The organism is Pseudomonas sp. ZL2 (assembly GCF_054788455.1).
This window is the reverse complement of sequence record NZ_JBGOGX010000010.1, coordinates 50,937-97,529: the sequence shown is the minus strand read 5'-3', so window position 1 is coordinate 97,529 and position 46,593 is coordinate 50,937. Positions and strand designations below refer to the sequence as shown.

Annotated in this window: 37 protein-coding genes, 2 pseudogenes and 2 riboswitches (1 of these 41 cut by a window edge); of the genes and pseudogenes, 13 read left to right on the top strand and 26 right to left on the bottom strand. The window is 62.2% G+C overall.

The genetic code is table 11. From position 1 onward, the window contains the following. Positions 1–23: 23 nt before the first annotated feature. From ABM562_RS10895 to ABM562_RS10875, 5 genes are read right to left on the bottom strand one after another with little or no spacing between them, the layout of a single operon-like run. Positions 24–269 (bottom strand): DUF1272 domain-containing protein, encoded by a 246-nt coding sequence (locus ABM562_RS10895; RefSeq protein ID WP_134065029.1) that lies wholly within the window; start codon positions 267–269, stop codon positions 24–26. Positions 270–312: 43 nt separating this feature from the next. Then, complete coding sequence (gene cobM / locus ABM562_RS10890) at positions 313–1,059, bottom strand: precorrin-4 C(11)-methyltransferase (RefSeq protein WP_115086778.1); 747 nt, start codon at positions 1,057–1,059, stop codon at positions 313–315. A 30-nt stretch (positions 1,060–1,089) separates the two neighbouring features. Further along, complete coding sequence (locus ABM562_RS10885; RefSeq protein WP_115086777.1) at positions 1,090–1,488, bottom strand: cobalamin biosynthesis protein; 399 nt, start codon at positions 1,486–1,488, stop codon at positions 1,090–1,092. Between the two features lie 4 nt (positions 1,489–1,492). Beyond that, a complete protein-coding gene (locus ABM562_RS10880) occupies positions 1,493–2,185 on the bottom strand; it encodes a CbtA family protein (RefSeq protein WP_115086776.1) in 693 nt (230 codons plus the stop codon). 11 nt (positions 2,186–2,196) lie between these two features. Next, positions 2,197–2,382 (bottom strand): CbtB domain-containing protein, encoded by a 186-nt coding sequence (locus ABM562_RS10875; RefSeq protein WP_115086775.1) that lies wholly within the window; start codon positions 2,380–2,382, stop codon positions 2,197–2,199. Positions 2,383–2,480: 98 nt separating this feature from the next. Then, positions 2,481–2,708, bottom strand: a riboswitch (cobalamin riboswitch). Between the two features lie 59 nt (positions 2,709–2,767). Continuing rightward, positions 2,768–2,966, top strand: a riboswitch (cobalamin riboswitch). Positions 2,967–3,062: 96 nt separating this feature from the next. Between ABM562_RS10875 and cobW the strand changes: the two genes are divergently transcribed. From cobW to ABM562_RS10855, 4 genes are read left to right on the top strand one after another with little or no spacing between them, the layout of a single operon-like run. Further along, on the top strand, positions 3,063–4,130 hold the full coding sequence (gene cobW, locus ABM562_RS10870) for a cobalamin biosynthesis protein CobW (protein WP_115087114.1): 1,068 nt from the start codon (positions 3,063–3,065) through the stop codon (positions 4,128–4,130). A 3-nt stretch (positions 4,131–4,133) separates the two neighbouring features. Next, entirely contained in the window at positions 4,134–7,892 is a 3,759-nt protein-coding gene (gene cobN / locus ABM562_RS10865; protein WP_346617784.1) for a cobaltochelatase subunit CobN, read from the top strand. Position 7,893: 1 nt separating this feature from the next. After that, positions 7,894–8,895, top strand: a complete 1,002-nt coding sequence (locus ABM562_RS10860) for an ATP-binding protein (RefSeq protein ID WP_115086773.1) — start codon at positions 7,894–7,896, stop codon at positions 8,893–8,895. Then, on the top strand, positions 8,820–9,560 hold the full coding sequence (locus ABM562_RS10855; RefSeq protein ID WP_346617786.1) for a vWA domain-containing protein: 741 nt from the start codon (positions 8,820–8,822) through the stop codon (positions 9,558–9,560). Before ABM562_RS10860 ends, ABM562_RS10855 begins: the two co-directional genes overlap by 76 nt. A gap of 110 nt (positions 9,561–9,670) precedes the next feature. On the opposite strand, the gene ABM562_RS10850 is transcribed toward ABM562_RS10855, so the two are convergent. Continuing rightward, positions 9,671–9,937, bottom strand: a complete 267-nt coding sequence (locus ABM562_RS10850) for a hypothetical protein (RefSeq protein ID WP_134065019.1) — start codon at positions 9,935–9,937, stop codon at positions 9,671–9,673. A gap of 239 nt (positions 9,938–10,176) precedes the next feature. Between ABM562_RS10850 and ABM562_RS10845 the strand changes: the two genes are divergently transcribed. Together ABM562_RS10845 and ABM562_RS10840 are read left to right on the top strand one after the other, a co-directional pair. Further along, positions 10,177–11,592 carry a hypothetical protein gene (locus ABM562_RS10845; RefSeq protein ID WP_460421953.1) on the top strand — a complete coding sequence of 472 codons (1,416 nt, stop codon included), beginning with the start codon at positions 10,177–10,179 and terminating at the stop codon, positions 11,590–11,592. Positions 11,593–11,872: 280 nt separating this feature from the next. Beyond that, positions 11,873–13,198, top strand: a complete 1,326-nt coding sequence (locus tag ABM562_RS10840; protein WP_115086769.1) for a sigma-54 dependent transcriptional regulator — start codon at positions 11,873–11,875, stop codon at positions 13,196–13,198. A gap of 41 nt (positions 13,199–13,239) precedes the next feature. Here the strand turns inward: ABM562_RS10840 and ABM562_RS10835 are convergent, their stop codons facing one another. The 8 genes from ABM562_RS10835 to pnuC all read right to left on the bottom strand — a co-directional run bounded on the left by ABM562_RS10835 (position 13,240) and on the right by pnuC (position 20,120). Further along, positions 13,240–14,520: a coiled-coil domain-containing protein gene (locus tag ABM562_RS10835; protein WP_038995107.1), complete on the bottom strand. Its 1,281-nt coding sequence runs from the start codon at positions 14,518–14,520 to the stop codon at positions 13,240–13,242. 46 nt (positions 14,521–14,566) lie between these two features. Next, entirely contained in the window at positions 14,567–15,313 is a 747-nt protein-coding gene (locus tag ABM562_RS10830) for a hypothetical protein (protein WP_346617789.1), read from the bottom strand. A 33-nt stretch (positions 15,314–15,346) separates the two neighbouring features. Next, a complete protein-coding gene (locus ABM562_RS10825) occupies positions 15,347–16,027 on the bottom strand; it encodes a C39 family peptidase (RefSeq protein ID WP_115086766.1) in 681 nt (226 codons plus the stop codon). A 64-nt stretch (positions 16,028–16,091) separates the two neighbouring features. Further along, a complete protein-coding gene (locus ABM562_RS10820) occupies positions 16,092–17,645 on the bottom strand; it encodes a heme utilization protein (RefSeq protein WP_115086765.1) in 1,554 nt (517 codons plus the stop codon). 52 nt (positions 17,646–17,697) lie between these two features. After that, positions 17,698–18,270 (bottom strand): adhesin, encoded by a 573-nt coding sequence (locus ABM562_RS10815; protein WP_460421950.1) that lies wholly within the window; start codon positions 18,268–18,270, stop codon positions 17,698–17,700. Position 18,271: 1 nt separating this feature from the next. Next, positions 18,272–18,688 (bottom strand): hypothetical protein, encoded by a 417-nt coding sequence (locus tag ABM562_RS10810; protein ID WP_233674156.1) that lies wholly within the window; start codon positions 18,686–18,688, stop codon positions 18,272–18,274. Positions 18,689–19,032: 344 nt separating this feature from the next. Next, the gene (locus tag ABM562_RS10805; protein WP_346617791.1) at positions 19,033–19,557 is read right to left on the bottom strand and encodes an AAA family ATPase; all 525 of its coding nucleotides are present in this window, start codon (positions 19,555–19,557) and stop codon (positions 19,033–19,035) included. Continuing rightward, a complete protein-coding gene (gene pnuC / locus ABM562_RS10800) occupies positions 19,554–20,120 on the bottom strand; it encodes a nicotinamide riboside transporter PnuC (RefSeq protein WP_115086761.1) in 567 nt (188 codons plus the stop codon). Before pnuC ends, ABM562_RS10805 begins: the two co-directional genes overlap by 4 nt. A gap of 236 nt (positions 20,121–20,356) precedes the next feature. On the opposite strand from pnuC, the gene ABM562_RS10795 reads away from it, so the two are divergent. Both ABM562_RS10795 and ABM562_RS10790 read left to right on the top strand, forming a co-directional pair. Further along, complete coding sequence (locus tag ABM562_RS10795; RefSeq protein ID WP_460421948.1) at positions 20,357–26,617, top strand: hypothetical protein; 6,261 nt, start codon at positions 20,357–20,359, stop codon at positions 26,615–26,617. Between the two features lie 409 nt (positions 26,618–27,026). Beyond that, positions 27,027–28,265, top strand: a complete 1,239-nt coding sequence (locus tag ABM562_RS10790; protein WP_460421960.1) for a DUF2599 domain-containing protein — start codon at positions 27,027–27,029, stop codon at positions 28,263–28,265. A 102-nt stretch (positions 28,266–28,367) separates the two neighbouring features. On the opposite strand, the gene ABM562_RS10785 is transcribed toward ABM562_RS10790, so the two are convergent. The 3 genes and pseudogenes from ABM562_RS10785 to ABM562_RS10775 form a co-directional block, all read right to left on the bottom strand. Further along, the gene (locus tag ABM562_RS10785) at positions 28,368–30,011 is read right to left on the bottom strand and encodes a DUF2599 domain-containing protein (RefSeq protein ID WP_460421946.1); all 1,644 of its coding nucleotides are present in this window, start codon (positions 30,009–30,011) and stop codon (positions 28,368–28,370) included. An 87-nt stretch (positions 30,012–30,098) separates the two neighbouring features. Continuing rightward, the gene (locus ABM562_RS10780; protein ID WP_460421958.1) at positions 30,099–30,833 is read right to left on the bottom strand and encodes a methyl-accepting chemotaxis protein; all 735 of its coding nucleotides are present in this window, start codon (positions 30,831–30,833) and stop codon (positions 30,099–30,101) included. A 123-nt stretch (positions 30,834–30,956) separates the two neighbouring features. After that, a pseudogene (locus tag ABM562_RS10775) lies at positions 30,957–31,643 on the bottom strand (cache domain-containing protein); the annotation flags it as partial. A 390-nt stretch (positions 31,644–32,033) separates the two neighbouring features. Here ABM562_RS10775 and ABM562_RS10770 point away from each other — a divergent pair. Together ABM562_RS10770 and ABM562_RS10765 are read left to right on the top strand one after the other, a co-directional pair. Next, positions 32,034–32,864, top strand: a complete 831-nt coding sequence (locus ABM562_RS10770; protein ID WP_010222052.1) for an undecaprenyl-diphosphate phosphatase — start codon at positions 32,034–32,036, stop codon at positions 32,862–32,864. Between the two features lies 1 nt (position 32,865). Continuing rightward, entirely contained in the window at positions 32,866–33,312 is a 447-nt protein-coding gene (locus ABM562_RS10765; protein WP_460421944.1) for a DUF1294 domain-containing protein, read from the top strand. On the opposite strand, the gene ABM562_RS10760 is transcribed toward ABM562_RS10765, so the two are convergent. Together ABM562_RS10760 and ABM562_RS10755 are read right to left on the bottom strand one after the other, a co-directional pair. Continuing rightward, a complete protein-coding gene (locus ABM562_RS10760; protein ID WP_115086755.1) occupies positions 33,305–33,664 on the bottom strand; it encodes an MmcQ/YjbR family DNA-binding protein in 360 nt (119 codons plus the stop codon). The genes ABM562_RS10765 and ABM562_RS10760 overlap by 8 nt on opposite strands. Continuing rightward, positions 33,657–34,565, bottom strand: coding sequence for a LysR substrate-binding domain-containing protein (locus tag ABM562_RS10755; RefSeq protein ID WP_460421942.1), 909 nt, complete (start codon positions 34,563–34,565; stop codon positions 33,657–33,659). The genes ABM562_RS10760 and ABM562_RS10755 overlap by 8 nt, the downstream gene beginning before the upstream one ends. A gap of 127 nt (positions 34,566–34,692) precedes the next feature. Here ABM562_RS10755 and ABM562_RS10750 point away from each other — a divergent pair, with 127 nt between their 5' ends. Both ABM562_RS10750 and ABM562_RS10745 read left to right on the top strand, forming a co-directional pair. Further along, the gene (locus ABM562_RS10750; RefSeq protein WP_010222058.1) at positions 34,693–35,304 is read left to right on the top strand and encodes an FMN-dependent NADH-azoreductase; all 612 of its coding nucleotides are present in this window, start codon (positions 34,693–34,695) and stop codon (positions 35,302–35,304) included. Positions 35,305–35,444: 140 nt separating this feature from the next. After that, on the top strand, positions 35,445–36,476 hold the full coding sequence (locus tag ABM562_RS10745) for an alpha/beta hydrolase family protein (RefSeq protein ID WP_460421940.1): 1,032 nt from the start codon (positions 35,445–35,447) through the stop codon (positions 36,474–36,476). Here the strand turns inward: ABM562_RS10745 and ABM562_RS10740 are convergent. From ABM562_RS10740 to ABM562_RS10730, 3 genes are all read right to left on the bottom strand, one after another. Continuing rightward, positions 36,470–37,660, bottom strand: a complete 1,191-nt coding sequence (locus ABM562_RS10740; RefSeq protein ID WP_460421938.1) for an MFS transporter — start codon at positions 37,658–37,660, stop codon at positions 36,470–36,472. The genes ABM562_RS10745 and ABM562_RS10740 overlap by 7 nt on opposite strands. Before the next feature lie 184 nt (positions 37,661–37,844). After that, positions 37,845–39,431, bottom strand: coding sequence for an ABC-F family ATPase (locus tag ABM562_RS10735; protein WP_115086750.1), 1,587 nt, complete (start codon positions 39,429–39,431; stop codon positions 37,845–37,847). Positions 39,432–39,451: 20 nt separating this feature from the next. Then, positions 39,452–40,645, bottom strand: coding sequence for a tyrosine-type recombinase/integrase (locus ABM562_RS10730; RefSeq protein WP_460421936.1), 1,194 nt, complete (start codon positions 40,643–40,645; stop codon positions 39,452–39,454). Positions 40,646–41,191: 546 nt separating this feature from the next. On the opposite strand from ABM562_RS10730, the gene ABM562_RS10725 reads away from it, so the two are divergent. Beyond that, positions 41,192–41,467, top strand: coding sequence for a hypothetical protein (locus tag ABM562_RS10725; RefSeq protein ID WP_460421934.1), 276 nt, complete (start codon positions 41,192–41,194; stop codon positions 41,465–41,467). Positions 41,468–41,631: 164 nt separating this feature from the next. On the opposite strand, the pseudogene ABM562_RS10720 reads toward ABM562_RS10725, so the two are convergent. From ABM562_RS10720 to ABM562_RS10705, 4 genes and pseudogenes are all read right to left on the bottom strand, one after another. Next, positions 41,632–42,210, bottom strand: a pseudogene (locus ABM562_RS10720) (hypothetical protein); the annotation flags it as partial. 84 nt (positions 42,211–42,294) lie between these two features. Then, positions 42,295–42,891 (bottom strand): hypothetical protein, encoded by a 597-nt coding sequence (locus ABM562_RS10715; RefSeq protein ID WP_460421932.1) that lies wholly within the window; start codon positions 42,889–42,891, stop codon positions 42,295–42,297. Positions 42,892–43,140: 249 nt separating this feature from the next. After that, positions 43,141–45,198, bottom strand: a complete 2,058-nt coding sequence (locus tag ABM562_RS10710) for a DNA cytosine methyltransferase (RefSeq protein ID WP_460421930.1) — start codon at positions 45,196–45,198, stop codon at positions 43,141–43,143. Positions 45,199–45,936: 738 nt separating this feature from the next. Beyond that, on the bottom strand, positions 45,937–46,593 hold the 3' portion of the coding sequence (locus tag ABM562_RS10705) for a hypothetical protein (protein ID WP_460421928.1). Its footprint extends 453 nt past the window's final position; 657 of the gene's 1,110 nt are visible here — the last part of the coding sequence; its start codon lies off the right edge, out of view; its stop codon occupies positions 45,937–45,939.

The following is a 46,593-nucleotide window of genomic DNA, read 5'->3' as shown; positions in this document are numbered from 1 at the left end:
AAGCCTTGCCAGTCAGGTTTACCTCAATGGGTGGGGCAGCCCTGTTCCTTGACGATCCGCTGGGTCGACGCCGGGTTGTTGACCAGCTTGGCCACCGAGCGCGCCGGGCGCTTGACCAGCTCACCGCCGCAATTGGGACACTGGCCCTTGAGCTGACGCTCATTACAGTCGCGGCAAAAGGTACATTCAAACGAGCAGATCAACGCGTCCGGGCTCTCGCCGGGTAGATCAGTGCCACAGCATTCACAGTTCGGGCGCAGTTCGAGCATGGTCAGGTCCTCGCAGGCGGATCGGAATCGTCAGTGTATACGCTCAGGGCCGGTACAGGTGGGCATGCCCGGCGCGGTACAGCGCCGACTCCGAGAAGGTGTCGTTACCCAGCACCCGGCCCACCAGAATCAGCGCGGTACGGCGAAAATCCTTGGCCGCGGCCAGCTCGACAATCGTCTCCAGGGTCCCCAGCACCCAGTCCTGATCCGGCCAGGTCGCCCGGTGCACCACGGCAATCGGGCAGTCAGCGCCATAGTGCGGACGCAGTTCTTCGACGATTTTTGCCAGGTGCTTGACCCCCAGGTGCACAGCCAGGGTGGTCTGGTGGCGGGCAAGGTCGGCCAACTGCTCGCCAGCGGGCATCGGTGATTTGTCGGCGTAGCGAGTGAGGATCACGCTCTGGGCGATGTCCGGCAAGGTCAGCTCGCAGCCGAGCAGGGCGGCGCTGGCTGCAACGGCGGTGACGCCGGGGACGATCTCGTAGGGAATGCCCAGCTCGCGCAGGTAGCGGATCTGCTCGCCGATGGCGCCATACAGGCTGGGGTCGCCGCTGTGCACCCGGGCCACATCATGGCCCTGATCATGGGCGCGCTTGATCGCCTCGATGATCTGCGCCAGGTGCAGTTCGGCGCTGTTGATCAGGGTCTCGGCGCGGTGACCTTCCAGCACTGCGGCCGGGACCAGGGAGCCGGCGTAGATGATCACCGGGCAGCGCTGGATCAGGCGCTGGCCCTTGACGGTGATCAGCTCCGGATCGCCGGGGCCGGCGCCGATGAAATAGACGGTCATGGGGAGTCCTTGCGGGGAAAGTGCAGATTATCAGCGAAAACCGCTGGTGCAGGCCAATGCCAGGCTGGCGTCGGCCTGCAGGGTGCGGGGTACCAGTAGGCGGGCCGGGCTGCCAAGCTGCTCGGCCAGGGCCAGGGCGGCGCTCTCGGCCACGCCATAACAGCCACTGTGCCGGTAAGCCACCGCAGAACGATGGCTCAGGCGTTGTTCGAAAACAGCCAGTTGCGCCGCACTGAAGAACAGCAGCGGCACGCCCAGGCACCGGGCCAGTTCATGCAGGCCGGGTTCGTCGTGCTTGAGGTCGATGCTGGCTAGGCCCATGACCGCGCCGGGCGGCAGGTCATGGGCGAGCAGGGTACGCGTGAGCAGGTCGCTCAGGGCGTCGGCCGGGCAGCCGCGACGGCAACCCAGGCCGAGGTACAGCTGCATCCGTTCAGGCCTGGCTCGAACGGCGATACAGCCAGGCACTGATCAGGCCCAGGGCCAGCCAGAACGCGGCGTTGGTCAGCAGCGAAGCGACCTTGAACTCGGCTTCCAGGGCTTCTGGGGCGAGCATCTGGTGGACTTCAGGCTGCGGCGCGCCAATCACGTGAGGCACCACCAGCAACACTGCACCGACTATCTTCAGCAGCCAGTTGTGGGCGAACACGATCAAGGCCAGACCGACGGCGGTGGCGGCAGCCGTGCCGACCCACCAGGCTTGGCGCTGGGCCAGGTCGGCGGCAGCAGTACCCGGCAGCTCCGGGGGCAGGCCCAGGGTCGGCGCCAGGCAGAACACGGCAAAGCCGCCCAGGCCCCAGAGCGCGCCGCTGATCACGGTCTTCGGTGCGCGCAGGGTGTAGAGCGCGGCGAGGATCAGGGCGAAACCGACCGCCACCACCAGGTTGCCGCCGGTGGTCGACAGCACCCGCTGCCAGCCGTCTTCCGGCGACCAGGCTTCGCTGTCGTGATGATGCTCGGCGGTACCGGCCGCATGTTCATGGGGCGCCTCGACCGCAGGCGCGGCGCTTTCATAGGTTTCCGCCTGGAGAATCAGCGGCGCGACCCAGAAGCTTTGCAGCAGGGTCAGCAGCAGGGCGGCCAGCAGGCCGGTAAAGCCTGCAGTACTGGCGATACGCTTGATCATCGGGGCAGCACTCAGTGGCAAGGGAAGGCGGCGCTGTGGCGGGTATCGTGGGCGGCGTTATGCACCGCTTCGATGTGCGAGAAACCGGCGAAGTAGACCAGGCACAGGCCCAGCAGCGAGGCGCCGACAGCAACCAGCAGGCGCTGGCTGAGGCTTGAAGGGGTAACGGCTTCATTACTGGCGGTACTGGTACGCATGGCGCTTTCCTCTTGGTGTTGTCGGCAACAGGCAAGCGCAGCCAACCCCTGCACGAGGATCGCCCAGGGGGTGTAACAGCGCCCGCCCACCGCGGGTTTGTTCGGTCAAGCGTCGGGCCGGTCTCCGGGCTGGTGAGGGTTGGCAGCTGGCCACACCACAGGCGTCACCTTCCCATGCCAGGCAGCGGGCACAGTGGTTCTGACGCTTTTCTCACTTACCGTTGCGGGGGCAGCACCGGACTTGTCGTACACCAAATAAAGAAGTGTATGACGCACCGGTTTCCCAGTTTCACCCTCAAGGGGCACCCAAACGAATGGCGTTAGCAAATCACGGGCGCGGGCAGGCGTCAATCGTGACAGCAGTTGACCGCTCACCGGGCACTGCGTAGCCTAGCCGCTTCGAGGTTCTTCGGCGCTGGCCGAAGCTAAGACGGGAACGCGGTTGAAGCCGCGGCTGCCCCCGCAACTGTAAGCATTGAAGCGTTCGACACAGCCACTGCACCGCGTGCGGGAAGGCGTCGTTCGACTGGCCCTGGCGCCGGTGCAATGCAAGCCAGGAGACCTGCCTCGGACAGTTTCCGACATTCAACCGGGCGGGGTGATCCGGTGGCGAACAGGCCAGGTGCGTGACACCTTTGGCGCTCGTCCCGCATGCCCGCCATCCTGCCAAGGGCATCGACATGAAAACACTGGCCAAACTCCCCGTCACCATCGTTACCGGCTTCCTCGGCTCGGGCAAGACCACGTTGCTGCGGCATATGCTCGACAACGCCCAGGGGCGGCGCATCGCGGTGATCGTCAACGAGTTTGGCGAGCTGGGCATCGACGGCGAAATCCTCAAGCAGTGCAGCATCGGTTGCAGCGAAGAAGAGGCCAACGGCCGCGTCTATGAGCTGGCCAACGGCTGCCTGTGCTGCACCGTGCAGGAAGAGTTCTTCCCGGTGATGCGCGAATTGGTGGCCCGTCGCGGCGACCTCGACCATATCCTCATCGAAACCAGCGGCCTGGCCCTGCCCAAGCCCCTGGTGCAAGCCTTCCAGTGGCCAGAGATTCGTAACGCCTGCACGGTCGATGCGGTGATCACCGTGGTCGACAGCCCGGCCGTCGCCGCCGGCACCTTTGCCGCCTACCCGGACCAGGTCGATGCCCAACGCAAGCTCGACCCCAACCTGGACCACGAATCGCCGCTGCACGAGCTGTTCGCCGACCAGTTGGCCAGCGCCGACCTGGTGGTCCTGAACAAGGCCGACCTGATCGCTGCCGACGACCTGGCCAAGGTGCGGGCCGAAGTCGTAGAAGAGCTGCCACCGGCGGTGAAGGTGATCGAAGCCAGCAGCGGCCGTCTGCCGCTGGACGTGCTGCTGGGCCTGGGCGCCGAATCCGAGGCGCATATCGATGGCCGCCGCACCCACCACGATTCGCACCACGACGGTGACGATCACGACGACCATGATCACGACGCCTTCGACTCGATCTCCATCGAGCTGCCGCAAGCCGACGAAAGCCTGCTGCTCGATGCCCTGACCCAGTTGGTCGTGCAGCACGGCATCCTGCGGGTCAAGGGCTTTGCCGCTATCCCGGGCAAGCCGATGCGCCTGCTGATCCAAGGCGTGGGCACCCGTTTCGACAAGCACTTCGACCGCGCCTGGCGCAGCGAAGAGCCGCGCACCACGCGCCTGGTGCTGATTGGCCAGGAACTGGATGCGGCACAACTGGAAGCGAGCCTGCGCGCCGCCCTGGGCGCTTGACCGATGCACCTGCTGCGGACCCAGCCCGGTGGTTTTGTACCGGACGACAGCATTGCCGACCTCGGCCAGACCCCGGCCGAGCTGGTAATCCTCTGCAGCGGTGACTCGCACCTGGCGCTGCTGGCCGAAACCGCCCAGCAGTTGCCCGAGGATTTCCCCAGCCTGCGTCTGGCCAACCCGATGCAGGTACAGAATCACGCCTCGGTCGACCTGTATGTCGACCAGGTGCTGCGCCATGCCAAGGTCATCCTGGTGTCGCTGCACGGTGGCGTCGGCTACTGGCGCTATGGTGTGGAACAGCTGCTGGAGCTGGCCGCCCGTGGTGTACAACTGATCCTGGTGCCGGGCGACGACCGTCCGGACCCGGAGCTGACCAGCCTCAGCACGGTGCCGGCCGAGCAGGCCGAACGGCTCTGGCACTTTCTGCGCCAGGGCGGCAAGGCCAATGCCCTGAACCTGTTCAACTGCCTCGCCAGCCAGCACTTGAATTGCGCCTACTCCTGGAGCGAGCCGCAACAACTGCCGCGTACTGCGGTGTATCACCCGCGCAAGGCGGCTGCGGCGCTGGAGGACTGGTTCGGCGAGTGGCAGGTCGAGCAGCCGGTGGTGCCGATCCTGTTCTATCGCTCGCACCTGCAGGCGGCCAACACCGCCTTCATCGATACATTCTGCGAGCGTTTGCAGCTGGCCGGGCTCAACCCCTTGCCGATTGCCGTGGCCAGCCTCAAGGAGGCCGGTTGCCTGCAGCAGGTCGAGGACTGGCTGGACCAGGTCGACGCTGCACTGATCATCAACACCACAGGCTTTGCCCAGTCGAGCCCCGAGCAGCCGCACCTGCGGCCGTTTCGCCGCGATATCCCGGTGTTGCAGGCGATCTGCGCCCAGGACAACGAGCCGGCCTGGCAGGCCAGCGAGCAGGGCCTGGGTGCCCGCGACCTGGCCATGCACATCGCCTTGCCGGAGCTGGACGGGCGCATCATCACCCGGCCGATCAGCTTCAAGGACCTGGCCTGGCGCAGCGAGCGCAGCCAGTCCGACGTGGTCTGCTACCGCGCCCAGCCCGAGCGCATGGACTTTGTCGCCGAGCTGGCGCGGCGCTGGTGTGACCTGGCGCAGCTACCCAACGCACAGAAGCGTGTGGCGCTGATCCTGGCCAACTACCCGACCCGCGATGGCCGCATCGGCAATGGCGTGGGGCTCGACACCCCGGCCGCGGCGCTGAATATCCTGCGCGCCTTGCAGGCGCAGGGCTATCCCCTGGCCCCCTTGCCCGCCAGCGGTACGGCGCTGATCCAGGCCTTGCTCGGTGGCGTCAGCAATGACCTGGACAGCCTCGACCTGCGTCCGTGCATGCAGAGCATGGCCCTGGACGATTACCTGGCGGCGTTTGCCGCCTTGCCCGAGGCCAACCAGATAGCCGTGCGCGAACGCTGGGGCGAGCCGAGCCAGGACCCGATGTTCCGCAGCGGGCGGATGATGATCGCCGGCCTGCGCTACGGCCTGACCTTCGTCGGCATCCAGCCGGCCCGTGGTTACCAACTGGACCAGAGCGCGGTCTACCATGACCCCGACCTGGTGCCGCCGCACGCTTACCTGGCGTTCTACTTCTGGCTGCGTCACGGCTTTGCCGCCGATGCGCTGATCCATGTCGGCAAGCACGGCAACCTGGAATGGCTGCCGGGCAAGGGCGTTGGCTTGTCCGACAGCTGCTGGCCGGACGCCTTGCTCGGCCCGCTGCCGAACATCTACCCGTTTATCGTCAACGACCCGGGTGAGGGCGCCCAGGCCAAGCGGCGCACCCAGGCGGTGATCATCGACCACCTGATGCCGCCGCTGACCCGCGCCGAAACCTATGGGCCCTTGCGTCACCTGGAACTGCTGGCCGACGAGTACTACGAGGCGCAGTTGCTCGACCCGCGCCGGGCCCGCGAGCTGCAGCGCGACATCCTGGCGCTGGTGCGCGACAACCATATCGACCGCGAGCTGCAGATCGAAGGTGCGCTGGACGATGCCGCGGTGTGGCTGCCGCGCCTGGACACCTACCTGTGCGACCTCAAGGAGTCGCAGATCCGCGATGGCCTGCATGTGTTCGGCGAGTCGCCTGCCGGGCGTTTGCGCACCGATACCTTGCTGGCCCTGTTGCGGGTGGAGCGCGGTGATGGGCGCGGGGCCAACGGCAGTTTGTTGCGGGCCCTGGCCAGGGCGCTGAACCTGGGCTTCGATCCGCTCGATTGCGACCTTGGCCAACCCTGGCAGGGCCCGAGGCCTTCACTGCTGGCTACATTGGACGAGGCATGGCGCACGGCGGGCGATACCCGCGAGCGCCTGGAGCTGTATGCCAGCCAGTTGATCGAGCAGACGCTCGACGGCACCGTGCAGCTTGCCGGCGGCCCGGAATGGGCGCAAGTGCAGGCCATTCTCGAGGCGCTGGAGCAGCAGGTCGCACCGCGACTGGACGGCTGCGGCCCGGCAGAAATGCACGGCCTGCTCGCTGCCCTCGACGGCCGTTTCGTGCCCGCTGGCCCGAGTGGCGCGCCAAGCCGCGGACGCCTGGACGTGCTGCCGACCGGGCGCAACTTCTATACCGTCGATGTGCGCAACCTGCCGACCACCACCGCCTGGCGCATCGGCTTTGCCTCGGCCAACCTGATCCTCGAGCGTCATCTGCAGGACCATGGCGATCACCTGCGCCAACTGGGCCTGTCGGTGTGGGGTACGGCGACCATGCGCACCGGTGGTGACGATATCGCCCAGGCCATGGCCTTGCTCGGTGTGCGACCGGTGTGGGCCAGCGGCAGCCAGCGGGTCGACGATTTCGAAATCCTGCCCTTGAGCCTGCTCGACCGGCCGCGGGTGGACGTCACCTTGCGCGTCTCGGGGTTCTTCCGCGATGCCTTCGGCAACCTGATCAAGCTGTTCGACGCTGCTGTGCAAGCGGTGGCGGCACTGGATGAACCGGATGACCTCAACCCCCTGGCGGCCAAGGTCCGTAGCGAACGTACTGAATTGCTGGCCCAGGGTGTGGATGCCGAACAGGCGGGCCGTCAGGCCGGCTGGCGGGTGTTCGGGGCCAAGCCGGGCGCCTATGGCGCGGGCGTGCAGAATGCCATCGACGGGCGCCTGTGGAATGACCGCCAGGACCTGGCCGAGGTTTACCTGAACCACGGTGGCTATGCCTACGGCGCTGCCGATGACGGCACGCCGGCGCGCGCCCACTTTGCCCGGCGCCTGAGCCAGGTGCAGGCGGTGGTGCAGAACCAGGACAACCACGAGCACGATCTGCTCGATTCCAATGACTACTACCAGTTCCAGGGCGGCATGCTTGCCGCCGTGGAAAGCCTGGGCGGCAGCAGCGTCGCCAGCTACCACGGCGATCATAGCCAGCCGGATCGGCCGCGCATCCGCACGCTGAAAGAAGAGCTGAACCGGGTGATCCGTGCCCGGGCGCTGAACCCCAAGTGGATCGACGGGGTCAAGCGCCACGGCTACAAAGGTGCCTTCGAGCTGGCTGCCACCGTCGACAATCTGTTCGCGTTCGATGCCACCACGCAGCTGATCGACGACCACCATTACCAGTCGCTGGCCGACGCCTATGTGCTCGATGGCCCGACCCGCGACTTTATCCGCCAGCACAACCCCGAGGCGCTGCGCGACATCACCGAGCGCCTGCTCGAAGCCCAGCAACGCGGGCTCTGGCAGGAGCCCGGCGAGTACCGCGAAGCCCTGGAAGAACAGCTGCTGGACGGCGAAGAAGAGAATTGAAATGAGCGAACCTGCACACTTCCCCCTGGCTGCCGTGGTCGGCGCCGATGAGCTGAAACTGGCGCTGTGCCTGACCGCCATCGACCCGAAGATCGGCGGCGTGCTGATCGAAGGCCCGCGCGGCATGGCCAAGAGCACCCTGGCCCGGGGCCTGGCGGATTTGCTCGGAGCGGGGCCGTTCGTGACCTTGCCGCTGGGTGCCAGCGAAGAGCGCCTGGTCGGCACCCTCGACCTGGATGCGGCGTTGGGCCAGGGCAAGGCGCAGTTTTCCCCCGGGGTGCTGGCCAAGGCCGACGGCGGCGTGCTGTATGTCGATGAAGTCAATCTTCTGGCGGATCATCTGGTCGACCTGTTGCTGGACGTCGCCGCCAGTGGCACCAACCGGGTCGAGCGCGACGGCATTTCCCACCGCCACAGTGCCCGTTTCGTGCTGATTGGCACCATGAACCCGGAAGAGGGCGAGTTGCGCCCGCAATTGCTCGACCGCTTCGGCCTCAATGTGCTGCTCGAGGGCCAGCCGTTGCCCGAAGCCCGTGGCCAGATCATTCGCAGGCGCCTGGATTTCGACAGTGATCCCGAGGCGTTCTGTGCCCAGTGGGCACCCGCTCAGGCGGCCCTGCGCGAGCGTTGCCATGGCGCCCGTGAACGCCTGCAACAGATTGCCCTGGACGACCTGGCCCTGGCGCAGATTACCGAGCGCTGCTTTGCCGCTGGCGTCGATGGCCTGCGTGCCGACCTGGTCTGGCTGCGTGCGGCCCGGGCACACGCAGCCTGGCGCGGAGCGCTGGCGATCGAAGCCGAGGATATCGATGCCGTGGCCGAATTCGCCTTGCGCCATCGCCGCCGTGAAGCCCCGGCGCCACAATCGCAAGCGCCAGACAACGGTGCGGCGATGCCGCCATCGGCCGGCCAGCAAGGCCAGGGTCAATGGGGCGAACTGCCGCCACAAGCCACCCCGAGCGGCGCCCGGCGCGAGGTACCGAACTGGGCAAAAAAGCCCTGAGCATCCGCCGGCACACCAGCGCGGATGCCAGACCCCGGCCCGGAGCACTTGCCGCAGGCCCGCGTGGGCGCGGCAAACAGGCGGCATCCGGCGCGGTGGCCTGGCCGGCGACCTTGCTCAAGGGCCGCCCGCGCACGCGCAACGACCTGTGCTGGCAGCAGCGCACGGCCAGCGCCCAAGAGCTGTGGCTGGTGATTGTCGATGCTTCGGCGTCAACCCGCCGTCACCAGGCCCTGAGCCGGGCCAAGGGCATGCTGGCGGGGTTTTTCGATCAGGCCTACCGCAACCGCGCGCGACTGACCCTGCTCACCGCCAGCGGCAATGCGCCGCGCTGGCAACGTCACGGGCTAAAAGCCTCGGCGAGCTTGCAGCCGTGGCTGGAGGCGTTGGGGGCGGGGGGCGGTACGCCATTGCTGGCGGCACTGGAGCAGGCACGGAGTTGGCTGCAGGAGCGTCAACGACGCTATCCGGCAGAACTGCAGCGATGCCTGATCGTGACCGATGGCCGGCTCAAGGCTTGGCAGGCGCTGCAGCCGCTGCCTTGCCAATCGCTGTTGGTGGATATCGAAAGTTCGCCGGTCAAGCTGGGAAGGGCACAGTTACTTGCGCAACAACTGCATGCCGATTACCAGCACCTGGAGACACTGGCGCTGCTCGGCGGATAACCTGGTATCAATAAAAACAACTGCGGCCAAGTGTCGCAGTTTGTCCAGCGAGTTATAGCAAAGTTGCCAAAGGCGTGCGCGAATACAGCGCCTTTGGCAATTAACCGCTATTACTTGGGCATCGACCAAGGCTGCAACGCATAACCTTTCTCGCTCAACTCGGCGCGAACTTCTTCAATCAAATGAGCCAGTTGCGCAGGGTCGGAGTAGGTGCTGCAAGGGACTTGCTTGCTGCCAATGCGGGTGCTGGTCCGGTCGATGACCGCCAGGCTCAACTCGCCGGTACCGTTGGGTACATCCCAGGCAACACACTGGAAAGGTTCAAAGGCGTGGTCGGCAATCAGCAGGGCATCGTTGATACGCAGCGGGGCGTTCATGGGTTCGGTCTCTCTGTGGGCCCAAACATGGAATAAACCCGCGCGCCTGTTTGCGCAGCGGTGAGTTACTTGTACTGATGCACCCGACCGGGGGGTAAGTCACACTTCTTTGGAAAATATTTTAATACCGTTTATCGGTTCATACCGGGGTACCTGGCATTTTTGTCAGTAGCGGCCAGGTTGGGAGGGGAGTTGAATAAGGTCTCGGCCGCAGGGCACTAATGATGACAGGGGGAGGCATGAGCCAAGGAACATCAGCGAGGCAGGGCTTGCAGTCTCCGGTTGTTCTCGAGGCCGTGGGAAACAACCTCGTCGATACACTTGAGCGTGCGACAGTGCAAATTCCTGCGTACTCGCAAATGGCCGCCCAGCAGCTGGTGCGAATGATCTGGGATGGCCGGCGGGCGAACAACCAGCACTATTTTCATAGCGAGGACCGTGTCATTGAAGCCGATGAGGTGGGAGGGGCCATCGATTTCATCGTGCTGGCGGAACATATCGCTTCGCTCAACAACGGTACAGTGTCGGTGCACTATCGAGTGTTCGATTATGACAGCGGCTGGCACGAGTCTGAATACCTTGACCTGGAGGTGGGTAGCCTTGAACTGGTACTTCCCCCTCCGTTGGTGGACGAATCCGAGAACGGCAGGCTGGATCCTGTCGGGCTGACGGCCGCCACCGTGCGGGTTGGAATCTACGATGGCATGTTACCTGGGCAGACGGTGTACCTGGAGTGTGTGAGAACAGGTGTCGGCGGACGCCATTCCCAGCATATCCAGGTTACCGACATACAAGATCTGACCTTTGCCGTACCTGTCGACTTCATCACCCCGGCCGTTAGCCACAACATTATTTTCTATTACTGGGTGGTTGAAGCGGGTGTACGAGCCAGATACTCGTTGTTTCTGTTGCTGCAGATCAGGCTAAAGACCCTGGAGCTACAGTTACCCTCGGTTGTCCAGGCCTGTGGTGGCCAACTTGATCCGCTGCTGGCGTTGTCTGGCGTCAGGATCAAGATTCGCTATGCGCATATGACCACGCAGGAAAGAATCACCTTGCACTGGACAGGCACGGCTTCGGGGTCGACCACGCTGGGGCCGCTTACGGGCGATCCCGCCGGTGAGCTTGAGTTCACCGCCTCCCCTGACGTTGTAGGTGCAAACATTGGCCCCAGCCAGCGCGAAGTGGCGGTCCGCTATGGCGTGGTTCGCCTGGGGGCTGAAGCGCAGGAGTCACCGCTACTGAGACTCGGTATACAGCCCCTGGCAGGCTTGCCACTACCCGAGGTCGCGGGTGCAGTCGGGTCGACTCTGGACCTTGATCGTTTTGTCGGCGACTCGGCTGTCTCGTTAATACTTTGGCGTTTCGCCCGGGCGGGTCAAAGGGTCTGGCTACGCTGTCATGGTACGAAGCTCAATGGTGAGCCGGATATCATTGAGTTGATCAGCGCAGGCGAGCTCAATGAAGATGAAGCTGCGAGTGGCCTCAGCAGGGTACTTGCCCGCAATCGTTTGTTGCTGCTACGGGACAACTCCGAGTTTCGGGTTGAATTCAAAGTCAGCTTCGATCAGACGCCGCAGGAAAGTAATGCGGTAACCTTCCCCTTGCTTTGCCTGACCCTGCGCACTGGGCTTAGGTGTACGGTCCCAGAATGAGATGGTGCGGATTAATTGTGAAACGGTCCGGTTCTTGAGTCCAGGCCTCACAGATCACCTTATGCGCTTGACTGCATAATCCCCCACGGTGGCCGCAGTGATACCGCCCCGGTATCCAGCTCGTTGCGGCGCCGCTTTTGACCCGAAATCCGCGACCAATGCGCCCTCTCAACAGACAGACGGTAGTGGGATATTGACGCATCGTTGCTACTGTTAAAACGGGCCTGCCAACACCCTGTTTCTACTTAAAATTCCAACTATTGGCGCCAAGGAAAAGGTCATGCTAGAGCCTGCATCCAACCGCCGCCTGCTGATCGTCGATCCGTGCGATGACTGTCATCGCCTGTTGCCAGGCTTGCGCAGTGTGGGCTGGGATGTGCATAGCTGTACCTTGTCTTCGGCCCTTGAGCATCCCTGCGACGTAGGCCTGTTGCGCTTGCAGGCTTCGCACCTGCAGCCCCCGGATGCGGTCAAGGACCTGATCAGCCGCAGCAACACCGAATGGATCGCGGTCTTGAGCGCCGAAGAGCTGCGAGCGCAGAATGTCGGCGATTTTGTCTGTGAATGGTTTTTTGACTTTCATACCTTGCCGTTCGATGTCTCGCGGGTGCAGGTCACCCTCGGCCGCGCCTTTGGCATGGCGCGCCTGCGAGGCAAGGGCAATGTGCATGTCGACGAGACCGAGCATGAGCTGTTGGGCGATAGCCGTCCGATCCGCGAACTGCGCAAGCTGCTGAGCAAGCTGGCGCCTACCGAGTCGCCGGTGCTGATTCGTGGCGAAAGCGGCACGGGCAAGGAGCTGGTCGCGCGGACCTTGCACCGCCAGTCCCAGCGCCGCGACAAGCCCTTCGTGCCGATCAACTGTGGTGCCATCCCCGAACACCTGATCCAGTCCGAGCTGTTCGGCCATGAGAAAGGCGCCTTTACCGGCGCCCATCAACGCAAGATCGGCCGTATCGAAGTGGCCAACGGCGGCACCTTGTTTCTCGACGAAATCGGCGACCTGCCGCTGGAGCTGCAAGCCAACCTGCTGCGGTTTTTGCAGGAAAAGCACATCGAGCGGGTCGGCGGCAGCCAACCGATTGCCGTGGATGTGCGGGTATTGGCGGCAACCCACGTGGACCTGGAAAAAGCCATTGATAGCGGCCGCTTTCGCGAAGACCTGTACTACCGCCTCAATGTGCTGCAGGTCGTGACCGCGCCGCTGCGCGACCGGCATGGCGACCTGTCGATGCTGGCCAGCCATTTTTCGCACTTCTACAGCCTGGAAACCGGCCGCCGGCCACGTTCGTTCAGCGAGGAAGCCCTGGCGGCCATGGGCAAGCATGACTGGCCGGGCAATGTGCGCGAACTGGCCAACCGGGTGAGGCGGGGCCTGGTACTGGCCGAAGGCCGGCAGATCGAGGCGCAGGACCTGGGGTTGCACAGCCAGCAGAATTTCGAAGCGAGCATGGGCACCCTGGAAGACTACAAACATCGGGCCGAGCGCCAGGCCTTGTGCGATGTGCTCAACCGGCACAGCGATAACCTGAGCATTGCCGCCAAGGTACTCGGGGTTTCCCGGCCGACCTTCTACCGGCTGCTGCACAAGCACCAGATCCGCTAAGCCTGGTAGATACCACAAGCCCGCCGAAGCGGGCTTTTTGCTTAGAAGTAGTAAGGGAATTTCAGGCTGAAGGAGAAGTCCGGCGAGTCGTCGGTCAGGCCAATGGAGAGGTTGGGGACGATGGTCAGGTTATCGGTGGCCGCCAGGGTCATGCCGATATTGAAGTTTGCCGAGTTGTAGTCGCTGCTGGGAACCGACTGCCAGTCGCCGCCATCAGGCTTGATCTTGCTTTTGCTGGCAAATTGGTCGGAGAACGAAAACGACATACTCATCTTCTCGTTCAAGGCAAAGGCAATACCGGCGCCGATCTGCCAGGAGTCGCCGAGTTTCACGTCACCCGGGACCTTGGTGTTGATGGTGGGGCTGATGTCGCTGAAGGAGTCCTGCATGTTGTAGGTATAGGACAGGCTGCCGAACAGCACGGCAGGGTCGAAGGTCTTGACCAGCGAGATACCCGGGGTGATGGCCCAGACCCCGTTGCCGGTAGGGAGGCTTTCAGGTACCGACAGGTTGTCGTTGGTGGGATCGTTGACCAGTTTGATGCCATAGGGCTCCTCACCGGTGGGGGCCTTGATCCGCAAGGTGGCGACTGCGTCGGGCCAGTTTTCCGATTCGTCCAGGAACTTGTAGGCTATGCCGACGTTGACATCGCCGATTGTGGGATCGCGTCTGACGGTTGCGTCGGATGACACCGGCCCGGCGCCACCCGCGCCGCCAGAGGAATACGTGGATTGGCGGTAGACCACCGGGACGTTGATGTCGAACTGCCAACGTTGATCCAGGTTGTAGCGGGCGGTCAGGTCCAGGGTCCAGTTATCCGCCTTGATGCGGTCGAGGTTGATGTTACCGAGGAAAATAGAGTCCAGGGCCAGGAACCCGTTGAGCACCAGCGCCCGGGTATCGTAATGGGTGTAGGTCAGGCCGGTTTCGACGCTGAACTTGCCGCCACCGAAGAATCCGCTGGCCTCGTCATACAGGTTGGAAACGCTTTGCGCGGGCTCCGAATCTTCCTTCAGTGACTGGCCGTATGAGCTGCCTGTGGTGCCCGGCGCGCCTGCGGCCACTGTCTGGCCACCCTTGACCGTCTCAGCCGGGGATTTGGTCAGACGTTTGGGAGCAGGTGTCGCAGGTGTTTCTTCGACTTGGCGAACGCGTTGTTCGAGGACCATCAGTGCTTGCTGCTGTACTTCGTAACGCTGCTTCAACTCCATGAGTTCTTGTTTTAATGCTTCTACCTGAGGGTCGGCGGCTGCGTAAAGCATTGTGGCCGGAGTCAGGCTACTCAAACAGACGATAGCTCTGAACGTTAACGATCGATGCATGGGTTGGCCGTCCCTTCTGACTACATTTGATGAGACTGAGCGTAGATCAGAATCCGAGAGTGCGAAGACCTTTGAGCTGATCCAGGTTGCCGTTGACCGACCCCGCGGTCGGTGCGTTGTCACGCAGCACGACATTGAGGGACGTGAGGTTGCTGACCCGGTTGCCACCGCCGAGCAAGGTGGTGTTCTGCATCAGCCCACCCTGGGCCAGGCGTTGCGCGGTGCTGCCCTGGTTGTTGTTGGCGACGATATTCATTTGCACGCCGGTACCGCTCGAGGAAACGCTCAGCGAGCCCGCGCCGTTGGCGCCGACCAGGGTCGAGCCAGCGGCCAGTACCTGGCCCTGCTGCTGCGTTGCTGGCGCCTGGTTAGCCTTGGTGACGTTGATATCAACGTTGTTGTAGGCCGTGTTGTTGTCTCCGGCAGCCCGTACGACCTGCGTGACGCCCTCGGTACTGTTGAGGCCGCTGCCGCCCGTGATGGTACCGGTACCGCTGCTTTGCGAGTGTGCCGAGGCATGACCTTTTTCGTCGATCATCGACACATAGAACTGCGGTTTGATCGTCGATTGTTGAATTTGCATCGACGACGTGGCGCCGATCACTTCACCGTTGGCATTTTGCCAGGTGCTGGTCATGACAATGCCGAAACTGATGATTCGCCCCGGCATGACATAGCGGCCTCGCAGGTTCGCCAGTTCCTGATCCTTCAGTTCAATCGGCTTGAGCGTCTGTGCCTGGGTCGGCAGGCTGGCGGCCAGGCAAATGGCCGCTAGCCAGATTGGGGTCTTCATTGGATGCTCCCGGAGCCTCGTGCTCCCTTGTCATTAGAAGAAGTCGCTTTGGATGAATCCGAAATCCATCAGCTCGGCGTCTTGCACCGGGGTGAAGTTGTTGATGCGGTTCTTGGCGGTCAGCGGCAGAGGCGGGTCGAGCAGGGCATTGGTCTTGTCGTAACCCTGGCCGATGACGGCGAAGATGATGCCGTTCCAGCCTTTGACGAAGTCGTCGACCTTGAAGCGCTTATGGCCAAGTACCGGGTCACCGATGTATACCCAGCCGTTGGCGACTTTTTGCATGACCACAAAATGCTTGTAGCCACGGATGTCCATCAGTACCACCACCGGAATGCGGATGGTGTGCAAGGTCTCGACGGCCACCCGGTAACCACGGGCACGCATGCCCAGGCTTTCCACGTAACGCTTCATGTCGAGCATGGAGAAGCCCTGGGTACGGACCAGGTCCTGATCGGCATGGGCCAGCATGCCTTCGATGATCTGTTGTTCATCCACGTCCAGCCAATAGGCCTGGCGCAATATGGTCGCCAGGGCCGCGGCGCCGCAACTGAAGTCGGTTTTCTGTTGCACCAGGTCGGCGAATTTGCGCTCGCGTATGCTCTGGATGGGCTTGAATATCACCGCACCACCCGGCAATACGGAAAGTGGCATTTGTGCAGCTTCACTCAGACTGGCCAGGCAAAGCAGAAACGCCAAAGCGATAATGCGCATGTTCGATGCCCCCCTGCTGGTAGTGAAAAAAGGCCCCCCGAAGGGGGCCTCCAGGCCACGGCAATTACATCGAGGTGTTGGAGATGGCCAGCGAGTTGCTTTGTTGGTTGCCCACACCGGCAGCTACGTTGACGCCCAGGTTGCCACTGCCACCATTAACCGAACCGTTCAGGGTTGCAGTGTTGGTCACAGGGTTTGCCCAGCCAATTGGAGTCAGCACTTGGAAGGAAACACTGTTGCTCAGCTCAAACGAGTCGGCTTCGCTGTAGCTTTTCGAGATGGAGCTCGAAGACTCAGAAGCTTTTTCGTAGGCTTTCTCGAACGAGGAGGACGACGATTTATCGTACGAAGATTCACGCGACTTATCGTAAGAAGAGTCACGGGACTTATCGTAAGAAGAATCACGGGATCTATCGTAGGAAGAATCACGCGATTTGTCGTACGCATAGTCACGCGATTTATCCCACGACGAGTCGCGCGATCTGTCGAACGAAGAGTCGAACGAAGTTTCGCGCGATGCATCGATCGATGCATTAAGCGTTACATCAAGCGATGCACTGGCTTCTTCGCTGCGGGTGCGTTCGCGACGGCCATCATCCGTGGTGACGGACCTGGCAGCCTCGGCGGCGGCGTTCAGCGCGACGTCCAGCGAAGCACTGCTGGTTGCGCTGGTATCGCGGCTGTTGGAACCACTGGCATTCGAGCTGTGGGAACCGCTGGCACTCGAGCTGCCCGAACCGCTGGCACTCGAGCTGTTGGAGCCGCTGGCACTCGAGCTGTTGGAACCGCTGGCAGTCATGCTGTTGGAACCGCTGGCACTCCAGCTCTTCGAACCGCTGGCCTCAGAGCTGCGCGAACCGCTGGCACTGGAGCTCGACGAAGCGCTCTTATCAACACTGGCGTCGAAGGTGCCTTCGCGAGAAGACGAACCGCTGATGGTTTTGGTAAAGGTCAGCGTATCCAGACGGGTTTCCCGATCGGCGTAGTTGTTGACAGTCAGGCCAGGGCCGTTTTGATTGGCAGAGGCGGTGGCCCTTGCGTTACCCAGTGGCGCATTGGTATTGGCAATGGCCATGGTGTTTTTCTGTTGGTTAAGGTCGCCACCAGCAATGTTGATACCGACGTTGCCGTTGGCACCACTGGCAGATCCGCTCATGACCGCAGAGTTTTGCGTCGACCAGTTGTTGACCTTGTTGTTGTTGCTGTATTGCGTGACGCGGGCGGTAGCTTCGGCAGTGCCGAACACGAAGGTGTTGTCGACGCTCGATTCGGACTGAGCGTTGGCGATGGCCGCGGCGTTGTCTTGTTGGTTGCCGTTACCGGCCGCCACGTTGACACCGACGTTGCCGCTCGAGCCTTCGGCGGAATCGGTCATCTCGGCTGAGTTCTCGGTCCCTTCGTTGTGGATCCGGTTGCCGGTGCTGCGCTGACTGTCATAGGCATTGGCAGTCGCATAGACAGGGATCTTGGTTGGAGGAGGGGTGTGGTGGCCGTTGTTATGATGACCATTATTATGGTGATCATTGCCACGCCGATCGTTCTGCCCAGCTTGTACAGCAACAGCCATGACCGCAGCAATTGCGAAAACCAGAGGCTTTAATGCCATCGAGGGTTTCATGGTGATTCTCCGTACTTTATTTTAGGTTAAGTGTTGTTCCTACCTGTTTGGGTCAGTCCGCGACCCGTATGCTCAGGGTGTTGGCCGTTCGATTTCCCACCCCGGCACTCTGATTCAACTGAATCACCCCACGGCTACCGGTGAAAGCCTGGTCACTTGTAGTGACCTGGCGATAGCCGGGTGCAGAGTCGGTTGGATCGGAGTTGTTGAGCAGCGCCACGTTCTGTTGCAGGAGGACGCTGTCGTCGATACTTTGCGGCTGAGCACCGATGCTGATGCGCAGTGCGTTGGCTTGCTGGTTACTGGCGCCCGCGCTCTGGTTGACTCCCAGCGCACCGTTGCCGTGACTGAAGGCGTCGCCCTGGATGCCGGACCGGGCATCCATCGCCGGGTCGACATGGGTGCGCAAGCGTTGACGAATCTGTGTGGTTGCGCTGGCGCCATGGCCAACCGCGATGGCCCTGGCGTTAACCTGCTGCTGTTGATCGCCGGCAGCCTGGTTGACCGTGAGGTTGCCCTGGTATTGCTTGCCGGAACTGTCGATGTTGGCGTTATTGATTACTGGGGGTTGGGCGAAGGCCGGTGCACTGCAAAACGTGGCCAGAATCAGCAGCGTGTGCCTCATCTCACTGGCCTCCGGTCAAGATCTGCAGGGGGGCAAGGCCTTTCTGGATGTTGGAGTTGACCATGTTGGAAATGCCATTGCCGGAGCCCCCGGAACGTCCGCCAGCCAGGTTGGGCAGTTGGGTCTGATTACCGAAGTTGCCGCCCAGGTTGTTGGTCTGTTGCGTGATCAGGGGGGTAATGCCTGCACCGCTGCTGATGCTGGCAAAGTCACCATCGCTCAACTCGTTGGTTTGTTTGATGACATGTGCGGACGGGTTGGTATTGACGGTGACCGGGTAGGGGTCGGGAACCAGGGGGGGACGCATTGCGTTGCGCGGTTGCACATCGCGGGTGATGACGATGATCCCGTTTTCGGCCTGAACCGGCAGGCTGACGCTCGGTGCCAGTACCCATCCGAGCAACAGGAGGCGATACATGCCTTTACCAATATTTCCCACGATGGCAATTCCTTCTTCGGTGCGCAGGCCTGTTCAGCGTTGCGGGGAAGAGAGCAGAAGGTGTGCCGGTTTTTATTTGTCATGGAAAAACAACGGTTTGAGTTTATTCACCGCAATTGTGAAAAATTCGTGTAACGCCGTTGAGACAAAGGCATCGTACAAACCTGGATCCAGTGGGCGCCCGCGCTCATCAAGGGGCCCGGAGGTCGGCTGTTTCAGGTGTTTAACACTTTTGCGTACACGCGCCGGGCCCGCTTTAGATCGCGGGTTTGCGCCGTGAGCAGTGTTTCAGGAATGGACATCTGGCCGCATTGGGCGGCCATTCATGCCTTGAGCAAGCGCGTTACCGCTGCAAAGGCTGCGCACCTGCGCTGCTCCCAGTCGCCTTGTACTACCTGACAAGGCTGCCGGTGCCGTACCAGCCAGTCACCGGTGGCCTGGAAAAACGCCTGGCGCTCAGACAACTGCGGCTGGCAGCGTTGCCCATCGTCGTGCCAGGCGATGGACTCGGGGCTAAGCAGCAGGTGCAGGTCATAATGGCGTGCCAACAATGCTTGTTCCAGCCACGCCGGGCAATCGTCAAACAGCGTACGGCTCCAGAGCATGTTGCTTAGCAGGTGCGTGTCGAGAATCAGCAGTTGCGGTTGCCGGGCGCGGGCCGCGTCTTCCCAGGCCAGTTGTCCGCGGGCAATGGTCGGGATGTCGGCATAGCAGGTATCGCGTGCCTGTTCGTCAATGAAGTGACGTACGAACTCGCCCACCAGCTCGCCACCGAAGTGCGCCTGGATTTCGTTGCCGAGCCAGCTTTTGCCGCTGGATTCAGGGCCTGTGAGTACCAGTACCTTCATGTGTACGCCAGCGCCGGATCGCGCCGCCAATCGCGCCAGCCCTGCACCGCGATCAGGGTGAACAGCGCATACAGCGCGGCAGTCAGGTACATGGCCTTGGACAGGAACAGGCCAACGAAAATCACATCCAGCACGATCCACAGCGGCCAGCACTGCAGACGTTTTTGCGCCATCCACAGCTGCGCGACCAGGCTGAAGCCGGTCAGGGCGGCGTCCAGCCAAGGGTGGGCGGCGTCGGTCCAGGTGGCCATGGCCGCACCCAGGCCCAGACTGCCGAGCAAGCCTATGCCCAGGCCAAAGGCAACCGCCTGCGGCGTCAGCAGGCTGACCTCGCGCGCCTCGCGCACGCTGTCCGGACGCGTCCATTGCCACCAGCCATAGAGCTGCAGCACGGCATACACCAGTTGCAGGAGCATGTCCGAATACAGCTTCACGTCATAGAAGACCCAGGTGTAGAGCAGCACCATCACCAGGCCGATCGGCCAGCACCAGGGGTTCTGCTTGGCAGTCAGCCAGACGGCGATGACGCCGAGCACGGCGGCGAACAGTTCGAGGCCGGACATCGGCGTTCCTTGGTAGTGTGCGCAAAAGCGTGATTGTACCTGTTGGCGCCACTTCTGCCATACGCGCTGGACGCACAGGCATGACGTTTGGACTGCCACCTAGCATTTTTGTCAGTTGTTGGCCTCGATAACGAGGTATTGAATAAGGGTCGACTCTCACCCAGTCGGCCCTTTTTCATGGCGGTAAGCACGTAGGGCCGAAATGCTGTTTCCCCCTGCTACCGAGGCTGTCTGCCATGAATGACTTGCAAGCCGATACCATCGAATCCACCACCACCACCACCACCACCACCACCACCACCACCACCAGCGAGCTGCCTGCGCTGTCGCTGTTCGCCTCGGTAGTGCCGGTCAGCGGCTACGACGCGGGCGTCAACCTGCATACCCTGAGCACTGACGACAAAGGTGTGCTGGCGACCGTGCCGGCTTTCGCCGATGTGCGTGCCGGTGACGAACTGCGGGTGTACATGGACGCGGACAGCACCCCAGTTGTTGCGCCGCTGGTGATCGAGGGTTTCGATCTCGGCCGGCCCCTGCACCTGCACCTGCCCACCGAGCGGTTTACCCCGGGCGCGCATGCGCTGCGCTACCGCTTCAGCCGCAACACTATCGAGTATGGCGATTCCCGCGACCTCTCGGTGCTGGTCAAACTGGACCGCCCAGGCGGCTCCGAGCCCGGGCACCAGGGCCTGGTGGCGGCGGATGTCGCAGTCAATCCGGTGACTGCCGACCACCTGGAAAGCGGCGTCCAGGTGCAGGTCTATTTCTACGAGCACCGCGCCGTTGGCGATGTGATCCGCCTGAGCTGGGGCGGCGTGATGCTGAGCTACACCTTGGTCGAGGCCGATCTCAACCAGCCGGTGGTGTTCACCGTCCCCGGCAGCGTCATTCGCCAGGCCGGTGACAGCCCCAACCTGGTGGTGACCTGGGAAGTGCACGATATTGTCCACAACACCAGCCTGAGCTGGGCGCCCCATGTGTCGGTGGTGGTCGATACCGGCCAGGCGCAATTGCCGGCCGTTTCGGTACCGGGGCTCGATCACGAGGGCTATATCAACCTTGAGGTGCTGGGTAGCGATGACCTGCTGATTCAGGTGCAGGCCAGCGCACCGGCGTTCGCCATCGGCGACACGGTCAGGTTGCGCTTTACCGGCTACATCGATTCGGGCCTGCCGACCCATATCGACCTGGACCAGACCCTCCGCGGGACCTTGCCGCAGACCCTGACCTTCAGCATTGCCAATGACAAAGCCTGGGCCCTGGCCAGCGGCCTGGCGGTCGTGGGCTACACGCTGGTGAAGGCTGGCGGAGAACAGCACTCGCAGCGCCTGAGCATCGGTTTCCAAGGGCAGCCCAAAGCGTTGAGCGTGCCGAGGGTGGCGCAGGCCGTGGAGGGCGTACTGGCTTACGATGTTGCCCGGGCTGCCGTGATGATCCCCAAGTACCAGGGGCGCACGGCGGGCCACCAGCTTACCCTGGTGTGGCAGGGCACCCAACTTGGCGGCAGGCCGACCCTGCATGAAGTCCGACGTGTGGTGACCGCCTCGGAGGGGGCAGGGGACCGCGAGCTGGCGATCAATGTTGGCACGGAACACATCCGCCTGCTGGAGTCGGGCTCGGTCAAGGTCTACTACCAGGTGCGCATGCTCAGCACGCGCAGCGTCGGCTTTCGGCAATCGGAACCGCTGGAGCTGCGCATCAGCGCCGCCGGATTGTTGCCGGCGCCGGAGGTGGACGAGCCGGTCAATGAACTGGACCCGCATTTCTACCCGCTTGGGGTCCAGGTGACGGTCAACTACCCGGGCAAGCACGTGGGCGACAAGGTCACGTTCACCTGGCGAGGCGCCGGAGCGGAGAGCAGCTACAGCGAAACCAAGACAGTCGACAGCAGCGGTGCGCTGCCAACGTTTCGCGTACCCCAGGCCATCGCCAACGCCGGCCTGGGTAGCACGGTATTGATGCGCTACGAGGTCGAGCCGGCGCTGGGCGGGCGTCCATTGCCGTCCCAGGAGCGGGCGCTGGCGTTGCGCTCCGTCGCCCCAGTGCCGCAACTGCCGCAGCTGACGGGCGCGCAGAACGGCAGCTACGACCCGATGCTCGGGCTGCATGGCGCCCAGGTGCTGATCAGCTACCCGGGCATGCGCGACAGTGATCGGATTGTCTTGTTCTGGAAAGGCGCTGCGGGCGCTGGCACCCCGGTGCTGCCTGAGCGTGCGGGCAGTGACACCGGCAGCATCACCATCAGCGTGCCGGCGGCGGCGGTGGCGGCGAACTTCAACGGTTCGGTGCAGTTGTATTATGAGGTGCTGCGCAATGAACTGGCGGCGCTCGAATCGCCCAGGCAAACCGTGCAAATTGGCGCGCCGAGCGCCGATGATTTGCCGCGCCCGAGGATCGATGAGGCTAACGGCAGCGAACTGGACCTGGGCCTGTTCGAGGGCGATGCCAACATCAGCGTCGGCCCCTGGCCGTTCATTGCCGTGGGCCAGCGGCTGTGGCTGGAGGTGCGCAGCGCCAATGCCACGCTGCCGCTGTTGGTGGACAGCCCGGTAGAGCAGGTGGCGGGGCTGAGTGTGGCGCTGCCGCGCGAGTTTCTCGACGAGCTCGACGATGGCTGCGCGTTGTCGCTGCACCTGAGGGTCAACTTCGGTGGCGCTGCGACGCTGGATTTCCCGGTCAGAACCTACACCGTGCGCCAGGGGCAACTGCACATCGGTGTCTCCGATTCGGGCCTGGCCCGTTCCGCCTTGCCCGAGGACTGGACGCTGCCGACCCAGACCTGTGCGGTGACCCTGGTCGGGCGGCCGGGCGCGCAAGGCAGCCTCAGCGTCAATGGCTCGGCGCAATTCGACAACGACAGCCAGCAGTTGGACTTCACCCTGGATGCCAAGGGTGAGTTCATTGCCTGGCTGGGCGACCCCTACGCCGAGACGGTGCTGGTCAGCGCGGTGATCGGCACCGGCCAGGCCCAGCATGTACCGGTGCGCTTTACCGATGTCTTTCCGTTCGATCAACAGCAGGACGATCAACACGTACGCGCCCGTGCGGCCAGCGGTGCGCTGGCCAACGGCCGTGCCGCCAACCGCGTGTGTTTTGAGGCCGAAGGCTTCACCGATGCCACTTACGTGCAGGTCGAACTCAGCGGCAGCGCACAGATTGTCGGCCACCCTGGCCAGGTGGTCAGCCTGCCGTTGACGGCACTGACCGGTGATTGCCAGTTCGACGTGGTCGACAGCGTCGCCGAAGAAGTGACGGTGACTTTTCAACTGCCTCAAGGCGGCAGTTGGACCCGCTTCAGCAAGACCCTGTACTTCTCCAGCCTGGCTTCACGCTATGCGGCCCGGGGTGTGGCGGCCGACGGCATTCCCTGGTTCATGCGCGTCAACCAGATCAGCAGCGTCGAAACCAGCCATGTGCGCATCCCGCACATGCGCGAGTTCAGCGATCATCCCGCAGGCCTTGATGGCGGCATTGGCGTGGGGGCCATGGAAGCCGACAGCAAGGGGGTGCTGGTGCTGGTCGAGCCTTACCTGCAAATGGCCGCCGGCGACAAGATTCACGTGCACTTCGGCGACGAAGAGGTGCCTGCCACGCCATTGCCGATCGTGGTATTGCCCGAGGAAGTGAACAACCTGGTCACCCTGTTCGTGCCGGCTGCCCGCATTCCCAAAGGCGTCAGCGAGGTATGGTTCACGGTCGAGCCGCTCAGCGGCAACAAACGGGCGTCTGCGCGCTTGCGGGTCAAGGTCAAGACCAGCTTGCCCGGCGGCCCCAATCCGACTCCAGGCAGCCCTCATCATGCCGGCTTGATGTCGCCGGACGTGCCCTTCGGCCTGATTGACTGGGAGATGGCCCAGGATGGCGTGACGGTGTACGTCAATCCCTGGCGCGTCATGGAAGTCGGCGACACCCTCAACTTGATCTGGGGCGAGGCCAGAGTGACACACGTCGTCCAGGAAGGCGAGGTGCGCCAAATCATACCGGTGTTCGTTGACTTTGCCACCATCGAGGCGGGCGGCGATGATGAGCACCTGCTGGTGATGTACTGGCTGGAAGACGAGGTGGGCAACAGGTCCGATGGTGTCTCGTTGCCCAGCTCTGCCTTTGTCGAAGTCAGCCTGGTGTTGTTGCCGCGGCCAGCAGTGGCCGGGATCGACGAGGAAGGTTTTCTCGACCTGGGGGCGCTGCAGGGCGCCGATGTCGGCATATCGGTTATCGCCGATCGGCCCAACTTCCGGGTCGGTGATCGGGTGGTGTTCACCTTTCGCGGTTATACCGAAGACGTCGTGGAGATCCCGGCGCATGTCTCGCCTGAATACCCGGTGGGCATCATTACACAACCTATTCTCATTACCCACGAAGTACCCAACAGCATCGTCGAGTCGATCGCCGGTGGTGGGGCCTATGTCTCCTACAAGGTGACCCGCGACGGGCAGCAGATACCGTCCAGAACCACTGCCGTCGGTGTCAGGGGCAGGGCGGCCGATTTGCTGCCACCGGATGTGGACAATCGCCAGGAAGACTTCCTGCCCGACACATTGTCGCAAGCCGTGGTGCGGATTCCGCCGTGGGTGGGCATGTTCGCCGGTCAGCAGGTACGCCTGGTCTGGCAAGGCAAACGGGAGAACGGCCACGACTACGCCTTTGTGCGCGACTGGTACCTGACCGGGTCCCAAGTGGACAACCCGGTCGTGCTTATCGTACCGGCCGAGCATATTGCCGCGCTGTCGGGCGGTAACCTGGAACTGTTCTACCGGGTGTACTTCGGCAGCAGCGAGCCGCGGGAGTCGCAGGTATTGCCGCTGTGGGTCGGTGAGCCGGCCCCCGAGCTGGTCCGCCCGACCGTGCCGGAGGCAGAGAACGACACCCTCGATCCGATCGGCATCGTGGTGGCCACCGTCGAGGCTCCCTTGTACGACGGTATGGCACCCGGGCAGACGGTATGGATGGAGTGGCTGAGCCCGGTAGAGGGGGCAGACATCTTCGACAACTTCCCGGTGCAAACTGCCGATGACGTGGCGTTCCCCGTCTACGAGGAAGACATCGTGCCCAGCCTGGGGCATGAGGTGCGCGTCCGTTACTTCGTTACTGAGCCTGCGGAACGCCGACGCTATTCGGACTTCCTGCACCTAGGCATCGGCCCGGTGCTGAGCAACCCGCCACGGCCACGGATCGAGGAGGCCAATGGCGATGTGCTCGATCTGCTGAGCTTTCAGGGCGATGCGCTGGCCACGGTGGCGAAGTGGAACGGGATCAACGAGCGTCAGCGTTACTGGTTCCGTTGCCGTGGGGTAGACCATGAGGGTAACGACAAGACCATTGTTCTTGCCGAGCGCCAGCTTGTGGCGCCTGGCGAAGTGGACCTGGGTATCCGCGCAACGCTGACGCGCTTTGAACTCCAAGGCTTTGCTGATCGCAGCGAGATTGTTCTGGAGATGCTGGTTGGGCTGCGGGAGGATGCTGAGGAGGCCGAGGCAATCAGCTTCCCACTGCGCAGGTACCAGATTCGCCAGCTCAGTGTCGCTCTGACCGCGCCTGAAATAACTGACGCCCGGGGCGCCGTGCTGGATCTTGCATACTTCAATGGTGATGCCACCGTTTGGATGCCCCCGTGGGCGGGCATAGCTGAAGGCCAGACTATCTGGATTAGTGTGATAGGGCGTCTGGCTAGTAACCAGGAGTTGAAGATTTGGCTGGCCGAGGCAGCGCCTGTAACACGACAGGAACTTGGCAGCGGTGTCAGCAGGGCGCTCTCGCGCCAGACATTGAACACACTGGTGCATTATTCAAGTCTGACGCTTCATGTACAGGTTGATCCACGCGGAACCGGTGACCTGGAAAATGCAATCGACGCGCCGGTGCGTGGGTACCGACTCCTGACTAGATCGCTCGCTGCGTTGGCGGTTTCCACGGGAGGTATAACGAGCAATCTGCTGTCTTCATACTGGAGTTTCGCGAGAGAATCCAATGCAGTTACCGTCATTGGTGTGGCGGGTAGCTCACTTTCTCTAACGTTGTCCGGCAGTGCAAGCTTCTCTGATGATAGCCAGCAACGAGACGTGATACTGAACGACTATGGCGAGGCACAAGTCACTGTTAAAAGTACAACGGCTAATGCAACGATCACAGCGTCTCAAACCGGGTATTCCGATGTTATCGCCAATCTCAATTTCCGGACCAGCTTTCCAGTAGATGCTGAAGATGGGTTGTACAATCTGAGATTTAATGTTGCTAGTGGAGCGAGGGCCGACAATCGCAGTATCAATCGATGTGTTTTTGAGGGCAATTTTTATACATCAAGTCCGAGCGCGACTGTCAGTGTATCGGGTACTGCCAGATTGAAGGGCTACCCAGGGCAGACCGCCAATATACTTCTTCCCGTGACGGGTGGGTTAACAGGGGTATTCTTCGATGTGACAAATACTAATAGGCAAGCCGTTGTCGTTACCGTGGTCCATGGCTCCCTGCGCATTAGCAAAACCATGACGTTTACTTAAAAGTTATCGGGTTTTAACAGACCGTTCCACTTGGAGCGGTCTTTTTGTTTTCAGTTTTGCAAAATTGTAACGCGAGAACATTTTGGTGTGATTGCTGAAGGTCGACAGTTTGCGCAAGGGTTTGAGCTGGTCGAGGTGCTCAAGGTCGAGGATTGCACCTAGGTCGTCCACCTGGCTCATCGCCTCTGACTGCCATGCAGTCTTTCGCAGATGAGTCGTACGACATGCCGCTGGACAGATTCTTAACGCTAACAGCATTCGTAGCGCTGATTTCAAACTAGTATTTTGCTCAGTTTCGGCAGGACGCCGTACTTGGCAGATTGACGTTTGCAACGGCTCGCCGTAGCTGAAGCTGCTTCAGACACACGCCCATACGCTGTGAGCTTGGCTAATCAGGGAGATGCACGCCATGCAAAGACGTTTGAACAAGATCATCCCGGTCCTCGTGTTTCCGCTGCTTTTGCAAGCGACCTCGGCCCATGCCGAGTCATGCGCAGAGACGCTCAAACAGGTCGAGACGTTGTACAACAAGACCGTGTCCAGTTGCGGCGACGACCCGGCATCGGATTGTTCGGGGTTGCTGGTCAGGGGCACCCACCGTGCCGATCCGGCTAAGGGCCAGCAATGGGATGTGTGGAACCCCAGCCCGAAAGCCAAGGAACTGGGCACGTTCGCCGCTTCCTGGATGCGCGCGGACGGCATCAGCTATGAAGACCCCGGCATGAGTACGCAGAACGGCTACCTTATTACACCGGTCGACCTGGTTCGCAAACCCGAGACCCCGGTGCACGTTTACTGCGCTTTTCCCAATGATGCCTGGACCGACTTTCGTGACGACCGTGGTTGTGGCAACAACAGGAATACAACCCAGACCGAGGCCGTTTGCCAGGCCATGAACCCACCGATCAGCAGTGCCAATGCCTGGGTCGCGCATTTCACCAGGTTCAACAACGACAGGAAGCAGGATCAGTTGCAGTGCGGCTTCAACATGCGCAACCCGATGAGCAGCAAGGAGCGGGTGGACGCGTTTAAAAACTTCATGGGCGCCCGTCAGGTCATCAATACCCGCGAGTTCCAGACCCAGACGGAGTTCCGCCTGGGCAACCCGAAAGAAGATGAATTGCCGATACTGGCCTTTTTCTACAGCGACTCACGCGGCTTGAGGGATGCCCAGCTCAACCAGCAGGACTATGAAAGAAAAACCGGCAAGCAGCGCAATATCATCAAGATCGACTTTCCGAGAACCCCCAATGGCAAGGCGACGTTCTCCTGCGCCGCAGCACCGCAACCGCCCGCCAAGCCGTTCTGTGACAAGTACATCCAGTCCAGCAGCTGGGTACAACGTCCTGACCCGAAACTTGGCCCCAACACCTGGTCGCTTCAGGTAGTACCGACCGAGTGCGGACGCCAGATCGCCGATAATGAAACCGACAGGATGTTTGCCGAACTGTACAACGCCCACAAAAACGACGATCAATGGAGGCAATACAGCATCAATGGTGGCTCCATCCGCCGACAACTGGTTTGCCATCTGGCGGCGGTCTACGATGGCCGGCCGGTACGCAACAAGCCCGAGTGGAACCTGGAGCCGGCGCGTCCCTATGTCGATCAGCAGAAAGCCGTGGCCATGCAGTGCAACCCGTACTGAGCCGGGTTGACTGACATAGGCCGGGCTTTGTCAGCCTGAACGCTGCTGCCTGCCGAGCCCTTCAGGGGGGGCGGCAGGCTTTTTTGCTACAGGCGCAGTTGCCTAGACCGGATTGCACCCCTGCGCCCTGGTTTGCTCCTTGCCGGCTGCCGGGCGATAGGGTTCAAGGTTCCACTCCGCCTTGGCCCGGTAGTTGTTTTGCAAGCAATCGAGTTGTTCGCGCATGCTGCCCGGGCCGCCTTCCTGCCACTGCGGATCGTTGCCACGCAGACGCAGCAGTTCAGCATAGAGCTGCTCTCCAGGGGCCGCGCGTCCCGCGGCGGTCGGCACCACGCGCAAGCCCCAGACCTGCCTGCCACTGACCGAGTCCTTGAACTGCGACCAGGACGAGGCGGCAATCAGCCCTGACGTTGTCGGCGCAAAGGGGTTGCAGCCTGCCTTGGCGGCCTCGCTGTCACTGACCTTCGGCCGGAACGGCTCGATGTTCCATTGGCTCTTGGCCGGGTAGTTGCCGATCAGGCAGGCCAACTGCTGGCGCATGCTGCCCGCGCTGGTTTCGTGCTGCTTCCATTGCGGGTCGGCGCCGCGCAAGCTGAACAGCTCGTCATAAAGGGCCTGCTGGTCGCTGGCCTGACGGGCCTTGCCCTGCGCGGTGGGGATGACCACCAGGGTCCACTCCTGGCGGCCGCTGCCCGGGTCCAGGCGCAGTTCCCAGTTCGCCGCCTGGATGTACGTTTGCTCGATCACGCCGCTGATACCCAGGCTGACCACCTGGTCGTTGGCAAGGTAGGCGAAGCGGTTTTCTGCAGGCTGCTGAAAGTCCATCCTGAGCACGGGCACTGCATACCCCTGGGCGAACAGCTTGCGCTGGAAGCTGCGGGCCACCTCCAGGCCATTGGTGGGCACCGGCCTTTTCACGTCGCCGCGGGTGGGCGCAACAAAGGTGCTGTTGGGGTCGTACACTAACGCGTCGATGTGAGGCAGGCGCGCGCTGCCGTCACCCGTATCGGTGGCGGTACGGATCAGGAACTCGTTGAACTGGTCCTTGGCGATCCAGGCTTCGCCTTGCTTGCCGGGGTTCTGGTGGACATCGATCATCGCGTCCCAGTCGGTCGGCTGCTCGGCATTCCATGAGCATTGCCCCTGCTGGATACCGTTACGGTACTTGGCCCGCCATTGGCCGGCGGTGTCGACGCCGCTGATATCGCAGCTACCAAACGCCAGGTTGCGGTTCTTGTTGGGTTGGTTGGGGGTCGGCGCCGCACCCGCCGGGATTGGCTGGTTGTACAGGCCGCAACCGTGCCATTGGCGTTCGGTGCCGGTGTAGCCGTCAAAGGCGAAGATGCACAGGTAGCCGGTTTCCATGACGGGTTGCTTCAACGTCCAGGCATCGGCAGGGGTGCGCAGGATGAAACCGGCCGGGCGCACCAGTTTGCTGATGCTGAGGTCTTTGCGAATCCAGGTGAATGAGCTGGCGCCGAGCTTTTTCGCGAACTCGCTGTAATCCCAGAAGTTGAACGGCCCGTCGTCGACCATGCGCACGGTCACGCCGCTGCAGTAGTTGTGCCCGCGCGGCGCTCCGGTGTCGGGCTCCTTGCACGGCGCAGCGGCGCTGATGACGGTGTTGTAGTTGCGGTTGATCCGCTCAAGGGTCTGGGCTGGATCGAGTGCGCTGGTAACGGATTGTGCTGCGTGTGCCGCCGGCAGGCAAAGCAGCAAGGCGATTGCCAAGGGGTGCTTGTGCATGGGTGTAGCCTCCTTCCATGGGGGAGGCTTTACCTTAGGGGCAATTTCGTCAGGCAGTCTATTGGCAAAAGTCTTACATGATTTGCGTTAAACCCGGAACTGTCGCAGCAGTTGTTCAAGCTGCGTGCTCAGCCGCGCAAGTGCTTTGCCCGAGTCGCTGGAGTGCTGCGCCGCCAGGGCGGTTTGCTGGGACAGGTCTGCCGTTTCGGTCACGTTGCGGTTGATCTCCTCGACCACATGGGACTGCTGCAAGGTGGCACTGGCAATCGAGGCGTTAAGCGCCGTCAGGTTGTGCAGCGCCTGGCTGATGGCATCCAGGCTCCCCCCGGCTTCGCTGGCCTGCTCGACGGTCTGGCGCGAGGCCTCGCTACTGGCGTCGATGGCTTTCACCGCCGCTTCGGATTGCCCTTGCAAATGCTCGATCATGCTCTGGATTTCTGCGGTGGACTGCTGGGTGCGCTGGGCCAGCAAGCGTACTTCGTCGGCAACCACGGCAAAGCCGCGACCTTGTTCGCCGGCGCGGGCCGCTTCGATGGCGGCGTTGAGGGCCAGCAGGTTGGTCTGCTCGGCAATCGAGCGAATCACCTCAAGCACGCTGCCGATGCGTGTGCTCTGGCCGGCCAGGGCGCGGATGACCTGCACCGCTTCATCAATGGTCGCTGACAGCTGATCGATACGCTGCAGGCTGCCATGGATACTGTGCTGCCCTTGTTCGGCGCGCAGTTGGGCATCGTGCATCTCGCTGGAGGCTTGTTCGGCGTTCTTGGCCACATCCTGCACCGCGTAGGTGACTTCGTTGATTGCCGTGGCCACCTGTTCCATCTGCTGCGACTGCTGCTCGCTACGCTGCTGGGCCTGGCCGGCGTTGTTGCCAACGTCCGTGGCCGACTGCCCCAAGGCATGCACTGCGCCCTGCAACTGGCTGACCACGCCCTGCAACTTGCCGGTAAAGCTGTTGAAGTGGGTACCCAGCTGGGTCACTTCATCGCTGCCGTGGGTATCCAGGCGCCGGGTCAGGTCGCTCTCGCCACTGGCGATGGTGGCCATGGCATCGACCGCCTCCTGCAGCGGCCGGGCAATGCTGCGGGCGATCAGCACCACCAGCAGAGTCATCACCAGGGCGATGCCCAGGCCGAGAATCGAGGCGTCGCGCAACTGGCGGATGAACTCGGCCTGCATGTCGTCGATGTAGACGCCCGAGCCAATCACCCAGCCCCACGGCTTGAACAGTTGAACGTAGGAGGTTTTTTTCACCGGCTCGCTGGCACCCGGCTTCGGCCAGCGGTAGTCGATGCTGCCGGCACCCTTGGCCTTGGCCAGGGCGGCCATCTCGTTGAACAGGGCAAAGCCGTCCGGGTCGCGAATCGCCGACAGGTCCTGGCCGTCGAGCTTGGGGTTGGTCGGGTGCATGATCATCTTCGGCCCAAGGTCATTGATCCAGAAGTAGTCATTCTGGTCATAACGCAGGCCGCGCACCGCGCTCAAGGCTTGTTGCTGGGCGGCATCGCGGCTGAGGGTACCGGCCGCTTCCAGGCCCTGGTAATACGCCAGCACCCCGGCTGCGGTCTCGACCACGTGGCGGGTCTTTTCGGCCTTGGCCTGGTACAGGTCACCGTGGATCTGGCGCAGCATCAGCAGCCCCAGGGTTACCAGCATCACCACTGCCACCACCAGGATCAGCCACAAGCGCCGGCTGATCGACATACTGCGAAGAGTTTTCATGGAATGCTTACCCCGAATTCTTTTTATTGTTGCCTACATCCAAGCATGCTTTGCCCCCCGAACCTACTCGACCAAGGGCTAAGTGCTTGATTCGTTGAGGTCTGTTGCGTCGTCCCAGCAGCGTTTATCCGAGAGGTCTGATAGGATTTCGGCCTCGACGGGGTAAACCTGAAGGCCGCGTGAACTTTTCTGCTGGCTTTGCGACCAACTGTCGCTGTAAAACGGCCAGGCGCTGAACAGCCATTGGCAACTAAAAGACTATAAAGGGGCATGCCGCAGGCATTGCCTCACGGGGGAAGCATGGATCTTTGGACCGGCCTGCAGGCTGTCATTCTAGGTATTGTCGAAGGCTTGACGGAGTTCTTGCCGATTTCCAGTACCGGCCACCAGATCGTCGTCGCCGATCTGATCAACTTCGGTGGTGAGCGGGCCATGGCCTTCAATATCATCATCCAGCTGGGCGCGATCCTGGCGGTGGTCTGGGAATTTCGCCGCAAGATCTTCGACGTGGTGGTGGGGCTGCCGCGTCAGCGCGAAGCACAACGCTTCACCGTCAACCTGTTGATCGCCTTCATGCCGGCCGTGGTGCTCGGCGTGCTGTTCGCCGACCTGATCCATGAATACCTGTTCAACCCCATCACCGTGGCCGCCGCCCTGGTGGTCGGTGGCGTGATCATGCTCTGGGCCGAGCGCCGCCAGCATGTGATCCGCGTTGACCAGGTCGATGACATGCGCTGGAGCGACGCCCTGAAAATCGGCTGTGCCCAGTGCCTGGCGATGATCCCGGGCACTTCGCGCTCCGGCTCGACCATCATCGGCGGCTTGCTGTTCGGCCTGTCGCGCAAGGCGGCCACCGAATTTTCGTTCTTCCTGGCCATGCCGACCATGGTCGGTGCCGCCGTGTACTCGGGCTACAAATACCGCGAGCTGTTCCAGCCCGACGACTTCCCGGTATTTGCCATCGGCTTCGTGGTGTCGTTCATTTTCGCCATGATCGCCGTGCGCGGCCTGCTCAAGTTCATCGCCAACCACAGCTATGCAGCCTTCGCCTGGTACCGCATCGGGTTCGGCCTGATCATTCTCGGCACCTGGCTGTTCGGTTGGGTCGACTGGACCACGGCGCACGGTTGAGATGAGCCGTAGCCAGAGCCAACAGCGCCGCGCAGCCTCTGCCAGCGGCGCCATGCAAAACCCGCGCAGCAAGCTGCTGGTTTTTGTCGCCCTGTGCCTGCTGCCCGTGGGCGGGGCCCTGCAGATGCTGCTGAGCGGGCAGTCCTGGGTGCCGGCGCTGGCCTATCCGCTGGCCAGCCTGGTGAGCTTTGTACTGTATTGGCGCGACAAGCAGCAGGCCCGCAACCAGGCCTGGCGCACGCCGGAGAAGGTTTTGCACGCCAGTGAGCTGTGTGGCGGCTGGCCGGGCGCCTTGCTCGCCCAGCAACGCTTTCGGCACAAGACCCGCAAGCTGTCGTTCCAGCTGAGCTTTTGGGCCATTGTCGCCGTGCATCAGCTGTTCTGGGTCGACCACCTGCTGCTCGACGGCCGTTGGTTGGGTGCGGCGTTGGCGCCAGTGCTCAGATAAGCAAACCCGGTTGCAGGCGCTTGGGCAGGCGCCTGACCACCAGTTGGTGGGAGCGTTGCAGCAGCTCGCTCAGTTCAGCGCGGCCCATGGGGTAGGGCGGCGCCATGCTGATCCAGTGCGCTCGCGCCAGATAAGGCGCCGGGCGCACGCCGGGGCGGTCGGCGTAACCCAGAAACAGATCGCTATCGACCTTGAACGACAACCCGGCGCCGGCCAGGTCAAGCACGGCGAACATCTTGTTGCCGGCCACCGAGAACACGCGCACGCCGCCCCACTTGTAGTCTTCCCGCGCACCCGGCAGGCTCAGGCACAAGGCCGCGACCTGGGCTTCGGTGATTTTCCCTTCAGACATAACGTTCCCCGCATTGGGCGAATTCCGCCACCAGATGATCGATCCACACCCGCACCGCCGGCAGCAGCCCGCGCCGATGTGGGTAGACTGCCTGCAGATACCCGCCGGGCAGCGACCAGTTTGGCAGCAGCCGCACCAGCTCGCCACGGTCGAGTTCTTCTTCGCAGTGCATGATCGGCAGGGCGGTAAAGCCCAGCCCGGCAATGGCGGCGGCCTTGCGCACGACAAAGTCGTCGATCGCCAGCCGTGCCTCCATGGCCAGCTCATGCTTGTGACCCTTGGCGTCGAGCAGGCGCAGATGCACCAGGCGGTCGGCGTCCACCGCGCCAAGTACCGGCAGGCTGGCCAGGTCTTGCGGGTGATTGAGCACCTGCGCGGCGGCGAATTGCGGTGCGGCCACCAGGAGCATCTGCGCCTGACGCAGGCGGCGGGTGACCAGGGCCGGGTCTTCATCACCCAGGTCGCGCACGCGCAGGGCTACGTCGACGCCCTCGGTGATCAGGTCGACGCGGCGGTTGAGTAGGATCATGTCCAGTTGCACCTGCGGGTATTGCTGCAGGAAGCGGCTGATCACATCGGGCAAGAATTCATGGGCCAGGCCCACCGGGCACGACACCCGCAAGCGCCCGCGTGGTTCGCTGGTCATGCTGGCCACCGCTTCGTCGGCCATCTCTGCCTCCAGCAGCATGGCCTGGCAGTGGCGCAGGTAGCGTTCGCCCACGGCCGTCAGCTTCAGCTGGCGCGTGGTGCGTTGCAGCAGACGCGTACCCAGGCGTTCTTCGAGCTCGGCGATACGCCGGGACAGGCGTGACTTGGGAATACCGAGCAGACGGCCGGCGGCAGCAAAACCGCCGGCTTCGACCACGCGGGCAAAGTAGAAAAGATCGTTGAGGTCTTGCATGGGATCACCATTGTCCTGCGAGTAGGACAAACTAACGCATTTTTGCTGACTTATCAGCTATTCGCCACCCATGTAGGATTCTCCCCATCGTGATCGCCCACTCGCGGTCTTCATTCAGGAGAGTCCCATGAAACTGTTGCATATCGATTCGAGCATTCTGGGCGACAATTCCGCCTCCCGTCAGCTGAGCCGCAGCGTGGTTGAAGCCTGGAAAGCCGCCGACCCGTCGCTGCAGGTGACCTACCGTGACCTGGCCGGCGACGCCATCAGCCACTTCTCGGCCGCGACCCTGGTGGCTGCCGGTACCCCGGAAGAACTGCGCGATGCCGCGCAACAGCACGAGGCCAAACTCAGCGCCGAGACCCTGCAGGAATTCCTCGACGCCGACGCCGTAGTGCTGGCTGCGCCGATGTACAACTTCACCGTGCCGACCCAGCTCAAGGCCTGGATCGACCGTGTCGCCGTGGCAGGCAAGACCTTCCGCTACACCGAAGCCGGCCCCGAAGGCCTGTGCGGCGACAAAAAAGTGATCCTGGTGTCGACCGCAGGCGGCCTGCACGCTGGCCAGCCAACGGCGGTCGGGCATGAAGAGTTCCTCAAGGTGTTCCTCGGCTTCATCGGCATTACCGACCTGGAAATCGTCCGCGCCCATGGCCTGGCCTATGGCGATGAGCACCGGGTCAAGGCCCTGAACGCCGCGCAGTTGCAGATCAGCAACGACCTGTTCGCCGCTGCCTGATTGCACTAGCGCCACCCAAACCGACTGCAGGCATGGCCTGCAGTCGGTTTTTTCATGGAGTCTTCATCTGCGCCGATCCGGCCCGTTCTATGCTGCGCACTGTCAGCATTGATCGACAGCGTTGGGTAAGGTGCAAAACGATGCGGCGTCTTGGCGCGTTATTCCTGCTTGTGCTGCTGGGCGGCCCACTGACGGTGCACGCCGAGCCGGCTGCGCACTGGAGTGTCGGCGTGCACCGGTTGAGCTTTGCCGACCCGCTGGATGCGCAACCGGTGCAGGCACTGGCGTTCTATCCGTCCAGCGGCCCCGAGCGCAGCAGCCGAATCGACGGCTATCGGATCCAGGCCTGGGAAGGCGCATCGATGGTCATGGGCCGCTATCCGCTGTTGATGCTTTCCCACGGCAACACCGGTACGCCCCTGGCCTTGCATGACCTGGCGACCGCCCTGGCACGTCGCGGCTTCATCGTCGTCGCCGTGACCCATCCGGGCGACAATGCCCGCGACCATAGCCGCCTGGGGACCCTGAGCAACCTCTACGGACGTCCCTTGCAGATCAGCGCGGCGATCACTGCCAGCCTGAGCGATGCCTTTCTGGCGCCTTACATCAATGGCCCGCAGGTGGGTGTGATCGGCTACTCGGCCGGTGGCGAGACCGCCTTGATCCTGTCCGGCGCGCAACCGGACCTGGAACGTCTGCAACGTTACTGTCGGGAGCGCCCGCTGGACGCCGATGCCTGCAAGACCCAGGGGGTTCTGATCGCCGATCGTGCCGACCTGCGGGCTGCGCCTGATCCGCGGGTCAAGGCGCTGCTGCTGATGGCGCCCCTGAGCCTGATGTTCGGCCGTCATGCCCTGGCCGAGGTCAAGGTGCCGGCGTTGATCTACAGCGGCGACCAGGACCAGTTGCTGGCCATCGACAAGAACGCCCAGGCCCTGGCGCGCAAACTGCCGGTCTCACCCAACTACAAGCTGCTCGCCGGCGCCGGGCATTTTGTCTTCATGGCGCCGTGCGACGACGAACAGCGGCAGAAGATGGCCGCCTTGTGCAACGACCCGGACGGCGTCGACCGGGAGGATATTCACCTGTCGTTGCAGGCGGAGGCCGCACGGTTTTTCAACCACACCCTGGGTGACCGCCACCGGGGCGGGCTGCCTATGGCCGATCAGTGAGCGTTGGCGCGACGCGACAGCAGCACGGTCAGGCCGACCCCTAGCAGGGACAGCAAGGCTGCCACGCAGAAGATCCAGGCATAGCCCAGGTACAGGGCCACCGCGCCCATTACCGGCCCGGCAATCGCCAGGGCCAGGTCGAAGAACACCGCGTAGGCGCCCAGGCCCGCGCCGCGGCTGGAGCTGGGTACCTGTTTGATCGCCTCCACACCCAGCGCCGGATACACCAGCGACAGGCCAAAGCCCGCAAGCCCGGCGCCAATCAGCGCCAGCGCCGGGCTTGGCGCCAGCCACAGCAAGGCCAGGCCGAGGGCTTCGGTGGCCATGCAGGCCACCGCCACCTGATAGCCGCCGAAGCGGTTGACCGCGTTGACGAACAGCAGTCGCGAAAGAATGAAGCACACGCCGAAAGCACTCAGGCACCAGGCCGCACCGCTCCAGCCCTGCTCAAGATAGAACAGGGTGACAAAGGTGGTCAGGGTGCCGTAGCCGATCGATGCCAGGGTCAGGCTGACGCCGCACGGCGCCACTCGGCCGAATGCGGCCCAGAACGGTAGGCGTTCGCCGCGCACCACCGGCGTCGACGGCTTGTTGCGGATTACCAGCAACGCCAACAGCGCCAGGCCACTCAAGGCCAGGCCCAGGGTAGCGAAGTTGACCTGGTCGACCAGCATCACCCCCAGCGGCGCACCGATGGCGATGGCGCCGTACGAGGCAATCCCGTTCCAGGAGATCACCCGCGCAGTCTGCTCGGCGCCTACCGCACCGATACCCCAGCTCAAGGTGCCAACACCAATCAGCCCTTGGGCAATCCCCAGCAGCACGCGCCCGCCCAGAAGTGCCAGCAGGCTCAGCAGCGGCACAGTTACAGTCAGCGCCGAAGCAAAGGTCAGCACACCACTGGCGGCGATCCCGATCAGCCCGTAGATGATTGCCCGTTTGCTGCCCAGGCTGTCCGCCGCCCGCCCGGCAAAGGGCCGGCTGAGCAGGGTGGCCAGGTACTGCAGGCCGATGGTGATACCGGCGATGACCGCACTGAAACCCAATTGATCATGCACATAGCTGGGCAGTACCGCGATCGGCAGGCCGATGCAGAGGAAGGCGATGAAGGTGTAGAAGACAATCGAGAGGATTTGCCGGGTGATCGACCTGGTGTCGACGGGAGCGGGTTGTTGCGCGGACATGAGCTCGTTCGCTGGCGGGCGGTGGGAGAGGGCCCATGATCGCCGGGTGCGAAGAGAAAAGAAAGCAGGCTAACTAAGTAGGCGCGGATTAATCCGCTCCCACAAGGTTGACTGTGCACACAGGACCCTGTGGGAGCTGGCCTTGCCAGCGATGGGCTGCAAAGCAGCCCCGTTCAGGCCTGGATCAGATCACCACACCCTGGCTACGCAGGTAGTCATCGTAGGTACCGCTGAAGTCCACCACACCGCTCGGGCTCAGCTCGATGATGCGGGTGGCCAGCGACGACACGAACTCACGGTCGTGGCTGACGAAGACCAGCGTGCCCGGGTAGTTTTCCAGCGCCAGGTTGAGCGCCTCGATCGATTCCATGTCCAGGTGGTTGGTCGGTTCGTCCATCACCAGTACGTTGGGCTTTTGCAGGATCAGCTTGCCGAACAGCATGCGGCCTTGCTCACCACCGGAGATCACCTTCACCGACTTGAGGATCTCGTCGTTGGAGAACAGCATGCGCCCCAGGGTGCCACGGATCACTTGCTCGCCCTGGGTCCACTGGCCCATCCAGTCGAACAGGCTGAGGTCTTCTTCGAAGTCGTGGGCGTGGTCCTGGGCGTAGTAGCCCAGTTCGGCGCTTTCGGTCCATTTCACCGCACCGGCATCCGGGGCCAGTTCACCGACCAGGGTGCGCAGCAGGGTGGTCTTGCCGATACCGTTGGGGCCGATGATCGCCACGCGCTCGCCGGCTTCAACGGTGAAGCTGAAGTTCTCGAACAGGGTCTTGCCGTCGAAGCCCTTGGACATCTTCTCGATGGTCACGGCCTGGCGGTGCAGTTTTTTGGTCTGCTCGAAGCGGATGAACGGGCTGACCCGGCTCGATGGCTTGACCTCGGCCAGCTGGATCTTGTCGATCTGCTTGGCCCGCGAAGTGGCCTGCTTGGCTTTCGAGGCGTTGGCCGAGAAGCGGCTGACGAAGGTCTGCAGCTCGGCGATCTGGGCTTTCTTCTTGGCGTTGTCCGACAGCAGCTGCTCGCGCGACTGGGTCGCGGCGGTCATGTACTCGTCGTAGTTGCCCGGGAACAGGCGCAGCTCACCGTAGTCCAGGTCGGCCATGTGGGTGCAGACGCTGTTGAGGAAGTGCCGGTCGTGGGAAATGATGATCATGGTGCTGTTACGCGCCGTGAGAATGTTTTCCAGCCAGCGGATGGTGTTGATGTCCAGGTGGTTGGTTGGTTCGTCGAGCAGCAGCACTTCCGGGTTCGAGAACAGCGCCTGGGCCAGCAGTACACGCAGCTTCCAGCCTGGCGCGACTTCGGTCATCGGGCCGAAATGCTGTTCCAGCGGGATACCCAGGCCCAGCAGCAGCTCACCGGCGCGGGATTCGGCGGTGTAGCCGTCCATCTCGGCGAACTCGGTTTCCAGCTCGGCAACGGCCATGCCGTCTTCTTCGGTCATTTCCGGCAGCGAGTAGATGCGATCGCGCTCGGCCTTGACCTTCCACAGCTCCTCGTGGCCCATGATCACGGTGTCGATCACGGTGAATTCTTCGTAGGCGAACTGATCCTGGCGCAGCTTGCCCAGGCGTACGTTCGGCTCGAGCATGACCTGGCCGGCGGACGGTTCCAGGTCGTTGCCGAGGATTTTCATGAAGGTCGACTTGCCGCAGCCGTTGGCGCCGATCAGGCCGTAGCGGTTGCCGTTGTTGAACTTGACCGAGACGTTCTCGAACAAGGGCTTGGCGCCGAACTGCATGGTGATGTTAGCGGTGGAGATCAAAGGGCTTACCTATCAATAACTTATGTGACGCTTTCACAGCCTGAGACCAATTTGAGACCAATCTGGAGCTTTTCAAGCTCCTGCCAATCCGAGGTCGAGTTGATCCAACGTGCATAAGTCGATAAGAGCATCTGCACGCTATGCCCGAGCTGTTGGGCGATAAATGCGGGGTTGAGGCCAGACATTAAGCATATTGTCGCATAGGTGTGACGGCAGTTGTATGGCCGCCGGTAGCCGATCCCCAATTCCTTGAGGATTGGCCGCCATTGGTGATGCAGATCGGACGTTTGCTGCACAAATTCTGCGTTTTTCGACGGAGGGAAGATGTACGGCGTCTCAGTCACCTTTCCTTTGCCCAGCTTGCGCCGCTCCGCATACTGCCTGGCGAACTCCAGCGCGTGCAGCGCACGCTCATTCAGCAGTACGAAACGATCCTTTCCGGTTTTGGTGCGTTCCACCACCTTTCCTAACGCAACGGTGCGCTTCACATGCGCCGTTCGCTTCTCAAGATCCACCGCGTCCCAACGAAGGGCCAGCGCTTCGGATAACCTCATTCCCGTGAAAAACACGAATTCATAGAACGCGGCATAGATCGAGCTGGGCCAATGCTTGCCCGCGTACATCCGGGTAACGATTTGGTTTGCCTCGTCCAGGGTGAACGGCTCGATCTCCTTTTTACTGCGTTTGGGCAGCTGTACCGACTCTGCTGGGTTACGTAGTATCAGTCCGTCACCGACTGCTGCTCTGAGGATGGTCGACAGCTTCACCAGCGCATTGCGCTTGACCGAAGGTGAGGTCCATTTCGTGGTGCTCACGATTTGGCGAATCCGTGTCGTTGACAGCAAGTCGATCCGGACCAGCGCAAGGTGCGGCATCCAGTAAAGGTTGAGCGCGCTCTTGTAGCCATTGCGCGTGCCGTCGACGATCTCGCGACTATCCAGCCACAGCTGAGCGTACTCACCGAATACCGGCATCCCACCGACGACGGTGGCGGAGTTTGGGAACAACTCCGCGTATTTGTCCTGGTCCAGTAACCCGTATTTGATGAGGCTTGTTACCTGATCGCGAAGCTGGGATGCAGCCTTGAGGCCTTTCGGTGTCGTGGGGTAGGGAAGGGTTTCGGTGCGTCGAGTACCTTCCCACATGAATCGGAGGCGGAGCGATCCGTGGTTGATATCGATCCCTGGGGGTAAATCCATTGGCTTTCGAGCCATTCGTCGTACCTCTTCTTGCTATAAATGATGCGTCCGTGGTGCTTCATCCAGACGCCTTCGGGCAGTACGCCGCGCAGGCGCCGACCTTCAAGTGCTCGTTTGGTGCAGCCGAGTAGTGCAGCCATGCGTTGTTCGGTGACCTTGTCGACGTCACCGCTGGTTTTGGTTTCCATGGGATAGGCTCCACGCCGCGCATGGCGGCAGAGGTGGGGAGGGGTTAGCTCGGCAGCTTGTCGTCGAGCCGGTAATAGCTGGTGCATCGGCAGTGTGGGCAAACCATCGTGCTGGCTCCTTCGAGCCACTTACTTGGCACGGAGATGCGCTCGCTCTCCTTGTGCTGGTTCCGGCGCCGGCAGCACTTCACGTTGATATCGGACATAGCTCATCCTCGCCCGCCTACCGGCAGGCTTGAGTTGTAGGGTTGATGGTCGAGCACCTGCTGATGTCGGCAGAAGGAGAGGCCTATCACATCGGCTTGACAGGTCTTTTCGATCAATTAAGATCTTGATTGTGCAATTAAGCTCTTAACTGTTATCCGGGGGATTCATGGCCGTCCAGGCACGCGTTACGGTTATCGAAAAAGTAGAAAAGAAATTTGATAGTGGCTGGACTCTCTGTTTCCAGTGGTGTCACTACAATTACAGTGATGGCTCGCAGCAGCGTGGCTACCGATTCATTTGGAAACGTCCGGACGGCTCTCTTCAGGCTGCACGCGGTCAAGCACGTTTGCCCAACATGGAGTTGATTACTGAGTTGGTGGAAACAGCAAAGAAAGAGGGCTGGGGTTTCAAAGGCGAAGAAACTCCTGATTCAAACGTGTGATTCACTCGATTGCACTGGCGCCGGCGCCCAGCAGCAGGAGGCATAGGGCCAGACGGGTCATGGCTCGATCCTCTTGAACTCGACGACCCAGACCCAGGGGTTGGCATCCCAGTCGCCGCCGGTAGAGTTCCACAGCTCGGCGAAGGCATCGAAAGCCGTGGTCACCGGGATGAATTCATACATCGAGCGGGCAAGGCCCTCTTTGCAGATCTGGCCGATGGTGATGTGCTGCAGCGGTTCGATTCGAACCTCGGTGATCTCCAGCAGAATGCGGCTGGCCCAGCGGGGCATGTGAATGCTCGGACGCCACGCGCCCTCGTACTGCAGGCTTTTGGTCTCCGGCTTCCAGTCGGCCTGATCAGGAATCTGCCACAGACCATAATCCCCGACACTGCAGCTGCTCTGTAGATTCGTGCGGCCTGGCGCTCGTCGCCTTTCTGCACCTGGTCATTCCAGTCAATACAGACGCCATCCTCGTTGCCGAGTAGTGCGAAGGTCTCGCGCACCCACAGACGATCACCGGGCAGGCCAAAAGGGCAAAGTTCGGTGTAATAGCTGGCGCTGTTCGGGTGTACCTGGCCATCGGCTGGCAGCTCGTGGCATTCGCCCAGTTGAACGCCGTAGCCAATTTCCTTCAGCGACCGAGCGCTGAGTGCTCGCCGGGTAACCGTCTTCCGGCCATCCAGTACAGCACGGACCATCGGCCCGTTGAATAAGATCGGGCGTTCCTTTACTTGAGACATAGCTTCGCCTTGGCCGCCATATCGCGGCTGTTCAATAGAGGGGAGAGGGGTTAAAGCGGGGTGGAGTACAAATGTACTCCTTGGTCATTCGCCCTGATTAGCGAGCATGTTCAGGCGCTGGAAGGAGGTGCCTGGGATTCCCTGGTCGCTCTCAACCGGCTCGCTCGGCTCTACGATGGATGCCAGGGCTCGATCATCCACGTACAGGCGACGTCCCTTCGATACCCGCTCGGCCTTCCATTGTGTTTCTGCATCAAGCTCGCCGACTTCAATGCAATCTCGCAGAACCTCCTGAGCTTCGGCCAACTGGGCGCGCAACTCCTCAACTTCCGGATCACGCGCAGCGAACGCCTTGGCACCCTGGTCGGCCATGTCACCGGCGCTGAAGCCGTCGGAGGTTGGCGGGTGGCGGTAGACGGGAGTCAGCTCGATGCCTTCCGCCCTGAGGTCATGCGCGTGATCTGGGCAGGCGGTGTATTCCTTCCCATCTTCGTAGGTCCAGCCCACCGGCTCGCCCTGGTGCTGGGCGGCTGGCGCATCAAGCAGGCCCTGCCAGAACTCAGCATGAGGCGAGGGGTAGGGATGGGCTTGGTACTGCAGCAGCTTCACCAGGCGCTCAACTTCATCACGCGGCACGCTGACCATCTGTTCGGTGTTGCTGGATCGGTTTTCTGTGGGCATAGGGATACCTATCTGCGCTTGAGAAAGACGCAGCTATAGTTGAGGGATGGTGATTTGGAGCGATGCGATGAATCAAAAACTGACGTGTAAAAAGTGCGGTAAGAAAACCAAAGTTCAGTTACGTCACGACAGCAAAACCGATTGGCAAGTTTTCAACTGCCAACTTTGTGGTGCCTTGCATGTTGAGGAGTTCTATTTCAAAGCTCCGCGAAGTCCCGCGCAGTTCCGCTGCCGGCTCGCTGATGAGTCTTAAGCGGCTATCGATTTCCGTTCTGCCATTCCCCATGGATCATTCGCCCTGGCCAGGGCAGCCATCGGCGGCGGGCTGACGCTGTTCCCGCACATGTGCACCTGTTCGGTCTTGGTGAACTTCTTACCGTCGGCGCCCTCGTCAATTCGGTAGTCCGCGGGGAAGCCCTGGGCCCGGTACAGCTCGGGGGGCTGCAGCATCCGGAGGCAGATATCGACGATCACGTACGGGGTGCCTTTGATGGTCACGGTGACCAGGGCCAGGCGATCTTTTGTGGTGATGGTCGGCGATGGATCGCTGGCGCCACTCACGTTCTCAGTGCCGTAGTAGCTGATCAGGAATGCCGCGACCCGCAGCGCGCCTGCCTCAACCTCTGGCGACAGCTGCAGCTCAACCAGCGAGCTCTTGCCGCTACCGCCAGCGGTGACGGTTGGCGCGGGCTCGTCGATGGCCTGGCCAACGCTGCCGCCGAACTGGCGCTCCATGAATGCCGTGACCAGGCCGTGGTGCTGGCCGCCGGCGCTGATGGTGTGCAGGGGATCGCTTACCTCGCGCGCATCGCAGTTCCCGCGCAGGTGCAGGAGGCTCGCCGTCACCAGCTGCTGCTGGCTGCCGGTGTTGGTCACCGTCGTCATCGGGTCTTCAATGCTCTTGGCGTCGGTGGTGTTGAAGCCCCCGTTCATCTGGGCCATGAACACCGTCGAGACACCCATGGCGTGGGCGGCCCCGGCCGGCCGCTGGTAGTTGCCGCCGCTGGTGATGGTTGGTAACGGTTCGTCCAGAGGCTTGCCCGCGTCGTCGAAGCGTAACTTCACCAAGTGTGCTGACGCCAATGCATGCTTGACCCCATCAGCGACAACTGTACCGACCGGTTGATCGAGGCCCGGCACGCGCGGCTGTTGGCCGGCTCGCTCGCCATAGCCCGACTGGATCAGGGTAGGGCTGATAAGCGTCAGCTCGCCGCGATTGGCGCAGGTTATGGTGGGGAGCGGCGAGTGCGGATCGTTGACCCGGTCGCTGCCCTGGTGCGTGGCTGGCGCAATGATCGGGCTAGCCATGGCGAATGACCCGCCGCGGGGCCAGGAAGTGACGGTGCGCAGTGGCTCCTGCGCCGACTGCACGCTTTCTCCCGACCAGTTCGCGATCGGCACGATGAACGGGTCGGCGGCATCGATAACGAACTTCTTCATGCCCTTGGCGATCCGCCGCAGCGTAGCCGGTGCCAGGTCCTTCTTGCGGCCAAAAATGCTTTGGCTCGGGATGGTCCAGTCGATGCACTCAGCGGCGGTGCGCCACTTCTGCTGGCCCTTGGCAGGCTTCTTCGCGTGAGTCGGCTCAGGCCACACGATGGGCTGGCCATCGCACCGGGCGATCATGAACAGGCGCTCGCGGCTGGTCGGTGCCCCGAAGTCACAGGCCTTGATCACGCGCCACTCGACGACGTAGCCCATGCCTTCCAGTAGTGCCACGAACCGGCGCCAGGTCGAGCCACGACGCTTCGGATCAGGCACCAGGAACTGCTGCTGAACTGGCACGCGCTCACCGGGAGCCGCCACTGTACCGTCGAGCTTGACGACGCGACCGGTGACCTTGTCGCGCTTCGCGATCAGGCGACCCCACTGCAGAATCTGCTTCACGTTCTCCAGGCTGATCACCCGAGGGCGCTTCTTCCCGGCCCACTTCAGGCCGATCCAGGACAAGTTGCGGATCTCGCGCTTGCGCGGCTGGCCGCCGGCGGCCTGGCTGTGGTGCGTGCAGTCCGGGCTCATGTGGAACCAGCCCACCGGGCGCCCGCCGCATTCTTCGTCAGGGTCACCCTCGAACACGTCGGTGGTGAAGTGCTTGGCGTGCGGGTGATTGGCGGTGTGCATGCTGATCGCCGCCGGGTTGTGGTTCTTGGCAACCGTCACCGGCCGGCCCAGGCCCATCTCCAGGCCGGTACCGGCGCCGCCACCACCGCAGAAGAAGTCGACCACGATCTCGTCATCTTGCGGATCGAGGCCCAGGCCGTACTGGGTTTTGAAGTCGAAGGCGGGCTTTTTCTGAAATGCAGACATAGGCGTTCCTCGCCGGGGTGGCGTGAGTCGATTGGAGATTTAGGGGAAGGGGGTTACAGCTGGGCCTCGCCGGTATCGATGCTGCGAAGCTCGGTCACCTCGATTTTCTGAGTGCCGTCGGTGATCACCCAGCAGGGCAGCTCAAGATTCTGGAAGGTTCCCCGGTAGTTTCGGTATGCGCCGAGCGCAGCCTTGCGGAATGAGTCGGCGACGACCTGGCCAATGCGAAGAGGGCTACCCCCCCCAGCAGCACCAGGTCGTAAGCACTGACGCTGGCGATTCTTTTCGCAGCCGCCCTGACGGTGTTAGGGGATAGCTTGAATTCGCTGGCTACTTCGGCGACGTGCTTGTAGATCAGTGCGTCGTGGATGGCCTGGTCGCGGGCGCCGTTGCGAAGGCCGGCGTAGATAACTGCTTGCAAGGGGAATCCTCCATGGCCTGGCCGGCCTCGGTGGCGTGATTCGTAGAAATGGGGAGGCGCTATGCTGAGTGGATACCTGCGTGAGGGCTCTCAGATGGCCAGATGCAAAAGGTGTGATGCAGAGCTTCAGTTCGATATGGACGACACGAAGGATCAGATCGAAGTGATTTGTCCGAAATGCGCCGCCCGGCATGTAATTCGCTGGGTGGCTTCATCGCCACTAATCCCTGGAGCACAGTTCGAGGTTCAATTGATCGGCGGCGGAGGCGGCAACGATCACGGCAACGGCTGAGTCGCTGGCGGGCAGCGCGGGAGGGTCAGGCGGCTTTGCGAACCGGTACGGCTCGAAGGTGTTCCTTCTCGTTGGCATCGCCCAGGTAGGGCTTGAGCTCGGCACGGGTGTACTTGCCGGCCTGGTTCGTGTCGTTGGTGTAACCGCTGTAGCCGGGCCCGAAGTAGGCGCCGCCGTGCCGATCTGTCCAGATCATGTAAAGCGATTCCTGAGGCGGGAACAGGATGTTCTTCAGCGCCTCGGCGCGCTTGAAGTCCAACTTCGCTGCAGCCTGAGACATCAGGGATTCCAGTCTGCTGCGGCGCCGAGCCTGATTGGCCTTGACTTTGGGGTGCTCGGGCGAGGCCGTGTGAAGCTCGCGGCAGCACTTATTCGTGTAGCTGAATGGCCCGGTAACCACCCACCACATGTTGTTGATGTTGTAGAGCGCCGTGCCGCGCTGCCAGCGACCCTCGTAGTCGGTGAACCAGACGGCCTGGCCATGCTCAAGCATCTGGCAGTCCGCCGACTTCAGGTTGCCGCTCATCCACGATTCGGCCTTGCGCTTGTCCCAGTCCACACCCTTGAAGTGCGAGCTGCTCTCGTAGTGGAGCTGAATGCGCTCCAGGGCAGTGAGGTGGCCTGGTCCGACCTTGCGCTCATGCTTGCGCATCCACTCTTCATCGAAGTAGTACCCGCTGAA

Coding starts and splice junctions, on each gene's coding strand:
- ABM562_RS10770 (WP_010222052.1), top strand. CDS start 32,034: ATGGATCTTTGGACCGGCCTGCAGGCTGTCATTCTAGGTATTGTCGAA.
- ABM562_RS10745 (WP_460421940.1), top strand. CDS start 35,445: ATGCGGCGTCTTGGCGCGTTATTCCTGCTTGTGCTGCTGGGCGGCCCA.
- ABM562_RS10785 (WP_460421946.1), bottom strand. CDS start 30,011: ATGCACAAGCACCCCTTGGCAATCGCCTTGCTGCTTTGCCTGCCGGCG.
- ABM562_RS10750 (WP_010222058.1), top strand. CDS start 34,693: ATGAAACTGTTGCATATCGATTCGAGCATTCTGGGCGACAATTCCGCC.
- ABM562_RS10765 (WP_460421944.1), top strand. CDS start 32,866: ATGAGCCGTAGCCAGAGCCAACAGCGCCGCGCAGCCTCTGCCAGCGGC.
- ABM562_RS10840 (WP_115086769.1), top strand. CDS start 11,873: ATGCTAGAGCCTGCATCCAACCGCCGCCTGCTGATCGTCGATCCGTGC.
- ABM562_RS10875 (WP_115086775.1), bottom strand. CDS start 2,382: ATGCGTACCAGTACCGCCAGTAATGAAGCCGTTACCCCTTCAAGCCTC.
- ABM562_RS10835 (WP_038995107.1), bottom strand. CDS start 14,520: ATGCATCGATCGTTAACGTTCAGAGCTATCGTCTGTTTGAGTAGCCTG.
- ABM562_RS10845 (WP_460421953.1), top strand. CDS start 10,177: ATGAGCCAAGGAACATCAGCGAGGCAGGGCTTGCAGTCTCCGGTTGTT.
- ABM562_RS10815 (WP_460421950.1), bottom strand. CDS start 18,270: ATGAGGCACACGCTGCTGATTCTGGCCACGTTTTGCAGTGCACCGGCC.
- ABM562_RS10805 (WP_346617791.1), bottom strand. CDS start 19,557: ATGAAGGTACTGGTACTCACAGGCCCTGAATCCAGCGGCAAAAGCTGG.
- ABM562_RS10810 (WP_233674156.1), bottom strand. CDS start 18,688: ATGTATCGCCTCCTGTTGCTCGGATGGGTACTGGCACCGAGCGTCAGC.
- ABM562_RS10855 (WP_346617786.1), top strand. CDS start 8,820: ATGGGGCGAACTGCCGCCACAAGCCACCCCGAGCGGCGCCCGGCGCGA.
- ABM562_RS10730 (WP_460421936.1), bottom strand. CDS start 40,645: ATGGCTCGAAAGCCAATGGATTTACCCCCAGGGATCGATATCAACCAC.
- ABM562_RS10895 (WP_134065029.1), bottom strand. CDS start 269: ATGCTCGAACTGCGCCCGAACTGTGAATGCTGTGGCACTGATCTACCC.
- ABM562_RS10825 (WP_115086766.1), bottom strand. CDS start 16,027: ATGCGCATTATCGCTTTGGCGTTTCTGCTTTGCCTGGCCAGTCTGAGT.
- ABM562_RS10755 (WP_460421942.1), bottom strand. CDS start 34,565: ATGCAAGACCTCAACGATCTTTTCTACTTTGCCCGCGTGGTCGAAGCC.
- ABM562_RS10710 (WP_460421930.1), bottom strand. CDS start 45,198: ATGTCTGCATTTCAGAAAAAGCCCGCCTTCGACTTCAAAACCCAGTAC.
- ABM562_RS10795 (WP_460421948.1), top strand. CDS start 20,357: ATGAATGACTTGCAAGCCGATACCATCGAATCCACCACCACCACCACC.
- cobW (WP_115087114.1), top strand. CDS start 3,063: ATGAAAACACTGGCCAAACTCCCCGTCACCATCGTTACCGGCTTCCTC.
- ABM562_RS10820 (WP_115086765.1), bottom strand. CDS start 17,645: ATGAAACCCTCGATGGCATTAAAGCCTCTGGTTTTCGCAATTGCTGCG.
- cobM (WP_115086778.1), bottom strand. CDS start 1,059: ATGACCGTCTATTTCATCGGCGCCGGCCCCGGCGATCCGGAGCTGATC.
- ABM562_RS10860 (WP_115086773.1), top strand. CDS start 7,894: ATGAGCGAACCTGCACACTTCCCCCTGGCTGCCGTGGTCGGCGCCGAT.
- ABM562_RS10790 (WP_460421960.1), top strand. CDS start 27,027: ATGCAAAGACGTTTGAACAAGATCATCCCGGTCCTCGTGTTTCCGCTG.
- pnuC (WP_115086761.1), bottom strand. CDS start 20,120: ATGTCCGGCCTCGAACTGTTCGCCGCCGTGCTCGGCGTCATCGCCGTC.
- ABM562_RS10715 (WP_460421932.1), bottom strand. CDS start 42,891: ATGCCCACAGAAAACCGATCCAGCAACACCGAACAGATGGTCAGCGTG.
- ABM562_RS10880 (WP_115086776.1), bottom strand. CDS start 2,185: ATGATCAAGCGTATCGCCAGTACTGCAGGCTTTACCGGCCTGCTGGCC.
- ABM562_RS10885 (WP_115086777.1), bottom strand. CDS start 1,488: ATGCAGCTGTACCTCGGCCTGGGTTGCCGTCGCGGCTGCCCGGCCGAC.
- ABM562_RS10780 (WP_460421958.1), bottom strand. CDS start 30,833: ATGGAACAGGTGGCCACGGCAATCAACGAAGTCACCTACGCGGTGCAG.
- ABM562_RS10760 (WP_115086755.1), bottom strand. CDS start 33,664: ATGTCTGAAGGGAAAATCACCGAAGCCCAGGTCGCGGCCTTGTGCCTG.
- ABM562_RS10830 (WP_346617789.1), bottom strand. CDS start 15,313: ATGAAGACCCCAATCTGGCTAGCGGCCATTTGCCTGGCCGCCAGCCTG.
- cobN (WP_346617784.1), top strand. CDS start 4,134: ATGCACCTGCTGCGGACCCAGCCCGGTGGTTTTGTACCGGACGACAGC.
- ABM562_RS10740 (WP_460421938.1), bottom strand. CDS start 37,660: ATGTCCGCGCAACAACCCGCTCCCGTCGACACCAGGTCGATCACCCGG.
- ABM562_RS10725 (WP_460421934.1), top strand. CDS start 41,192: ATGGCCGTCCAGGCACGCGTTACGGTTATCGAAAAAGTAGAAAAGAAA.
- ABM562_RS10850 (WP_134065019.1), bottom strand. CDS start 9,937: ATGAACGCCCCGCTGCGTATCAACGATGCCCTGCTGATTGCCGACCAC.